This window comes from Mesorhizobium sp. M0991 (genome assembly GCF_040318915.1).
In the GTDB taxonomy this organism is placed as follows: Bacteria; Pseudomonadota; Alphaproteobacteria; order Rhizobiales; family Rhizobiaceae; genus Mesorhizobium.
This window is the reverse complement of the sequence record NZ_JAMYNE010000005.1, coordinates 1-57,671: the sequence shown is the minus strand read 5'-3', so window position 1 is coordinate 57,671 and position 57,671 is coordinate 1. Positions and strand designations below refer to the sequence as shown.

The window sequence follows — 57,671 nt, the reverse complement described above, 5'->3', positions numbered from 1 at the left end:
AAACGCCAGGCGGAACTGGTGGCCCTTCTTGGGCGTATTTCGGTCCTGCCATAAGGGCCGGTCACTTGGACACAATCGCCGGACGTCGGCATCCGCCCGGGATTTGGTTGGCGCAAGTTGGAGTGTCATGACTTGGCAGGTCGTGCACCGCATTGCGCACTCCACCAGGTTCGATGCGCCGGCGTAAATATCGGAAGCCGCAATCCCGGACCGGCAAGTCGGTACTGTCGAACGGATTCGAAAGGCGACAAGTTGGACAACGATCTATGCAGCGAGTCTGTTCTTGCCGCAGCGGAGAAGGTGGAAATCGCTCGATCGCGTTCGGACCGCGCGGTGAAGAGACTTGCACGGACCGGACCGATCGTCGTCACCGGCGCGGCAGGCTTCATTGGTTTCCACGTCGCCTTGCGGCTTTTGCGTCTGGGTGTCGAAGTCATCGGCGTCGACAATTTCACCCCCTACTACGATCCACGACTCAAGGAAGCGCGCTTTGCGCGCCTCTGTGCCGAGTCCGGCTTCACTCCGATGCGAATTGATCTGGCGGATGCGGCGCGCGTCCAGTTGCTGTTTTCAGAAGTTCGACCTTCAAACTTTGTGCATCTCGCGGCTCAGGCCGGCGTGCGACATTCACTAGTTGACCCGCATGCCTATGTGCAATCGAACATAGTGGCGTTTCTCAACGTCCTTGAGGGCTGCCGGCACTTCGGTGTTAGTCACCTCGTCTACGCCTCCTCGAGCTCCGTCTACGGCTCAAATCGAACCATACCGTTTTCCGAGCATCACGGCGCCGATCATCCTGTCAGTCTGTACGCCGCAACCAAGCGTTCAAACGAATTCATGGCGCATTCATACAGTCACTTGTTCGGCTTGCCCGTGACCGGACTGCGCTTCTTCACCGTTTATGGCCCCTGGGGCAGGCCCGACATGGCGGTCTACATGTTCACGCGTGCGATTATCGAGGGGAACCCAATCGAAGTAGCCAATGCCGGCCGCGTGTGGCGAGACTTCACCTATATCGACGATATCGCTGAGGGCGTGGTTCGAGCGCTTGCTGCACCGCCGCGGCCCGATCCGCATTGGGACCCTTGCACCGCCGACCCTGCTACAAGTTCCGCGCCGTATCGCGTCTACAATATCGGCAACGACCGGCCCGAGGAGATCAACCGGCTGATTTCGATCATCGAGACCGCCCTTGGCAGCCGGGCGCTTCGCGTGGATGTGCCGTTGCCGCCTGGCGACGTTCTGGAGACACGCGCCGACGTCAGCGATCTTCGCAAGGCCGTCGGCTTCGCCCCGACGACACGGCTTGAGGACGGAGTGCAATGCTTTGTCGAATGGTACCGGGACTTTCATGGAACAGATGCCGCGGCCAGCATATGGCAACAAACGTTGATGCATGTAGAGGCCACCGTGTAATCCGCGCCTTATCGGAGCGACGGATCCACGCGTCCGCTATCCTGGTCGCGGCTGCTAGTCTGGTCAAAAGATCAAGCTGATGCCGCATAGCGTAACGACGACATTTCCGGTCATCGATGCCCGCGCGATCCTCGCAGAATCAGCTCATCGCGGCAATTCCAATGAGCGATCTCAATTCAGAGACTGCAGTTGTACTTGGCACGGAGCACAAAGAATTCGCCGCATCCGCGTTCTGCCGAACAATGTCATTCAGATGGATGATGGTGACGTTCGGGCCCCATCGTAAGCTCTGCTCAACCGCATTTTGCCTCCTCGGAATCGCGAGCTCATGTCCCAAAGCTACTTTCTGAGATCCAGGACGGTTCCTACGGTCGAGAAAATAATCACCCGTGTTCCTCCAAGCCCGATCGGCGGCATTCTTCGCGCGGCAGGAGGCGTTTCGGCCATGGCGATTGCCGGCCAGCTGACCCTCGTCGCCGCTATTCCCGTTTTGGCCCGGCTCTATTCCCCGGCAGATTTCGGGATCTTCACGATTTACCTGTCGATCGTAAACATCCTCGGTGCGATCGCAGCACTGCGTTTCGAGGCCTCCCTTTATGGGGTCAAGGACAGTGCGCAGGCATACGTGACTGTTAAGCTCATTCTCCTGGCTGTCTCGGTGACGAGTGTCCTGGCCTTTGCGGCAGGACTGCTGTGGGCGAGCATCGCTCCAGCGCGGGTTGGCCACCTCGCCTGGCTTGTTCCACTTGGGATGGGGGGCGCCGGTCTCGTCGAAGCAATGAATTGCTGGAGTCTGCGCGTAGGCCTGCTACGCGACTTTGCCCTCGGCCGCCTGATTTTGCCGGTGACCATGGCCCTGCTGCAACTAACTTTTGGGCTCGCCCATTTCGGAGGTGAGGCGATGGTGCATGCTCATATCCTGAGCCAATTCGTCTTTATCGGGATCCTCGGCTCTCGGATTCTGAGCAGGAAGGACATAGGCGGCATCGCCCGAGCGCCGTGGCGGACCGTCTTTGCCGTCGCCAGGCGAGAATACAAGTTTCCGTTGTTCGACATTCCCTCGGCCCTAGCGAGTTTTGCCATCATCAATCTTCCCGCAATACTCGTTGGTTCGCTGTTTGGCGCCGCTTTTGCCGGTTACCTGGGAGTTGCGTCGCGGCTGGTGACTGCACCCGTCACGCTGATCGCCAACCCGCTTAGCAATGTTTTTGTATCTGAGGCGAACAAAACCAGCAGTCGCGCCCATTTGCTCGGCACCGCGCACGGCCTCTTGATGCTTTCAGCCGGCGTCACTGCATTGCCAATATTAGCGCTTGGCCTAGCCGCGCCATATATCGTCGTTCCCCTCCTGGGCGCGCCCTGGGTCCCCGCCGCAGACATTATGACCGCGCTGGCGTTCATGGGTGCTACGCAGGCGTTGTCGACACCGCTTCAAGATGTCCCAGCTCTTCTGCGGCGGCAAGAGGTACGACTTCTCGTCGACGGCGCGCGGACGGCGCTTGTATTTGGCCCGCTACTCGCCGGTGCTGAGGCAGGTTGGGAACCACTCAAAGTCATTTATCTGATGGCGGCCGGGGGCGCCGTCGGGTTTGCACTGAAAACGGCGGCCTCTCTGTATCTTCTCCGCCACGACGTCGAACCAGTGGGAGCCGCCATACCAAAGCAGAGTCATCATCTCGAGGGAAAAACACCATGAAGCAATCGCAGCTTGATCAGCTTCTGACGACCGATGTGGTTGACCAACATCATCGCGCTGATGCTTCGCGACTGCGCCCTTTCATTTCAGTTGCCATCCCAACCTTTCGCCGACCGGACACGATCCGCCGGGCGATGGATAGCATTCTGAGTCAAGATTTTGCCAGTTGGGAGCTGGTCGTCAGCGACGACGAGGGCCGAGAGGGAGCGACCTGGGCAATCGTGGCCGAGTATGCACGGACCGAGCCTCGCATCCGAATTGTCGAGAACGGCCGTGGCCGGGGTCAGGTCGAGAATACCAACAACGCCATGCTCGCTTGCGTCGGAAAATGGATCAAGCTGCTCCATGACGATGACTGGCTGGCCCCAGGCGCACTCAAGACCTTTGCCGAGGTTTCAACCAAGCATCCCTCGGCTGCATTCATGACCTGTGCCGCGAACATAATCGAGGACGATCGGATGAAATTCCGATTGCCACCGCAAGGGCGACAACGGATCTCCGTCTACTCGAGCCAGCAATGCCTGACGGACCTCTATCTGGTCCGTACGACGCGGAGCCTTGGGATCATCCCGTCGACGCTGTTGATCAACCGCGACGTCATTCACGCGGGTTGCCTGATGCGCGCGCACAATTCAATCCCGGCCGGAGTCGACCAGCTGTTCTTTGTTGACCTGGCATGCCACGGAGACATGGTCGCGATAAATGACGGCTTGATCTTCTACGACGCGACGAATCACCCGAGCATCACTACAACCAAGAGCTTCGATGAAGTTGATCAAGTAACCCTTGCTGTCAAAGAGCTTAACTGGAATCTAATTCAGGATCGTAAACACCTCCCTCGCCCCGAGACTTTGTTACGGGCGCTACGGGTTGCTCGTATTCCTAGCAGATTCCACCAGCAGTCCTGGCGAGCGACGATCCAAGATGCCATGCAAATTCTTCGTCCATCAGTTATGAAAATTGCGAGCCAGCACATTCTTACTTACGTGTTCGCGATCCGCCCGAGACTGGGCCGGTTGCGTAGCCGGAGACGAATTTAGCGTGGCGGCATCGTCGAGGGCCTGCCTTGGGCCGGCTGCTACGCATTCTATACCGTCGAAGGCGGCTTTCCTTCGTCCAGGCTTCAGGGATAGCGAGATGACCATTTGTCCGGCGTGTGGCAGTGTATCAACCGCAAAATTGTTCGAAGTGACAGCAGACGAGGCCTCTCGACATTTCATCAATCCGCGTCAGGACCCCGATCGCTCTCGAAAGTTAACAAGCCACCTGTCGGATCTCTGGGGCAGTAACACTTGCGACATTCGCAAATGCGCAGATTGCGGATTCGGTTTCGCAGATCCGTTCGTCGCCGGCGGCTTTGAGTTTTATAACTTAGCCTGGGCGTACCCTTCTTATCCAACTATGAAATGGGAATATGCAAGGACAATCGAAGAGCTCGCGGGCCTGAATACTGGCGGAAAGACTGCTCTCGAGGTGGGATCGGGGTTCGGGTATTTTCTCGACCGCATCAACAACAAATTCTTCCATACTTCGGATATTTCTGCGGTCGACTACAACGAAACGGCGCGATCAGTTTTGGCGTCAAAAGGCTTCAAGACCTTTGCGAGCGATTTTCGGGAGGACAGCTTCGATTCTATGAAAGAGGCCTTCGATTTTATTTTCATGTTTCAGGTCTTCGAGCATATGGACCAAGTGGATGAGGTTTTTGCTCGCTTAAAATATCTTCTGAAGGCGCAAGGATCTGCCTTCATTGCCGTGCCAAATGAAAACAGAACGTACTATATGGAGTCTCACGGCTCGCTCGTAGACATGCCACCAAACCACATTGGCCGATGGACGAAAGAAGCCTTCGATGCCATATGTCGGCGGCACGGCTTGCAATTGAGCAAATGCGAGCGCGAGCCGTTCAATCTCGCCAAATTCCTGAAGCAAGACATCGTCCACAGCTTTTTGCGAAAGGGACAAAAACCAGGTAGTGTGAGTGAGTTCGTGCGGGCCCTGCCGCGAAGCAAAGCGCAACGAATGGCGCAAGGTTTGACTGCCCTTGCGATTTCACCGTCACGCTTGCCGGCATGGGCATACGCCATCAGGAACGCATCTACGATGGGCGGGAGCGCACTCTGGGCGAAAATCGACAAAGTCTCGTCACCTGCGCTACGGATTCATCGCCAAGCCAAGCAGTAATGAGCGGTGCGCCATGCCGCTTGCAGCGGGAAGGTGATTTTGACACCACCAGGCTGCGGGACCTGCCAAGCAGACGAAGGACGGCGTCAGGGGCGTCGCCTCAGGTGTGGGTTCCGGAATTCATGAATGCCCGTCCGGCGGCACTTCGGACCCACGCTCCGGATGGACCTCTCCGCGACAACCCCAGCTACTGGCGGATGGCCCGCGCCCAGCAGCCGATCGGCGTAGCGCCTAAAGCGGTGATTTTCAACCAGGCGGTGGCGGGAAGTACGCAACAATAAAAGCCGCGCTCGTCATGCCCTCTCCAGCAAGAGATCAGCGCTGTCCCCGAACCGGTAACCCGCGTGCTTCCTGAGATTAACCTTCGTGAGAACGCTGGCGACGGGAACCGAAGCTGGCGTATCGCCCGCAAGCAGGTCTAGAACGCCTCGCGCGATGCTGCGTCGCGTTTTCGCCCAGCGAACGGCGAAAAGAACCACGTCACCCCAGCCTGTCAGGAGTCTGGCCTCTGGTCCCTCAAGCCCCAGCGGTCCATTTATGATGACCACCCGATAGACCGAGTGCAGTTCATCTTTGAAAGGGGAGCCATCGACACTGGACAGCAAGGGCAGCAGATCCTCCGACGGTGCGAGCGCCATGAAATCGATTCCGATTGCCGACATTCCAGCTATCGCATCGTGCAGCGCACAACGGTCACTGATATAGTCTCCGAAAAAATTGTGCGGCTTACGTGCGCTGAATTCCTTCACAAACTCGCCTGTAAGGCGGCGGTCCGTGCGGTCCAGATCAATAAAGAGTACTCGCCCTCCAAGTCTGGTGGCCGCCAAGGCCATGCTCCATGCGAGCTCGGTCTTGCCATCATCCTCACCGCAGGATGTTATCAAGATTATGTTCGAGCAATCTCTCGCCCGTTGGGGCGCCGCGGCGACAAGCAGGGCCGTCACGGCGCGGCTGTATCTGGACTCCTGCTGGCCTGAAACCAGCTGCTGCAGTCGCTTCGCGTGCGTTGTGGCAGCCTGGGGTATTAGCCCGAGGCACGGAACCTTGAGCGCTGCTTCAGCTTCGGCCTCTCCGCGCAAGGTGCTATCGAAGCGTTGGCGGACAAGTATGAATATCCCCCCAATCAGGCCAAACACGACCATGCCGGGCGGAATAAGAAATATCGGCGAAAGAGTCGTTGGATTGGTAGGGGGCCACGCCGCTGAGAGAAGCCTGACTCCGGGGGATGGACTTGCAATACGCCGCGTCAAGTCTTGTTGCCGGGTCAAAAGGTCGTTGTAGCGCTGCGTCAGGATGCTGACCTGCGGCTCGAGAGCGCGCAATCCGGAAAGCCGGCCGGCTGTGTCGGCTACGACCGCATCCAGGACATCCTTGCGCTTTTGCAGCGCCGCAATCTGAGAGCGATAGATGTTGGCCTCGGCAGCGGCGCTGGCGATTTCTTGGTCAATCTGACGGTCGATCGCATCTGTGACGTCCTCATCTGTCGTGTCGTTGGCCTGGCGTGCCAAGAGATCGGCCAGCACCGGTGATCCGACGGCTTCGGCGATCGAGGCAACCGACGCGCCCCGCTTTCGCAAGTCCTGAATGTGTTGGAGTCGAGATTCCGATGCGGAGAGATCCGCTTTCGACAAGGAGATTTGCTGGGTAAGTTCGACTATCTCTTTGGCGGCATTGTCCGCTGCACCTTGGTCGACCGCGCCATGGCTCAGCCGATACCTCTCAAGACGATCGGTCGCTTCTGCGAGACTGTTTTGTGTAGCTGGAAGTCCGGCAACTATCGATTCGAGTTCCAGTCTGTCCGATGCTTGGCTTTTCCTTGCCAGATCGCCAATATACACTTGGGCGAACGTGTTGGCGATCAAGGCGGCCCGCGCCGGATCGTGATCGGTGAAGCCGACACTGATGACCCTCGATCGCAGCTCCTGGCCGATCCTTATACCCTTGCGCAGTATCTTGAGCTCAGCCGCATCTGGCTCCGCCGGAGTGCTTCGCGGCCAAATTTTGGCTAGCAGATCGGCTGTACCCGAGCGCTTCGGCGGCTCAAGGCCCGCAGGGTTAGCAGCAGAATTTTCGGTGCCAGCATCAACCTTTGTAGTACTGTTGAGAGCGTCCGTTTTGCGCAACGCTGCCACCACGCTTCGCAGATGGCTTTGCGACGAGAGCATGGTTATATGGTCGTCAATGCTGGAATCCAGCGCATCCTGAGCAGAGACCAAGCCGCCGGCAGGTCCCGCTCTGCTGGGTGCGTCGACGATCACCTGTGTGGTGGCTTCATACAGGGCAGGCCGTGCAAGACCGGCAAGCGCGGCTAATACGCCGCCGCTGACGACCATGGTCATCAGGAACCATTTTTTTCTTGCCAGGGTAACGAGGAGCTGATGGAACGGGGTTTGCGTGTCCATCTGTTCGCGTAGCTGACGTTTCATGCGCGGAGCGATTTCGCGCGCAGGCACGTGCATTTCGTTAACGTGCGGAAGGTGGATGCGGCTAACTATGGACCCTTCCATCTTAATCTCCTGTAAGTTCGGGCACGCGAGAACCCGTTGCGGGCGGCGATGGCCGCCTTGCCTCGTTGTGCCAGGCCTGGAACATCAAAGCGGGCCACAATTTGCGAGAATGGTCGTGCCTGCCATCAACGTGATCGCGCCAGCACGCATCGAGCTCCGCAAGGTCGAAAATCCCGTCTCCGGACAAGCGCATATCGGCGACAAGATCGTTTGCCCAACTGAGCAGCGGGCCTCTCAGCCAGACTGCTATTGGAACATCAAAACCCTGCTTCGGCCGCTCGATCAGCCGCTGCGGAACGTACCGGCGCAACAACTGACGAAGGATCCACTTGCCTTTGCCATTACGAACCTTCGTATTCGTCGGCAGGCGCCAGGCAAATTCGACAACACGATGATCGAGCAGCGGGCACCGCCCCTCGAGGCTATTGGCCATGCTGGCGCGGTCCAGCTTCACCAATATATCCCCGGGCAGGTATCCGGCCATATCGTCATACAAAAGCCGGGACAGCAGCCCATCAAGCCGGTGCTCGACGTGAATTGATGAGGATGGCTGGTGGAGGCTCAGGTTCTCGGTCGATGATCCCGTAAGTCGCCGATACAACTCGTCCTCATTGGCTGCAGCGAGCAGCTGAGCGAGGCGATTCAGCCGATCCCCCCGAAGCGCATGCCGTGCACCCTCCGAAAGCGGCAGCTTGCCGACGAGATCGTGACGGGCTGCACGGGCCAGTAACCCAGTGCCTGCCGCGAGCGCCCGACGCAGTGCTGACGGCAGAGTATGCTGTCGTCGCAGACGGGCCGCCATGAAGTGGCGGGCGTAGCCGGCGAAGCATTCATCGCCACCGTCGCCCGACAGAGCCACCGTAACGTGCCGGCGGGCGAGCCGCGCCACCAGCAGAGTTGGTATCTGCGATTCGTCAGCGAAAGGCTCATCCCAGATCTGCGGCAGTTCTGGAATGACGTCGCGCGCTACGGCAGCCGAAAGGTGGAGTTCGGTATGGTCGGTGCCCAGATGCCGCGCGACTTCCGCGGCGTGCGGAGCCTCATCGAACCCGCCCTCTCCGAAAGCGATCGTGAACGTGCGCACGGGCTTTTCCGATTGAGCCTGCATCAGGGCCACAACCGTCGAGCTGTCTATTCCGCCCGACAGGAAGGCCCCAAGCGGGACGTCAGCGATCATGCGCTCCCGAACGGCAAGCCGAAGCAGGCCGTCCAGTTCATCGGTGAGTTCCTCGTCGCTGCCGGCGACCTGCTCCGTCCGCCCTTTCGTGGCGGCTTCGGCCAGCGACCACCAGTGTCGAATGCGATGCGACAGGGAGGCGACACTGCGTTCCCCGGAGAACTCAGCGGCCGTTACCGACAGGACCGAACCCGGCGGCAGCTTGAATACGCCTCGCCAAATGCAGCTGTCATCCGGTACCCATCCCTTCGAAAGCATTGCCGCGGCCGCATCGATATCGAGCTCCTGGCAAAACCCTGGAAAACGGTTGATCGCCTTCAACTCGGAAGCAAAAACAAGTGCATCGCGTGTTGAGGCGACATAAAGCGGCTTTTTGCCCATTCGGTCGCGGGCGAGATGGAGCGTCCTTGTCTTAAGGTCCCATAATCCTAAAGCGAACATGCCGGCGAAACGCGTGAGTGCTTTTTCGAGGCCCCAACTCTCAACTGCGGCGAGCATGACTTCGGTATCGCTGGCGCTCCGAAAATGATGGCCTGTACTCTCCAGCTCACGGCGCAAATCACGGAAATTGTATATTTCGCCGTTGAATGTGATGACATATCGGCCGCTTTCGGAATGCATCGGCTGACAGCCAGCCTCCGACAAGTCAACGATTGCCAGCCGCCTGTGACCGAAGGCGACACCCGATTCACAGTTTACCCAGAATGCCTCGCCATCCGGCCCGCGGTGGCGAAGTGCGGCCGTCATCTGCCCTATTGCCCTGAGCGGCCTCGTGTCCGCTGAATCGGATGCAAGAAGAATTCCGGCAATACCACACATACCATTACCCCGGATTGTTGGAGATTGCAGAAACTGCTTTCGGCGTACCGGCGACAAGGCAGATGGTCAGCGCAAACCACACGATCGGGTGGCGGATGATCAGGTGCGGCATCCCGAAGATGATGATTGACACCACGAGCGCTAACAGCGCGTCGAGCTTCGCACGCCAAACCGACATGATGGCGGCGCCGACGATCCAGACCAGCGCCAGAACCGCAATGAGACCACCTTGAGTGTACAGGTCCAGGATCGTGTTGTGAGCCTCGAAGGGTCGTTCCAGAAATTGCGAGTCGAACACTGATGGGCGCTCGAGATGCGGACCTGGACCAAGGCCAAGCGATCCGGACTCGGCGCCCTTCTCCAACGCTTCGTCCCAGAGATGCACGCGGAGCGCGGCGGTTTCCGCAGTAGCCTCGCCGCCCTTGTCCTTGGTCAGGCCCTTGGCGAAGTTTTCGAGGACGCTCGCCTCCGTTACGGCATAGGGGGTTATCGCCATCGCCAACGGAAGGATACCGACAAGCAACAGGAGGACGGCTTGCCGTGAAAAGCTGATCCCGTTGCCACCGGTCTTGAGCCATGTCCTGATCCGCAGCCCGAGGAATGTCAGGCAGGTCAGGATGCTGGTGTACAAATAGGTATCGCTCTTTGTCAGCCTCCCGACATAGAAGGTCAGGAACAAGCTGGCGATCCCAAGAAACCTGCCCCATCGGTTGCTGGTGGTGGTCGCAAGATGCAAGGCTAGCGGGCCAAAGATTGCGCAGTAGAGCGCGAGCTGGTTTGGATTATGCGACCAGCCACGAAAGCGGTCCCAGTACCAGGGATCGACGCCAGCTCGGGGGATCCAGCCCCAGCCCTGTCCCAGCTGAATGGCAAGGGCCATATTCGCGATGCCCACAACCCACCAGCCAGTACGACGCAGACGGCGATCAGCCTCGGGTTCTGCAGCGGCAAGGCACGTGACGCTGACCAACAGCAGGTAGGCCATCGTATCGTGCATCAGGCCCGTCAGGTACAGAATTGTGGTCAGATAGCCGACAACGGTGCCGACCCCGAGAGCAAGCGCCATGATCGTCCAGTAGCTTGCAAGGAGTGTCAGCGCCGGCCTGGTCTCCAGGCGACCGCCGGCCAGCACGCGCGCAATCGAGAGCATGATCCAAAGCACAAGGAGTAGTTCGCCAATCCCCAAGGGCGATCCAGGAATGTCGAGTTGCACCGCATAGGTCATTGCGAGGCCGCAGGCCAGGATCGCGTCCCGGATCATCGGCGCACATCCAATCTGCTTCTCGCAGCACCCTCTCCAAACAAGATCGGAGACGCCGGTCGGGCGAGATCGCTGTGGGATTTGGCGCCAAGGATATTTTTGTACAGATCGCAATATTGGGCCACCACCCGCGGCAGCGCGAACTGCTCCCGGACAAGTTCGACAGAACGACCGCCCATGACTTTTCCGCGACTGCGGTCGGACAGGATGTCAACTATTCGAGATGCAAGGCCATCGGCGTCGTGCGGTTGGACAAGGTAGCCGTTCCATCCATCCTCGACCACTTCATTGCAGCCGGGCATCTTTGAGGCGACGATGGGCAATCCCGCCAGCCCTGCCTCGAGCAGGACGCGCGGGATTCCTTCTCGATATTGTGTGGGGAAGGCGAACACGTCGGCCATACCAAGAAGGGCTGGAACATCGCGTCGTGGGCCAAGCGCGATGACATGAGGAGCGTGTCGATCGATTTCCAACTTGTCGACTGCAAATGGACCTTCGGACTCCCAAGGGCCGACAAGCACGAAACGAGCATTAGGCCTTTTAGAAAGGACGCGGGGGACTGCTTGAAGCAGTACCGGGATGCCCTTCTGGCGGGTCAACCGGCCAACAAAAATTACGATCTCTGCTGACTGGAGCCCGAGTTCCTGGCGCATTTTCGTTGCCGGCGGAGCAAGATGCCTCGCCATGGCGAACGCATCGACGTCGATGCCAGAACTGCGGATGACTCTTCCGCTGCCGGGTTCAATCAATCGAAAGCGCTTGAAGAAAGCCTCATCGTCCCGATTCTGAAACACCGTCGCTGCCGTCCAGAAGGAGGCAAGCCATTGCAATCCGCAAAAGATTGGACGCAACGCCAGAGCCCGCGGTTCCAGCGAGGAGAATGTCCAGCCCAGGCCGTTGATCGTGCGCACGACCGGCACCGTTCCGCGCACCGAAAACGGTGCCAGCAGGTTGGGCTTGGTGTCGAAACTTTGGACGATGTCAGGCCGGAGTTCCGCAACCAATTTCCGAATCGCTCTTACGGCGGTCCACTCGCCACTGCCGCTGGCAAATCGGTCGAAACCGTAGCGGCGATGCGGAATGCCATGCCGCAAAAACGCAGCCTCATCGCCGGTCGAAACTGCAGTGACCCGGAAGCCGCTTTCGCGCAGCGACATTAGGAACGGAATTCTCAGGGCGTGATCTTCGCCTCCCACACAAACGAGATGCGGATTCATCCCGAAGCTCCCGTCCGTGCGCCGTGTTTCGGCCGCGTGAAGTAACTGCCTTTCGCATCTGCTTTCATGGTTTTGCTTCGTTACTTCTGTGCGCGTGAAAGGGTACGGTAGGAGGAGGCTTGCCTACTGTCCTCGTCTGTTTGAATGAGGTAAACCGCATTGGGATCACGGCCTTACGCATATCGCGAAGCACCTCGACAGCATCTTGTGGGTACGCGGATGAATTGCGCCTCGAACTCTAGGGAGTTGTGCCAAGCCGGACTCGCCACTGATAAGACAACCGAAGAAAGCGCTTCCGACAGTCGTGCGCTGTACGGCTGCTCTACGCTGGGATTCCTAAGCTCCCTGTCCGGGTCCGCGTGCTACCAGGCATGATGATCAGCCCCTCAGCCACAACCCCTGACGCGACTTGCCTCCTTGCGACCAGCGGATAAGCCGATTCGACCCCCTCCGATGTCGGAAACCTGATCTGCCGACCGATATCCGGCGACGAGCGCGCAGACGCCTACAACTTGTCCACAACTAATTGGTTGCGGCAATGAGACTGTGGAGGGGCTTGGCTCTCAGATTAAACGTTTGTCTGATCTCTAAATTGGCAGATGAACAGTCGAATAGAAATTTATTTCACAATTGCATTCCGCAACACGCAAGCTATTTTTTAGACCATGAAACTACCGATCTCCAATTAAATCAGATAATCTGGATAGATATACGGACGTAAAGCGATGATATTCTTGATATCTATTGAATATCTCTATTTAGATTTCTCCTTCCGTGCGAGCGTTCCTATTTCCCGAGGCCGCTATCAGATCCTCTGCGCAATAGCGGCCATAGCTTCGCAAACCGCCCCTTCGCAGATCAGGGATAGATAAATCGGGAATGCCAATTACCTGAGCGCGAGAGCAGGGACCAGGCACCGCAACCCCGGCAGTCATTCGGCAGTTGTCCCTCGCTCATAAACGTCGGCCGAACAGTTTTTTACGTCGCTTAAGTCTTCCTCATGAGCGAGTGCGGCAGGCGCTCCGACTGGGAACCGCCCCTATTCTCACCTTGAGCGGTTTCCTACATTGATTTGATCTCGATCACGGAGATCTGCCGACCGATATAAGATGATGAGCGCAGATGCCTACGAATTGTCCACAACTAATTGCTTACGGCAGTGAGACTGCGGAGCGGCTTGGCTCTTAAGTTAACGTCTGTCTTATTTTCATCTCGTAAGGTAAATTTATAAATCAAAACAAACCAATAATGTAACGTCCCCGTAATACAAAAGGTCATGAGTTGCGAATCTACAGCTGCTTCAAAATAAAGTCGCGATTCCGCCGGGATTGTGACCTCAGAAAGCGATAAATTTCTTGTCTACAATCGGTTTTGCCAAAATAAGCCACAATGCGTGCAGCATTTCTACAAACGCTCAATGATTCTATCAACGGGTGTCTGTATGTGATTTGGCGCTAATATACACCCTCTAGTAGGTAGGCCTCGGGCGCTATCGAACGAGAAAAAAGGAATATTGGATGGCAACTCTGCACTACACCTCGGGTGGTTCCGCCACCGAAATTGCAACCGCCGGCTTCAATTTGGCCGACGTTCAATATGCTAGCCAGGTTAACGCATTGCCGGATGGCATGAAGGGCCTGGTCTATCTCAATGAGCATGAGGGCGTGACCTCATCCTTCATCGAGAAAATGACCCCCTTCCTTGGCAATCCGAACGTGTTTGGGTTCTATCTTGTTGACGAGCCCGATCCCACCGGCAGGTGGGGCACCTACGCAACCGCCGAGAACCTGAAGGCGGAATCCGACTGGATCCATGAGCATTTTCCAGGCGCCAAGACCTTCATCACCATGATGAACATGGGATCCCCGACCAATCCGGATTTTACGAACACCTACAATCCGGCCAACACGCATATCGACTATTTCGGCATAGACCCGTATCCGGTGCGCACGGGAACGGACACGGTCGACTACGACATGATCGATCGAGCCGTGGCTGCAGCGGTGAAATCCGGCATCCCGGCTAACAACATCGTTCCGGTCTATCAGGCCTTCGGCGGCGGTAACTGGGAGACTTCCGACGGCGGAAGACAGGTCATGCCCACCCCCGAACAGATGCAAACCATGATCGATCATTGGGCCGCACTGGTGCCGACGCCCGGCTTCGACTACACCTATAAATGGGGAACGCAGAACGGCGACACCGCGCTTGAAAGCTCGTCCGAACTGCAAGCCGTTTTCCGGGAGCACAACCTCGCTACCACCGGAGCCGAACATTCCGACACCACCACCAGCGACGGCAGCGCTACCGCGACACCCCCTTCCGACGCCGCCACCAGCGATAGCACTTCGACTGTGACTGCCCCTTCCCATGACGCCACCGGCGACAGCAGTTCAACTGCGACTGCCCCTTCCCATGACGCCACCGGCGACAGCACTTCGACTGCGACGGCCCCTTCCCACGCCACCAGCGACGCCAGTGCTGCCGCGACGCCCCCTTCCGACACCGCCACCAGCGATAGCACTTCGACTGTGACTGCCCCTTCCCACGCCACCAGCGACGCTAGTGCTACCGCGACACCCCCTTCCGACACCGCCACCAGCGAAAGCAGTTCGACTGTGACTGCCCCTTCCCATGACGCCACCGGCGACAGCACTTCGACTCCGACCGCTGCTTCCGGCGCTACGACCAGCGATGGCAGTGATAGCAAGACCGCGCTTTCGCACCTCCTCGCTGGCAATAGCAGTTCGACGGACACCGCCGCCTCCGGCGCCACCACCAGCGATGGCAGTGATAGCAAGACCGCGCTTTCGCACCTCCTCGCCGGCGACGGCAGTACGACGGACACCAACCACGATAATGCCGGCGACAAGGTAAGCGAGGACGGCGGCGTTGGCCGCCTGTTGGCTGCGTTGAGCCATTCTCTTTCGGCGGGCTCGGAGCTTCTCCCGACCAACGACCCATCCGACAAGACGGCTACCAGCCTGATCCGCCACGGGTTCGCGCAAACCGTCCAGCCCGATGAAAATGTCGGCGCCCAGGCAAAGAACGGCGCCGCCGCCGAGATCATGTCCGGTCACGGAGGCAACGATGCCTTCGACTTCAGCAAGCTCCAGGACAAGCTCCACCTCGATCAAGCCGCTCTTACCGAGCTTAAGTCGGGTGGGCTTTCTTTGCATGCTTCCCCTGCTGATACGGCCACCGATGATGGTTCCCACCACATCATCTTTGACAGCTCAACCGGGTCGCTCTCTCTCGACAGCGACGCGGTCGACGGCGCAGCTCAAGCGCAGCTCGCCACCCATCTTCCGTGGCAGCACCACTCTTTGATCTAAAAACCGGAGCGGCGGACCTTCGACTCGAGTCGTGTCCGCCGCTCCGTCTTTGTTCAATTGCGCCACGGAAGCTTGACCAAGGAAGATGCGATACCGGCGGACATCCGACAGATCGAAGTTGGCCGCTTATCGCCAATGCGAATTTCGGATTCGCCACACTCTAAGCAGTCTCGGCAATTTTCAGCACGGTGTCGATCTCGGCCATCACCGCTGCCGGCAGCGGCCCTTTTTCCAGCGCGCCGAGATTGTCCTCGACCTGCTCGGGCCGCGTGAAGCCGGGAACCGGCAGGGCGATTGCCGACTTGGCGAGTATCCAGCCGAGCGCGCCCTGCGCAAGCGTGCGACCGCCCGAGGTGAGCAGGTCGCGGATTGCCGAGAGCCTTGACAGATAGTGCGGGTTGGCGGCGCCATCCCTGAAAAACACCATCCATTCGGCATTCCCGCCGCGCACATCGTTGGTGGGCAGCCGCATGGCCGGCGTGTATTTGCCGGTGAGCAGCCCCATTGCCAGCGGCAGCCGGCTGAACGAGACGAGGTTCTCGCGCGCCGCAACGGCCATCAGCTCGTTCGCCGGGGTAAACACATTGAAGTCGTTCTCTACGGCGACGAACCCCTCGCGCGGCGCGTAGGCGGCAAGCCTTTCGCGGTGATCGGTGCTCCAGCCGAAGCCGCCGATCTTGCCCTCCTGGCGCAACAGGCCGAGCGTATCGAACACCTCGCCGGCGCGCTCGATCGTATACTCGTTGATATGTAGCAGCACGACGTCGATACAATCGCGCTGCAGGCGCTGCCGCGAATTGTCGATCGATGTCCGGATCGCCGCGGCAGAGGCATCCTCGGGTGCGATCTTGCGCGTTTCGGGATCGCCGAAATAGCCGACCTTGGTGACGATGACGGCTTCGTCCTTACCCTTCAACGCCCGCCCGAGGATCAGTTCGGCATTGCCGGCGCCATAGGCGGCAGCCGTGTCGAACACCCGCGCCCCGATCTCATAGGCCATCGCCAGCGCGGCTTGCGACCTGACATCGTCGACCTCGCCATAGACTGTCGCCGTGTCACGCCAGCGCGCGGGGCCACCCGCCGCCCAGGTGCCGATGCCGATGCGCGGTACCGAGCGGCCATCCCAAAGCATCATCATCTGCATGCCCGGTTCCTCAACGACGCAAGCTGGCGCGGCGGGCACGCTCGCGGATCTCTTCGCGAGAAATGCCGGCATCCGCCAGTGTGCTGTCCCGGGCCTGCCTCAAGCTCGCAAGCGTCTGGCGATAGGCAATCCAGCGGGCGAAACGGTATCGAAGTTCATCCAACATGATCGTCTCCTTTGGCCCGCAGAATGCCCGCGCGCCTGGGTTGATCGAAAGCGCAAAGCATCTGCGCCAATCGCATGCGCGATCGAAAGGGTTGAGTTCGCTTCTTGGCCAGCCGAGGCGCTTGTCACGCCCCGCCAGGCAGGATTGTCCAACGCCTCCATACTTGCGCGTGGTGCTCGCTTCGCGCTACAGCCACGGTCGCAAGGAGTTTTTCATTTCTGCAAAATGGATATCGGCTGGGACGATCTCAGGTTGTTTCTCGACGTTGCGCGGCTGGGTGGCTTGAGCGCAGCGACGGGAACCACGCGCCTCAGCGCAGCCACCCTTGGACGACGCGTCACCGCGCTCGAAAAGCAGATCGGCGAACCTCTGTTCGTGCGCCAGCAGACCGGCTATCGGCTGACCCCGGTCGGGGAAGAACTGCTGCGGCGCGCCGAAGACGTCGAGGCGGCAATGCAGTCGCTGACCCGCTGGCGCGAGGGAAATCTGCCCGACCGCATTGTCCGCATCTCGGCCGGGCCATGGACCTCGGCCTTCGTTTCCGCCCATATCGGCGAGATCTGGACGGTCGATGACGGCATAAGGGTGGAGCTTGTCACCACCACCGACCGGGTCGACATCGGCCGGCGTGCCGCCGACATCGGTATCCGCAGCAAGCGCCCGACCGAGCAGTGGCTGGCCGGCCGTCAGAGCGGCAAGGTCGCCCACGCCATTTATTCCGGACGCCACCTGATCAACGGCATCGCCGCCGGATTGTTCGTCGGCGTCACCGGCGAAGGCGCAAACATTGCCTCGGCACGCTGGCTGCAAGCCCATCACGGCGACCGCATCGCCGTACGCGGCAACAACACCCATTCGGTGCGTGAACTGGTGGCCGCCGGCGCCGGCCTTTCGGTCTTTCCGTGCTTCGTCGGTGACGGCGATCCGCGGCTGGTTCGCGTCGCTCAGCCTATCCCCGAACTCGAAACCGACCAATGGATCGTCACCCATCACGAGGAACGTCACTCCCCGCCGGTACGGAAAGTCGCCGACCGGATCGCCGCCTTGATGCGGGCGCACCAGCCGCTGTTTCGCGGCGAGACGCCGATCCGGTAAGCCTCAGGCGTCGATCGGCCGCCAGTGGATCAAGAATACTTTGGTGGGCCGGACGATGTGCCGCTGCCGTTGATTTAATTGATTTTTTTCGTGTGCCAAAATCAGAAACCTTTCCGTATAGTTCCGCGACAATCAACCAGTCGAACATATGGCGCACTTGAGGACGACAAACCCGTGAAGGTGACGTAAGAGCTTTCGGCTGCGGTGCATCGGGGGCTGGTCACATATGCTGAAGTCCTGCGCTGGAGCCAGGCAAAGACGTCTCCGGTCCCATAAGGCCCATTCCTCCGTGATAGAGCACTTCATGGCCAGGGATCGAGGTTTAGCCAAGGCATGGCGCGACAGGAAAGATGCGGTATCACTCTGAACGCGGCGGCATCGCTCGAGCCGGCTCATAGCCGTATGCTTCGCCCTGACGCACCACGCGACCGATGCCCGGCCAGCCAAGGTGCGCGCCGGCGATCCACGTCCCCGCCTCGGCCGCGTCACTGAAAACCTTTAGGCGGGTTGTGCGCGCGGTCAGCTGATCGTCGTCATAGCCCCAACTGAACGCGGGATTGCCGAACTGCAAGGCCGGCACATGAACGATGTCCCCGAAGAATAGGAAACGGTCCTCGTCCGTGTCGAACGCGTAGCCGGTATGACCGGCAGCATGACCGGGCAGGGCGACCGCCCTCAATCGCTCACCCACCTGGTCGCCATTCTGGACGGGCTTCAGCAGGGGCCGGAACTGCGCAAGTTGCGCGTAAGCGAAAAAGCCCTCCACAGCCGCCTCGGGAATTACGATCGCCTTCAAGTTTGGAAAGAGCACTCGGCCGTCGGGGGTCAAAAGTCCGTGCACATGATCCTGATGGGCGTGGGTGAGCGCCAAGACCGTGATCGAAGCCGGGTCGATCTTGGCTTCCGCCATGGCCTGCTCAAGACACCCCACTGTCGGGGCCCAACCCCCTCCTCCGCTGTCGATCAGAACGCCGTCAACGCCTGGACCTGCGAGCGCGAAGCAATTGACAGACAGGCGAAGCGCCCCTGCCTGCGCAGCTTGCGGCACCGGATTGTCCTGCGGGTCCCGCAGAAGGTCTGCCGGCATCTCGATGTAACCGTCCGAGAGCGACCAGACGCGCCACCTTCCCGACGTGCTACCGAGCACGTTGTTGGTCTGCGATGTCACGATCATAAGGCCACCTGCCGCAAACGAAAATGGAGGATAGGTTCGATTATCACTATTGGCTCTCTGCATCCTCTGCGCAAAAGCGCGGGGAAACCGATGAAGATTAATCCGGAAAGCACCCGATCTCGATAAGCCACGGATTGGAAAATGATCGTTGACCGATCTGCTAGCTTCGCGGCGATGCCAGCTCTTGTTGCATGCCCATGTAGATTCCTCCCTTCGTAAGCTCGTCAATCATCTGATTTATGCGCTTTCGGCGTGTTTCCGGGTGACGGGCGCGCTCGATCCAATGCAAGTAATCATTACGCTGATAGGGAGGCCGTTGCTTGAAAGCAGGCATCAGATTTGCGGCCTCGAGCTCTGCACGCAAACTGTCGGGCATTTTAGCCAACGGACGTTTCAGCAAATCACGTCTCCGCCATTCGAATCCTGATGCTGAAATAGATCACAAGTCAGCCCTCGCGCCTGCGAGACCGCAGCCGGCCTGGCGACAGCCCTTTCAATCGGGTCACGACGCGATTCATATGGGCCTGGTGAGTGAAACCCGCGTGCTGAGCAATCTCGGCCAGCGGCAGATCGCTATTTTCCAAAAGCTCGACCGCGCGATCAACGCGGCGGCGTAAAATGAATTGATGTACCGGCAATTGCGTCGCCTCGCGAAAGGCGGCGGTGAAGGCGCGTCGTGGCATTCCCGCGATTCCGGCAAGATGGTCGATCGACACCCCCTTTTCCAGATCGCCGTCAATCGCAGCGAGAACCCGGTCGAACCGCTGCGAGGTTAGGACCGGAGACTTCTGCTGCCGCTGACGTGCATGCCCGAGACGGAGCAGGTTCGCGAAAACCAGGCCCAGCGTCCATTCGCGGACGATGGAGTTGGCTGGCGGGTCGCCTTCGAGGCGTCGGCACAACTCGGCCACCAGCGAATCGCGTATCGGTCGATCGGTCAGGATTACCAGGTCCTCGGGGGTCCCGCCTGCGGATACCAGGAGCCTTGACGCCAGAGCGGAGTCAACGGTGATCATCGTCAGCTCGCGCGGCTCCTCGATCTTGAACCGCGTGGCACGCTCAGGAAGGCTGAGCAGCAGGTCGCCGGGGCGGGTGAAGACGCGCCGCAGCCCGCGGCCAAGATCGATCTCTGCATAGGATGAACCGCTGCGAATCACACGCAGCTGAACGACTCCGGCCGGCGCATGGCGATAGTCGCCGGCAGGAAAGAACAACCTCTTTGCACTTGCCGCGGTCACCATCGTTGTACCGGGCGTCCGGACGCAAGTTCCTGCAGGACTTCGATGATCGATCGCCGCATCCTCGATCCTTGACGTCTACACTTTGGCCCGTTTGAATGGTCCACCAGGCGCATCGTTTGCCAGCGCAGTCAGTTCACCAATCCGGGGCACAAAGATGTTGTGCAGTGTCTGGATCATAATGGTCATTTCACGCTGAATTTGCAGTTCCTGTGCGGCGGGAAACAATGTGTCCTGCAAGAAGAGTTCCAGGCCTGCCTTGTCGTCCCATATCTCGATGATGCGATAGCCATCGTCGGTGGCATGCGCGATGTGCTGGTAGATGCCGCCAGCCGGCCGTTTCTCCACGCCGATCCGATCGAGGATGCGGCTATAATCTTCGGCCGTCAGGCCGGCAATATCAAGTGTCGTCACTACGGCCATGGTTCATCCTCGCTGCTGATAGTGGTTGTTTGACGTGGAGTTCTTGGACGGACCCCGGATCCTATTGGGCCGATGTCGTTTGGCATCGCCGTCCTGACGGCGAGTTTGACTCTCGAACTTCACCGAAGGAGCGGCCTTTGGTCCTCAGCCACCGAGCGCCTCGATGACAAGACGGGCGGTAGCCGCTCCGGAGAAGTTCTGCTGGCCGGTGATCAAATTGCCGTCGCGCACGGCAAAATCGCGCCACAGCCCGGCCTGAACATAATTCGCGCCGAGCGCACGCATCTCATCCTCGATCCGCCATGGCATCAGATGCGTACCGTGCGGCAGCGCGCCCATCTCCCAGACGGCATTATCGGCGAAGTCTTCCTCGACATTGGCGAAACCGGTAACAGTGCGCCCTTTGGCCAGCAGCTCGCCGGTTGAGAGGCGCGCGTAGCGCAGCAGCGCGACGCCATGACACAAGGCGGCCGCGACCTTGCCGGCCACGAAAAAGTTGACGAACAGCCGCTGCAACTCGGTTGCGCCTTCGAAGGTGAACATCGGCGCCTGGCCGCCAGCGACGACGATCGCGTCGAACGCGTCGACCGACAGCTCTGCGATGGGCCGGGTCGTCTCCACCAGCGCCGCCAGTTTCGGCGTCGACAGGAAACCGAGCGAGATCAGATCCGTATCCGAATAGCCGGACGGATCGCGCGGATCGCTCAACGCATCCGCCTCGCATTTGCCGCCCTCAGGCGAGAAGATCGCGACTTCGTATCCGCGCTCGGTGAAGGCGAGCCAGGGATGAGTTAACTCGCTCCACCAAAACCCGACCGGCCAGCCTGTGGTGGTTGAAACAGCCGGGTTTGAAAGGACCATCGCGACGCGTTTGGGATGCCGCGGGTCGAGTGGGTTGGAATCGCGCACGCTCATCGCGCCAACTCGACTGGTTCGCCAAGATTCGCCCAAATCGTCTTGTATTGGGTGTAGCTTTCCCATGCCTCGCGGCCCTGCTCGCGGCCATAGCCGCTCATCTTGAAGCCGCCGAACGGCGCATTAGGATGGTATTTGTGCCAGCAGTTCAGCCAGACCGTGCCTGCCTTGATCCGGTCGGCGAGCCGCAAGGCGCGGCCGAGATCGCCGGTCTGGATGCCCGAGGCGAGCCCGTAGCTGGTGTCGTTGGCGATCCGGATCGCGTCCTCCTCGCTGTCGAATGGAATCACCGGCAGGACGGGGCCGAAAATCTCTTCGCGCGATATCCTTAGGTCTTTGGTCGCATCGGCGAAGATGGTCGGCTCGATGAAGAGGCCCTTGCCGTTGACCTGGCGGGTGCCGCCGCCCGCGGTCAGTCGCGCGGTGTGCTTGCCCTCTTCGACATAGCTCAAGACCTTGTCATACTCGCCGCGCGACGCGATCGGCCCGATCATGGTCGCAGGGTCCAGCGGATCGCCGAGCGTCGCCGACTTCGCCATGGCGCTCAGCTTCTCGACAACCTCGTCATAGCAGGCGCGTTCGACCAGCAGGCGCGATCCGGCGACGCAGACCTCGCCCTTGTTCCAGAAGATGCCCCAGAAGGCTGCCTGTATCGCGGCATCGATATCGGCATCGGCAAAAACGATATTGGGACTCTTGCCGCCGAGCTCCATGGTCAGGTGTTTCATCGTCCCGGCACCGTTGCGCATGATGCCCTGGCCGACGGCGGTCGACCCGGTGAAGGCGATCTTGTCGACGCGGGCATCGTTGACCAGCGCGTCGCCGATGGTGCCGCCCGGCCCGGTGAGGAGATTGTAGACGCCTGGCGGCACGCCCGCGTCGAGGATGACTTGCGCCAGGGCGAGGGCCGTCAGGGGCGTGTCGGTCGCAGGCTTGTGAACGACCGTGTTACCCGCCGCGAGTGCCGGCGCGATTTTCGAACAGGACAGCGCGAGGGGAAAATTGAACGGGGTGATCGCAGCGACCACGCCGAGCGGCTCACGCCGCGTCAGGATCCTGATATTTGGTTCGTAGCTGGTACGATAGGCGCCGTCCATCGCGCTCATGGCGAGCCCGCCGTGAAAGCGGAACAGTCCCGAGCAGTGCGGCATGATGATATCGCGGAAATCGCGATAGGGCATACCCATATCCATCGCCTCGCGCACCGCGAAATCCTCGGCGCGCTCGTCCATCAGATCGGCGATGCGAAACAGGATCTTGGCACGCTCCTCATGATGCGTCCGCGCCCAGGGTCCTTGCTCGAAAGCCCGCTGCGCGGCCGCGACGGCATCGCTCGTATCGGTGACGCCCGCCTTCGCAATATTGGTGATCGCCGCCTCCGTGGTCGGATCAAAAGTCGTCGAAGTCTCGCCACTGACGGCATCGCGCCATTGGCCATCGATCAGCAGACGTCCTACTGGAATCGCCTTGCGCCGCGCGGGTAGATAATCAGTCATGAACCGGTTCCGTCCTGTCGAATGAGATTGAAGGAAATTGTCGGCCCCATCCCGCGCCGATAGGCGAGCTGGACCAATAGCAGCATCATCGGCTCGATCAGGCGCGAGGCCGTGAGATCGCCGACATCGACCGGCATTGTCGGTAGATCGGCGAGAAGCCGGCAAACCGCCGCCTTGGCATCAGCGTCATTGCCGGCGACATAGCTCATCACCGGATCGCCGTTGAGACGCGGATCATCCCTGTCAAGCAATTCGGCAAAGGTCGGAATGCACTTGACGACAAGCGCGCCCCGCGCGCGCCTCTGAACCTCCTCGCCTACAGACGTCGTAGTGCCTAGCAGCATCGTGGAAAGGTCAGGCGCGACTGCATTGGTATTGTCCCAGACGATCTTGCCCGACAAATCGCCAAGCGCGCCCATCACCAACTCGAGAGCCGGCCATGGCGTCGCCAGGGCAATTACGTCGGCCCATCTTGCTACTTCGTCAGGGGCACCGAAGCCAACATGGAGGGTTGCCGCGATTGCGCGCAACTTGCCTTCGTCACGACTGAAGCTGAGGCGAATTTCGTGCCCGGCGAGGCCAAGACGTTTCGCCAAGGCCTTCCCGAGCGAGCCTGGTCCGATGATCGCAACTTTCACAACTGCCTCCCGACACGCGATCGGGCTTGCCTAGCATCATTGCAGTCGCGCTTATTTCACGAATTGCCCTTGCACGATCGGGCGCACTCGTCACATGGGTCGGCGCCAATTGGCATCCGGATCCGCCGCGCGCTCACGCCCTCCCCGAACGTGTCCCTACTGGGCGTGTATGTGGGCCACCATAGAGGATGGTGCCATCAGCGGAGGTCCCCAGGGCACAAGGCTCACATTGGTGACGCTAGATTTTCTTTGCCTAATCTGTCGGCGTTGCGATGACTTTTGTGGCATCAGCACAACGCGATTGCCTGCAAAGCCGGGGAAAGGCCGCCTCAGGACGCCTTTCCAGACTGGCACGCCCCTTGCTTCGCTGTTCACGTGCAGAGCGTCTAGGGTTCCGGCCGTGTCGATCACGGTGCTGGTCCAAGAGACGCGACCGCTTGAGATGCATTGAGGCATCCGGCGGAACACGGCGGGCCAAAATCCCGGGAGAACCCTGCACGAGTTTGCTGGCGCGAACCTCTCCCGGATGCGCGCTCCGTGAACCCCCCAAACAGACGTTCGGACGCAATCCGGATCGCAAACAGGGGTATGCAATGCTTCGCAAACTGGCCGCAATCATTCTAGCCGCTTCACTCAGCCTTCCCTCCCTATCGGCCGCGGAAGCGGCGCCGAAGAAAGACTTCAAGATTTGCTGGTCGATCTATGTCGGCTGGATGCCGTGGGGCTATCTTTCCGACAGCGGCATCATGAAGAAATGGGCCGACAAATACGGCATCAATGTCGAGATCACCCGCATCAACGACTATGTCGAGAGCATCAACCAGTACACCGCCGGCGGCTTTGACGGCTGTTCGATGACCAACATGGATGCGCTTTCGATCCCGGCCGGCGGCGGTGTCGACACGACGGCCTTGATCGTCGGCGATTTCTCCAACGGCAACGACGCGGTCATCCTCAAGAACAAGGCCGCGCTCAAGGATATTGCCGGCCAGAAGGTGAATCTCGTCGAGCTTTCCGTCTCACATTACCTACTTGCGCGCGCGCTGGAGACGGTGGGGTTGGCCGAAAAGGACATTACGGTGGTGAACACCTCTGATGCCGACATGGTCGCTGCCTACGGCACCAGCGATGTCACTTCCGTCGTCACCTGGAATCCGCTGGTCTCGGAAATCGCCGCCATACCGGGCGCCCACAAGGTATTTGATTCGACTGAGATTCCCGGCGAGATCATAGACATGATGGTCGTCAACACCGCGATGCTGAAGGACAATCCGGCCTTGGGCAAGGCGCTTGTCGGTGCATGGTATGAAGCCATGGCGCTGATGACCTCGGGCACGCCCGAAGGCAAGGCGGCCAAAGAAGAGATGGCCAAGGCGTCGGGTACGGATCTTGCCGGTTTCGACGCTCAGCTTGCATCAACGGCGATGTTCTTCGAGCCGGCCAAGGCGGTCGCATTCACCAACGGCGCCGAACTGCCGAAGACCATGGATCTGGTGCGCAACTTCCTGTTCAGCCACGGCATTCTTGGTACCAATGCGCCAAGCGTCGACGTGATCGGCATGAGCTTCCCCGACGGCTCGACGCTGGGCGATGTCAACAACGTCAAGCTGCGCTTCGATCCGGCCTTTATGGCAGAGGCAGCGGGCGGAACGCTCTGACGCGGGAGCGCGACATGCTAGCCAGAGGAACCGGCATCATGCAGGCCGCGGTGGGTCCCGAAGTCGCGCGCCTGCAACTTAGCAGACCGAAAGCGCGGCTTCGTCTCATCAACGCGACGGTCTCGCGCGGCGGAGCGTTGCTGCTTGGGACGCTGCCGTTTGCCGCCGTGGCGATTGCCTATCTCTTCGCTTCGGCGCAAAGGCTGGCGGTCAATCCCAGCGACAAGCTGCTGCCTTCCCCTGCACAGATGTGGTCGGCCTTTTCAGACCTGGCGACGGTGCCGGACAAGCGCTCCGGCGACCTGATCCTGTGGGCCGACACCTATGCCAGCCTGATCAGGCTGTTCGCCGGAGTCGGCATGGCCACGCTGGTGGCGCTCAGCCTCGGCGTCGCCATAGGTTTCATCCCGCGCGTCAGGGCGTTTCTGCTGCCCTTGGTCACAGTTGTCTGCGTCATCCCGCCACTGGCGCTGCTGCCGATCCTGTTCATTGCGCTCGGCCTCGGCGAAACGGCCAAGATCACCTTGATCGCCGTCGGCGTCGCACCGGTCATGGTGCGCGACATTGCCAACCGGGTGATGGAATTGCCGCCGGAGCTCGTCGCCAAGGCACAGACGCTCGGCGGCAACAGCTGGACCATGGTGCTCAGGCTGGTGCTGCCACAGGTGATGCCGCGTCTCATCACGTGCGTACGGCTGGCGCTTGGGCCGGCATGGCTGTTCCTGATCGCGGCAGAAGCCATCGCCTCCACCGAGGGGCTCGGCTACCGCATCTTCCTCGTTCGTCGCTATCTGTCGATGGACGTCATCCTGCCTTACGTCGCCTGGATCTCGCTGCTTGCGGTGATGACCGACTGGCTGCTCGTGCGGCTCTCTCACATCATCTCGCCCTGGGCTCATCCGGTGCGGACCAGATGAGCCGGATCCTCGTCCATGGGCTGGAGAAGAGCTACGGCGACGCCCGCGTGCTGGAACGGGTCAACGTCTCCGCCGAAGCGGGTGAATTCCTGTCGCTGGTTGGCGCCAGCGGTTGTGGAAAATCGACGTTCCTGCGCATCCTGCTTGGCCAGGAACAGCAAAGTGGCGGCGTGGTCGTCGTCGGCGACCAGCCGATCGTGCCGGAGCCGACGCCGCAGCGCGGCATCGTCTTCCAGCGCTATTCCGTGTTTCCGCATCTGACCGCGTTGCAGAACTTGCTGCTGGTCGAGGACTTCCGTTCGGGGGGACCGTTCGGCCGCGTCTTCGGCGCCAGGCGCAAAAGCGCCAGGCAAGAGGCCGAAACCATGCTGGAACGGGTCGGGCTTGCCCATGCGCGCGACCTCTATCCGGCTTCGCTGTCGGGTGGCATGCAGCAACGGCTGGCGATCGCGCAGACCTTGCTCGGCCGGCCGCAGATCCTGCTTCTCGACGAGCCCTTCGGCGCGCTCGATCCCGGCATCCGTGCCGAGATGCATGAGCTGCTCATCGAGCTATGGACCGAACACGGCATGACCGTCGTCATGGTCACTCACGATATAGGCGAGGCATTCAAGCTCGGCACCCGCGTGCTCGTCTTCGACAAGGTGCGCCACGACCCCCAGTTCCCGTCCGCCTATGGCGCGACGATCACCTACGATCTGAAGCTCGACCGCAAGAACCGGGCTTCCGCACGAGACGTGGCCGAAGTGGCCGCGATGGTCGGGACGACCCGACTGGATAGCGCAATCGCGACGACGGCGTCGTGAAGGAGGTTTTCATGCACAGAGATAGTCCAGAACGCCGGCATCGCCGCGCCGGGCTCACCGACCGCGAGCCACGCCAACGCTTCCACCATCCGAACTTCGAGATCCGCGACATGCAGGGCTGGAAGTCGATCGAGGCGGAAGGAAAGCTGCCCGAGGATGGCTGGCGCAAGGAACAGAAATGGGCACTCGACATGGGCCTGCCCGGATCGGATTCGATCATCGACAAGTCGATCCCGACATTCGCGCGAGGCGAGTTGCCGCATTTCGCCGGCATCAACACCTTCCTCAAGGCGCCCTATGTCGAGAACGTCCGCGATGTCGGCAGGTATGACGCTGCCGTCATGGGCATTCCTTTCGACAGCGGCACCACCTACCGGCCCGGAACCCGCTTCGGGCCGCAAGGCATTCGCCGCATCTCGGCGCTCTACACGCCTTACAATTACGAGCTCGGTGTCGACCTGCGCGAGCAGATGACGCTTTGCGACGCCGGCGACGTCTTCACCATCCCCGCCAATCTCGAAAAGAGCTTCGACCAGATCACCAAGGGCGTCAGCCATGTCGCCTCGTCCGGCGCGCTGCCGATCATGCTGGGCGGCGACCATTCGATCGGGTTTCCGTGCGTGCGCGGCATTGCCGACGTGACCTCCAAGCGCATCGGCATCATCCATTTCGATCGCCACATCGACATCCAGGAAAAGGATCTCGACGAACGCATGCACACGACGCCCTGGTACTGGGCAACCAACTTGCCGAACGTCTCGGCCACCAATCTGGTGCAACTCGGCATCGGCGGCTGGCAGGTGCCCCGCTACGGCGTGGCCGAGGCGCGAAAGCGCGGCACCAACGTGCTGACGATCTCCGATATCGAACAGATGGGGCTGGAGAAGGCGGCGGAGATCGCGCTCGAGCTCGCATGGAAGGACACCGACGCCGTATACATCTCCTTCGATGTCGACAGCATCGATTGCGGTTTCGTGCCGGGCACGGGCTGGCCGGAGCCGGGCGGGTTCCTGCCGCGCGAGGCGCTAAAGCTGCTCGGGCTCGTCTCTGCGCCCGGCATCTGCGGACTGGAAGTGGTCGAGGTGTCGCCGCCCTACGACACGTCGGACATCACGGCGCTGTTTGGTGTGCGGGTGGTCGTCGAGGCGCTCGGCTCGATGGTCGCGCACGGCAATCTCGGCAAGCACAAATCCATTATCGACAAGCCGACGAGCTTTTGACCATGCACGAGGATCATCATCACCACGACCATGATCATGGCGACGGCCACCATCACGGGCCGAACGGTTATCATCACCATCCGCACCCCGTCGGCCACAACGGGCCGGCCGGCAAGCCGTTGCAATGGCAGACCCCGCATCTACCGCACCATCATGCGCCCGAACCCGCCGACGCGCGGGCGACGGATCTCGATCTCGTCGAGACCGCGTTTCTCGAAGGGTTTTCGCGGGCGCCCGACCCCTCCAGTTTCCTGCGCCTCGCCGGAATTCCCTTCGTCGGCGAAACCGCCGACGGCATGCGGCTGCATCTCCTGCGCGTCGAGACGCAGGACATGGTCGATGTCGGCGCCGTCATGCCGCTGATTGGTGGCGCCGGCGTCACCTATCACCCGCTGCCCGCGAAACTGACGTCGCGCCGGCGCCGCCTGGCCTTCGTCTACCATGATGGCAGGGGACAAAGACCCCTCGACTTCGGCGAGGCGCGGCTTCTGGCGGACAGGTCCGGCGCCGCACAATTCACCATGCCAGGGGCCGGACAATGAGCACCGGCCTTGAACCGATCGCACCTCTATCAAACAGGTCCAGAACCATGAATAGAACGCTTTCATTCTTCGGCAGACTCGCCCTGGCAGCCGCCACAACCCCCATCCCCTCATTGGCGTTCGCCCATAGCGGCGGTTTTCATGCCCATGGGTTTGTACACGGCCTTCAGCACCCGCTGGCCGGTATGGACCACCTGCTTGCCATGATGGCTGTCGGCATCATTGCCGCTCGCGCCGGCGGCAGGGGGACCATCATCGTGCCGTCGTGCTTTGTCTCGGCGATGGTCGCTGGCGCCCTGCTCGGTGTCGCCGGCATCGGCCTGCCCTCACTGGAAACCGGCATAGCGCTATCGCTGGTAGTCTTCGGCGCCATGATGATGCTTGCCAAGCCGTTTCCGCTCGCTGTGGCTGCCTCGCTGACTGCCCTTTTCGCCCTCTTCCACGGCAATGCCCACGGCGTCGAAGTTCCCGAGACGTCGAGCGGCATCGCTTATGCGGTTGGCTTCGTGGTCGCCACCTCGGCTCTTCACGCAACCGGCGCGTTGGCCGCCCTGACACTTCGGCGCTGGCCGGGAGCCATCCGCACGGCAGGGGTCGGCACGTCGGTGGTCGGTATGGCGTTGGCAGCACAGATCATCTGACCCGCAACCCAGGCATCTGCGATGAACAGGAGGGGAAGGCATGACCAAGCGGCTGACCGTTTGGCAGGGAATTCGGAACATGCTGTATCAGATCCTGAAAATCCGGGCTGAGCGGCTCTGATCACATCCGCCCGAGATCAAACCCGCGACCGGCTTCGTGCCGGACGCGGTTGTTCCTATGCGCATAGAGGCTTCCCTGAACCATGAGTATTCTGCGCTCAGGCGCGAACCGGTTCGCGCCTGAGGGCAGAATTGTGCCAGCAGGGGGTCGTAGACGATGCCGACGATCGGGGCGGATCCCAAGCATCTCGGTGCGCGCACTGGCATTGCACCTATGTTCCCACTCATCGGAACGGGCGCTGCGGCACCATCCGCATGTCATGCCGGGCAGCCGCATGGCGCCGGACGGAAGCAGGTGGATGTCATCGCGCCCGACCTTCCTCCTCCAGTGCCGGTGCTCGGGGAACTGTTCCGCCGACTCGTCACCCGGCCGATCGCCGTCCATTATGCTGGTAGGCTCCGCCCAAACAACTCTGAGGGGAACGGAACTTGGAGGGCTGGAAAGTCGATACCTCCCAGTGAGTGGGCTTCTCCCTTCTTGGCCAAAGGGAGAACGCCAGTGAACAGGCTTCTCGGTCCCCGCTAATGATCGTTATGCAGGCCGTTCGGTAGCACTCGGTCGCCACTTGATGAGATGCTTCTCAGCGACGTCCAGGATGCTGTCGATAATCAGCACGAAGATCGCCAGGATCAGGATGCCTGCGAAGACGCCGACCGCATCAAAATTGCCTTCCGCCTGAGCGATCAGATAGCCTAGCCCGGCCGAAGCGCCAAGATATTCGCCGATAATCGCCCCGACGACGGCAAAGCCGACCGATGTGCGCAACGACGACAGAATCCAGCTTGCCGCCGCGGGGAAGTAGACGTGGCGAAGCAAGTCGGACCGCTTGGCTCCCAGAATGCGGGCGTTCGATAGCACCACCGGGTTCACTTCACGGACGCCCTGCATGGCGTTAAAGAAGGTGACGAAGAACACAAGCGTGACCGCGAGCGCCACCTTGGACCAGAGACCGAGGCCGAGCCAAAGTACGAAGATAGGCGCAAGCACGACACGGGGAATTGCATTCAGGCCCTTGATGAAAGGATCCAGAATGCGCGCGGCCGAACGGCTGAGACCGAGCCATACGCCTGCCGCCACGCCAAGTGCCGTTCCGACCAAATAGCCGAGCACGGTTTCCGTCAGGGTGATCGCTACATGTCTATAAAAGCTGGCGTCTATCACCCAGGATACAATCTGTTTGAAGATGTCCACCGGCGCCGGAAAAAAGAAGACGTCGATCACCCCTGCCATAACACCGAGCTGCCAGCCGCCGACAATTGCCACCAAAAGCGCGGCCTGGATAGAGCGTTCAGTCGTGGCGTTCATAGCTTTTCTCCACTTCGCCGCGCAGGGACGACCATATACTGCGATAAAGATCCATGAAGCGTGGATCGAGCTTGATTTCGGCGACGTCGCGTGGGCGTTCAAGGTCGACGGGGAAGCTGTCGATCACGTGCGAGCATGGTCCGGCGGCAAGCACCACGACCCGATCACCGAGAGCAATTGCCTCTTCCAGGTCGTGTGTGATCATCACAACGGCGCGCCGCTCCTCCTGCCAAAGCCGCAAAAGCTCATTCTGCATCAGGTGGCGGGTATGAATATCCAGCGCCGAGAAAGGCTCGTCCATCAGGATAACCTTGGGACCAGTAATCAGCACCTGTGCCATCTGCACCCGCTTGCGTTGACCGCCTGAAAGCTGATGCGGATAGCGATGCTCGAAGCCCTTGAGCCCGACTTTCGCCAGCCATCTCATCGACTGCCCACGACGATCGGCAGCGCCGACACCCTTGAACATGGGGCCGAGTTCCACGTTCTCGATCGCGGTCTTCCACGGAAGCAATGCATCCTGCTGGAAGAGATAGCCGATGTCGTTCTGGATCCCGCGCACCGGCTGACCATCGATTGATACGGTGCCACTCGCTGGTTTCAGCAGGCCGGCAACCGCATTGAGTATCGTGCTCTTGCCGCAGCCGGTTGGGCCAACGATGGCGAGGAACTCGCCATCGGAGACCTTCAGATTTACATCTTGCACCGCCACATAGGCACCGAAGGCCATGGTGACCGCGTCGAGGGAAACCATCGACTTTGCTTGATGACGGTTGTTCGCCGGGGGGGCGGTTTTTACTATGGCCAATGCCATGACCTCCTCCTGTCAGTTGGCGGGGACGTTCGGGACCTTGCCGACGAACTCGTTCGTGTAGGTTTTCGCAAGATCGATTTCAGCCGCGGCGACTTTTTCGTTGAAGCTCTTCAGGACGGCGAGCGGCGTCTTGATGTCTTCCTCGTTGATGCGCCCGTCCTTTGAGAAGATCGCTTTCGCGTTCTCGACCGCCTTGACGTAGGTGTCACGATCGCCGGAAATAAACTCCTTCGGCAGCTTTTCGACGATCTCTTCAGCGGAGTGGCTATCCATCCACGCAAGCGCTTTGACAGTCGCATTGGTGACTTTCTGGATGGTTTCCGGATTGGCCTCGATAAAGCTCTGCGTGGCATATAGGACCGAGGTCGGGTAGATCCCACCGTAGATCGCTTTGGCGCCCTCGTCGCTGCGCGCGTCGATCAGGATCTTGCCGACACCCTTGGCTTCGATGAAGGTCGCCGCCGGATCGTAGTTGACGAGCAGGTCGACCTTTCCTTGTTCGATCGCCGCAACGGCGGCGGAGCCGGAGCCGACGCCGATCAGCGAAATGTCGTCCGCGGTCAGTCCGTGGCGTTGCAAATAGTAACGAACGAAAAAGTCGGAAGACGAGCCCGGCGAAGTAATACCGATTTTCGCACCTTTGATCGTTTCAGGCTTTGCCGGGTCGAACGTGCTCTTGCTGCCGCCTGCCAGCACGAGACCGGAATTGCGAGCGAGTAGCACGAAGGCCACGACGGCCTTCTTCTGCGCCTGCATCTGGATCGTATGGTCGTAGAAGCCGACGGCGATATCAGTCGAGCCGGCAACAAGCGCCTGAAGTGTCTTTGACCCGCCCGATGCGAAGTTTTCGACGGTCACCTCCAGGCCTTCCTTTTCATAAAGGCCGAGCCCCTGGGCGACCGGAAATGGAAGATTGTTGAGATTGTAAGAGCCGACGCTGATGCGGACCGGTTCCGCGAACGCGGAGCCGACAAACGCGACGGTTGCCGCGAGGGCGAGCATGAGCTTGCGCATAATATTCTCCTCCTGTTTGTGGCGCCCTCCCGGCGGCCACGGTTATTATGCCGCGCAACCCAGTTGCGTGACAGGTTTTGCGAATACATGTCCTTCGAACAGCCGGCGGGCGGTGCGAAGGATTCCGGCGACGACTTTGCCGTCCCTTTCATACAGCTTGACGTCCAGGTGGCCGCTTGGATGCTCTATGGAAAGCACGACTGGGGGCGCACGCACGCCGATCAGGAGCGACGCAACCGTGCCCTGGCTGATACAGGCAGTGGCGATCCCTACGGCGCCCGTGGTTGCCAGCGACGGATGACATTGATGAGGCATAAAATACCGTACGCTGATATCGCCTCCCGACGTTGGCCGGGAAATGAGCACCGGCTTCGGCGTTACCTGATTGCAAACGTCTCCAAGGCCCATCAGTTCGCCGGCGGCGATGCGCAGCTTTTCCAGCCGCGCTAGCAATTCCCTATCGGCATTCAGTTCAGCCGCTGACTCGAAGCCGCTTGCGCCGATCGAGTTTGCCTCGATCAATATCATCGGCATGGCGCAGTCGATGCAGGTGACAGCCACACCATCGATCAAGTCGACTGGTCTGCCTGTGGGAAACAGCTGTCCCGTACGGGCCCCCGCTGCGTCCATGAAGGTCAGTGCGATTGGCGCCGCACGGCCGGGCACGCCGTCAATCGCAGCTTCACCGAGATAGGAGACGCTGCCGTTTGGAGTGGGAACTTCGGCCTCGATCAGCTTGCTGGTGTTGACGTTGTGGATTCGGACGAGCGTCGTTTCTCCACGAACCGGGACAAGTCCAGCTTCGATGGCAAACGGACCGACCGCAGCCAGCATATTGCCGCAGTTCGGCGAAGTGTCGACAATCTGTTGATCGACCCGCACCTGGGCAAAGAGATAGTCCACGTCGGCGCCAGGAATGCTGGCAGGTCCGACGATAGCCACCTTGCTCGTGACCGGGTTGCCGCCACCGATGCCGTCTATCTGTAACGGATGGCCCGAGCCCATGACGGACAGTAGGATCTCGTCACGCTGCGCGGCAGCCGCGGGAAGATCGCTTGCCAGGAAGAACGGACCCTTCGAGGTGCCGCCTCTCATCAGGACGCAAGGGATCGCGAACAGGTCGTTCATCGCTTGTGCTTCCATCAGAATTATGTCACCGCCGTATCAATCAGCGCTCTTTGATCCAATTATCGGAAGAAGGCTTTCATTTGTGAAATGCTAAGAATCGGGGGATTGATGCAAGATGAGCATTAATTGCGAAATCCTTGATCTTCGCGCCTTCCTGAGCGTCGTAGAGTTGGAGAGCTTCCATGGCGCGGCCGACGCCTTGCATCTGTCACAGCCTGCGTTGAGTCGACGCATTCAAAAGCTGGAACAGGTTATCGGGTCGCCCCTCCTGGAGCGGACGACCAGGCGTGTATCCGCGACTGCTCTGGGTACAGAGCTCGTGCCGCTCGTCCGACGCATGCTGGAGGAGTTCGATGGCTCTCTGTTTGCTGTCCGTGACGTTGGACCCAATCGAGGCGGATTGGTGACGATCGCATGCCTCCCTACCGCGGCATTCTACTTCCTGCCCACCGTCATCCGACAGTTCAATGAGGAGTACCCGAACATCCGCTTTCGCATCCTGGACTTGCCGGCGACCGACGGTCTTCAGGCCGTGGCACGCGGGGAGGTGGAGTTCGGCATAAACATCATGGGCACGTCCGATCCGGACCTGACCTTCGAGCGGCTCGCGGAAGACCCATTCGTGCTTGCAGCGCGCAAGGATCACCTGCTTGCAGCAAAACCATGGGTGGAGTGGGCGGAGTTGGAGCCCTATCATCTGATCACGGTTCATCGATCAAGTGGCAACAGAACGCTGCTCGACGCGGCACTGGCCAAATCGAACATCAAGCTTCGCTGGTTCTACGAGGTAACGCATCTGTCCACCTCCCTCGGGCTGGTGGAGGCAGGCCTCGGGATTTCGGTGCTGCCACGAATGGCAACCCCGCAAGAAGACCATCCTTTTCTGATTACCCGCCCCATCCGCAATCCCGAGATATCACGCACTATCGGCGTGGTTCGCCGTCGCGGCGGCACCTTGTCGCCGGCGGCAGAGCGATTTCTCAAGATGCTGATCGACGTATGGGGAACTGATTGAAATGCCTTAGGAAGTTCACGGTTGCACCATAGCCGCCGGGAGCGCAGATCTCGGAAGTCGCAGGCTGCGCCGAGAGCCGCCCTTCTTGGACCAATCTGAAAGTGTGGCGATTGAGAATGAACCGACGCTATCGGGAAGCATTTGGCTGAAGCGGACGTTCTGCTGACACCCATTATCTGCAGCCGATGTGTGCTTCGTAGCTGGCGGGATGTGAGCGTCCCCTGAGGCGCGCTCCTGCATGGCGACATTCGGACGGAATTGTGTCCGCGTGCTCGACCGAATCCAACACCGGCAACGTCCGCTTCCTGACGTCCAGCCTGCGCAGTCAAGAGGCGCTTCGATGGCCGCTGGCGGATGACCGAGAGCCGGTCGGATACTTTGCTGGCCTGATTGGCAGCGCGAACGACGTTACACAAAAATACTTGGCGGAGCGGGTTAAGGTGTTGCCAACAGACGCGCACGGCACCACTTGGCCGTGGGCCAGAACACCGCCAGATTTCTGTCCTGGAAATTGCGGAATGCCGATTCGACTCTCACTGAAAGGAATCTGCCCGGAAGTGGCCGAAATGCTCAATGACCGTTTCGTGCCAACGAATAGTTTCATTGAACTACGGAAGTTGGCCCCGGTTCGTCAGATCGAGGCGGCGCAATTGATGATCGCGATGAACAAGTTCTCGATCAACTACGCAAAATCCCGGGTTGGCGCGACGCCGCAGTCGCAGCTTGCCGATACGTCGCAGCCGAAAAAGCTATCCGGTCTTAGCGACGCGCAAATCGCATTGATGGAGAACGAGTCAGCCAACGTCGATAAGGAATACCGGCTTATTGAGGAGAGCGACGGATCTGACCATCTGGATCTAGTGGTGGCCACGGCTTGCGCGGATATCGGGTGACCACCGGCGCGCGTGCCAGATCGCGCCGCTTCAGCGTCACGGTGAACAGGAACCGCAGCGCCGACACCGCGCCGTTGATCGTCGCAGGGCCCACGCCGTTCTCGTGCTGATACAGCTGGAAGCGCCGGATGTCGTCGGGCGCCGCGGTGTCGGGAGCGCGGCCAAGGAACGCGGCAAAGCGCCGGACATGACGAACGTGATCCTGCTGCGTATGCGGTCCCAGGTTGCGAGCCTGATGAGCGGAACACTCTTGGGAATGCTCTGAAGATCAATACCCTCGACACCGGCCCCCAAATAGACGACGGCGCTTAGCCCCGTCATGGCGTCAAAAAAGCCAGGACTGGCGCCCTTGTCGATCAGCACAACATCTATGTCACTTTTGTCCCCGGCGTCTGGCCAGAGCCTGAACTCCAGCTGCGGCACACGGCTTTTTAGCTCAGCAGCCCATACTTGTGCATCAATGTAGTGAGGATACTCATTGACCATCAGAACGGTAATTGGTTCGTCGGACACTTCGCCCTCCCCGGTCTCAGGGGTCACGGCATCCCTATCGGGCCGCACCCAAGTTCCAGATGTCCCGATGCAGACGCCATGTCCCATCGTCGCCTTTTTTCCAGATGACAATGTACTTGCCTGCGACGGTGGAGGGGTCGCCGCTTTGCTCGGCACACCGAGCGTAAATGCGCCAACTTCGTAGGCGAGATTCCCGCTCCCTTCCACTTCCAGCGCCTTTAGGGTGAGATTCTTCATCCCGGCCTTGATTGCGCCCTGCCAGAATTCTTCCACGCGCTTGGGGCCATCGATGCGCTTGCCGTCGGGCGGCAGCAGGGCGGCATCGTCGGTATACATCTGACCCACCGCTGCCGCGTTTCCGCTGTTGAAGGCATCCATGAATTTTGTCAACGCCGCTTCGATGTCCTCGCGAGCCGACTGGGCGGCCGCAGACAATGCAGAGCAAAGAAGCAGCAAATGCAAATGACTTAGCCAGTCTCATTTTGTCCTCCCTTTGCGTGCTCCACATGCCCACCCGATGGATAGCGGCCAATCCAAGTGCGCCGCGGGCGCGCTCAATGGCCAGACGCGGCTTACATTAGGTTTTTCTGATATGATAGCGCAAGCACAGTTGCGGCCCTCTGAATGACCGAACTTCCACGTGCCGTCCAGAACCTCCGCGCGTGGCCGATAGAGCCGCACCATGTAGTTCCAGCCAGCCACCATCGGCAGGCAATTGGCAGCCTTGCCGTCGCATCCTCCTCCTGACGAACACCTAGTACGGTCAACCCTTAGGTGCCGCGCCGCGCCGCTCGAGCGCGGTCTTACGGATGATTTCCGCGATCTCCGGGCTGCTGCTGCACAGCATCTGGAAATCCGCCGAGTGCAGCGACAGGAGTGAGACCACTGTTATGGCGCTGACGGTCGCCGAGCGCGGCTCGCCGCTGATCAGCGCCATCTCGCCGAAGAAGGCGCCAGGGCCAAGCTCCACCGGGTTCGGCGTCGCGACGCTGACGCGCCCCTCCACGACGAAGAACATCTGATCACCGGTCTCGCCATTGCGGCAGATCACAGCGCCCGCCGGCACGATGCGAGGTCGTAATGCGCGCACGATCTCGACTAGTGTGGCCGGGCCGAGCTTCTGAAACAACGGCACGGCGGCGACCAATTGCCAATTACGGACGAAATCCTCGCGACGGACTTCTTGGTAAAAGCCGGTGGCAAGAATGCCAGCCCAGAGCGCGAAGATGCCGATGCCACTCATCATGACCGCCCCGGCAAGGACGCGGCCGGCGAAGCTTTGCGGAATAGCGTCGCCATAGCCGGTAGTGGACAGCGTGACCACCGCCCACCACATTGCCTGGGGGATGCTGCCGAACTTTTCCGGTTGGACGTCGCGCTCGATGACATAGGCCGCGAGCGAAACACCGAATAGAACGATGCCGAAGACCGTGGTGACGCCGATCAGGTTGCGCGCTTCGTTGGTCAGGATCCTGCCCAGCAGCGGGAAGAAAGTCGAGTCGCGCAGCGGTTTCAGCAGCCAGACAGCACAGTAGAGGCTCCGGTCGGGCGTGCCGACGAGCAGAAATGCGGCTAGTGGAACCAAAACCGCGAGCACATCAATGGCGATTGCCGCCGTCCTGTCCCGAACGTCTCCCGCCCGGCGCTTGAGCAGCGTCTCGGCCAGTTCCAGGAGATAGACGCCCCAAATGACCGCGAGCACGGCAGCCAGAGCCAGTCTGCTTCGTCCGGACATATCCGGTGTCGTGAGCGTAGCCACCGCCACAAGCCCAGTCGCAGCCAGCAGCGCGTTGAGCGGCGCGTAAATTCTTAAGAAACGCAGTACCGACATTCTATGCCCACGAGCGGCTACTACCCTCCAGAATAGGATGCCTTCAAGGCAAGCGCAAAGGTGCTTACTGTCGCTGCGATGTGCATCACCAACGGTGAACTCAGATGTCCGGGAAAGTGAACTGACACGCCACAACCCGATTCGGACAATTGCAATAGGTTCCGCGAAGGTCAGCTTCGGAGAAAAGACGACATGGGATCGCGACGGAAAAACTGACATATCGGACGCCGCAACGCGACGCGGCAGAAGCGCCAAGCTGGCTGGTGATCATCATGTCGGTTCGTCTAGTACCAGGCGTCGGGCGCCAAGCTCGCCTTCCGGCCTGAGCTAACAGGCCAGCCGAACCTCATCGGCCAATCTCAACCGGTTCGCCATCAGGGTTTCGTCCGGATTCCGGTCCGGGCAAGCCTCAATGCCGTCGAGAACCCCAAATGCGGCATGTTGAGCATTTCGCCTTCTCGCGATCGTGGCAAGGCAGCTCGACCCGGCGTTCATCTTCGTCGACAGCCGCCGGATGCCGGCTTGGCACAGGTGGAAAAGGAAACAATCCCGGGCTCTTAAGTTACACCGAAAGGCTCGCCGAGGTCGGCTGCAACACGCCGGGGAACGGCCCGATCCTGGCTGGGCGATGCCCGGACTGGAAGAGGTTGCTGTGAAGGTTGGCGATCCACTGCTTGCCTTCGGTCGTCAGCTCCAGATAGCGGATCGCGTCGCCGATATAGGGCTCTACCTGCAGCGTGAAGAAATCGGTGAAGATGGCGCCGAGATCGGCGGCGGTCTTGCAGCCGAGCTTTTCCACCATTCCGATCTCAGAGAACTCGGCAAACAGCGCCGGCAGCTTGCGGTGGTAGAAGGGATCAGCGAGTTGGCCGATCAGGTCCGCGGCCCTGACCAGCGCCGGCTCGGTGTTGGTGACCTGGTAGGCCGGATCGTTCGGCACCGGAAAGCGCGTCATCTCGATCGCCTCGACAATGCGCTCCTCGTTGATGAACTTCGAGGAAGCAAAACGCTGGCGCGCATAGATCTTGGCGCGCTCGATATGATAGGGCGCAAGAACCGCGTCGGAGGCGCCCCGCGGTGGCGTATGGCGGTCGCCGGCGTCGTTAATGACGAAGCTGTCCTCGGTGTCGCCCTGGCATACGCCGTGCACCATGCCAATGTCGTGGACAAGCAGCGCGCAGGTATAATGCAGCCAGTCATCGGGAGTCAGGGATTCCGAAAGCAGCCGGCCGCGGATGATCTGCTGGCCAGCGAGCGTAACCATCAGTGTATGCTCGATGTTGTGATAGAGCGCGTTCGAATTGCCGATGCGCTCCAGGACAAGGCGGGCCGCCCCGCCTATGTAACTCGCATATTCCGGATTGCGATGCGAGAAATACTGGAGATAGAGTTCTGACAGATAATCGCCGAGCCGGTCGGCCATTATGGAGATTGGATTGAGCATTACAATCGTTCCTGAGCGCTTTGAAGCACGACAAGTCGCGCCGCGTGGCGGCCATCCTAGCACGGTTCCGGCGTAGATCTTATCTTAGGACCAAGGGCCCCAAGGCAGCGGCGACTACCGAATGCTGCTGCGGTCGCCATCACCGGCATGATGGCACATTGGAACAAGCAGGCCGGCATTCCGGACGGCTACACCTTGCACCGTCTGCGCCGCACCTTCGGCACGTATCTCGCCGAATGCAACATCCAGGCACGCGCCATTATGGAAGCGATGGGACATTCCTCGATGACGGTGACGGACGCGTACGTACGGAAGGCCAACAAGAAGCGGATGGCCGTCGACATCGCCCCGCCATCAACAAGCGGGAGGCGAAACGCGACGCTATAAAGCAGCGGACACCGCTATGCGTCATCAAATGAATGGTTTCAATCGGACCGGTGCAGGGCGGCTTATCGGCCGCTTTTTTTTGTTGGGCCCATAATTTGCCCAAAACATTTTGGGCCGAGGCCACTTTTTCGCAATAAAATCCAATACTTTGGTGGGCCCGGAGGACGTTTTCAAATATCTGATTTCATTGTCTTTTTCGTGGGCCAAAATAGGAACTCTTCCCGTATCGTTCCGTTTGGTTCTGCTCCCACGCAAAGGACGCTGCACAAGATGGGACATGCTGGTCCTAGGATGTCGGCTCTGCATGATCTCGCGGTTGGTAGCGATCAGTCGCCGCTGTCCAATTCCGTTCCGGTTCGCAGGCACTTCAGATAGGCGCGATAGGCGAAGCTGCGGTCGCGCTTCTTCCCCGTGGTTTCCACGAGAATATCGGCTTCGGCCAGCGCCTCGATCGCACGCGTCGCGGTCGGCTTGCTTGCGCCGATCAACTTTATGACCGAGGCAACGCTCACGATCGGATGACGCGGCAATTGCTCGAACAGTCTCACTGCCGAGACGGAGGCGGACTGGGCTCCGAGCAGTCGCACCCGGTCCGCGGATACGAGATTGAATAGTTCCCGCGCCGAGGCGACGGCTTCATCGGAAATCGTGGCGACCCCATCGAGAAAGAAGTCGATCCAGCCCTCCCAGTCCCCTTCCAGCCGGACCAGATTGAGGCGCCGGTAGTACTCTTCCCGGTGTCGCTTGAAAAACAGGCTGAGATAGAGGAGCGGCGCCTTCAGCAAGCCCCAGTGCTCCAAGAGCAGCGCGATCAGGAGCCGCCCGATCCGCCCGTTGCCGTCGAGATAGGGATGAATGGTCTCGAACTGCACGTGGAGAAGACCCGCCCGCACCAGCTTCGGTGGCGGATCCTCGACGTGGATGTATTTCTCAAATTCGCTGAGAAGCTGGGGAAGCTTGTCGGGTGGCGGCGGAACGTAGGCCGCATTGCCTGGCCGGCTTCCCCCGATCCAGTTTTGGCTGCGGCGCACGTCTCCGGGCTGCTTGTTCGAACCGCGCACGTCCCGCATCAGCCGCTTGTGCGCCTCGTTCAGAAGCCGCATGGAAAGCGGCAGGCCACGCGCAGCGGCAAGCTGGCCGCGCGCATAGGCAAGTGCGTCGAGATAGTTCGTAACCTCTTCCACATCGGCATTGGGCGCCGGCTCCTCCGCGGCCTCGAAGGCGAGAAGGTCCACGAGCGAAGCCTGCGTGCCCTCGATCTGCGATGAGATCACAGCCTCCTTGCGCACGAAGGCGTAGATGAACCAATCGAGGGATGGCACCATCTCGCCTGCCAGATCGAGCCTGGCCAGCGCCTGCTCGGCTTCCCGCAGACGAAGTTCGAGCTTGCCTTCAATTACGAGCGCCGGACGTGCAGGCGGCAGATCGAACGGGATGAACGCATCGATCTTCTCCCCGCCTGCGGTTACGCTCTCGTATCGGCCCGTGGTTCGCTTCGGCATTTCGTGACGCCAATTGGAACGGCTTCGTTCGGATCGAGGCGAGCAAGGAACAAGAGCGTTCCTTGCTGACCTCCCTGGGAACGAAGTCTTTACTAGCGCCAAGTGTTAGTCAAGAAATCGTTCTTAGCGCTAGTGCCTTAATAAAATTGTCGCCGACGCTGCAGGCCGCGCCGTCTGGCCGGAATCCTGCCGAACGAGCCAGCCGCGCGTCTCCACGAACCGCGCCAGATCGATGAGGAACGCCTGCACGCACGCTCATGCAATTGACGGCCACGGTTTTCTTCGGGTCATACCCTTCCGATTCCGAAAGCGTCACATCGATCGGTCGTTGCGCCGCCGAGCGACGAAAGGCGCGGGCGTCTGTGTAAGAGAATCTTCAGAGCCTATTTCGTGATCACTCCTTTGACCGCCTCGAGTTGACCCGCGTCTTCCTGGTGCCTGGGAGGATTCCGCTCAGTCACCTTTCCGGTTCGCGAAGCGCGTCGAAGGGCCCGTTCGGTCATTCAGGCCTCTTGAGGCGGGTATCGATTGCAAAGCTCTTGTCACCCGCGTGTTGTGGAACTTCCAATTCTCGAAAGACCCGAAGAGGGTTCGAGTCCGAAACGCGGGACCGAAACAAAACAGAAAATACAACAAAATCAAATACTTAAAGCTTTGGTGGGCCCGGAGGACGTGGTAAGGACGTTGATTCTATTGCGTTTTTCGTGGGCCAAAATTAGAAAGTTTCCCGTATCGTTCCGTATTGTCTTGCGATTGATCCCGACATCAGATTTCGACACGCTAGCGCGAAACGCTATCGGTTTGTGGCGACGTCATAGCCCTATCATGCCATGCCATCGGCCTACCCCGCCGCCAGAGCCGTCACTTCACGGCGGAACGGCAGCGCATCGCCGATATCGGCTTCATCCAGCTCGCGGGCGAAGCGGTGGCCGGCATAGGTTGCCCAGGCGATCGGGCCCGGCGCCTCGGCATCGCCAATGACCTTGATCGAGCGGATGCCGCTGTCGGCCCATTCGTCCCGCCGCGCCTTCAACTCGTGCCAGACGCCATCGTCCTGTTGGCGCGACGTCACCAGCACCACGGCGTCCGCGGCGATGTCACGTTGGCTGCCCGTATAGGCGCAGGCCGTGACAACACCGCCCGCCACGATGCGCGTCACGGTCCGGCTCAGCACGATCTCGACGCCGAGTTCGGCCAGCCGGCGATGGATGGCGCCTTGCTCCAGCGTGTTGCGGGTCCAGTCGGACACATAGGCCGACGGCGTCACCAGCGTCACCCTCGCGCCCCGGCGCGTCATAAGCTCTGCCAGAACGCCACCCATGTAGTAGTGGTCGTCGTCGAACAACACGACTTTGCCGGTCGGAACATTTCCGCCCATCAGGTCGTCCGGGGTATAGAGCGGCATGGCTGGATCCACCGGCATCGGCACGACATGCGCGCGCGCCACGCCATCGCGGCGCCATGTCGAGCCAGTGGCGATGGCGATGTTTTGAAAGCCGAAGGCGAGGATGTCCTCGGCCGACAATCGGCTTTCGAAATAGACGTCGACATTGGACATCTGGCTAATCTGATACTGGCGATAGTCGCGAACTCGGCCCCATGCGGAGAGACCGGGCAAGAGGCACTCGCGCGCCACGCGGCCACCAAGCCCGGTGCCGGCTTCAGCGATGGCCACCTGATAGCCGCGGAGGCCGAGGGCGCGGGCCGCCTCCAGCCCGGCAGGCCCGGCGCCGACGATCAGCACGCTGTCGCTGTCGCCCTTGGCCTGCATGCGTTCGGGATGCCAGCCCTTGCGCCATTCCTCCATGAAGGTCGGGTTCTGCGTGCAGCGCGAGATCGACATGGTCATGTCGCCGGTGATGCAGATGTTGCAGCCGATGCATTCGCGAATGTCCTCGATCCGCCCCTCCTCCACCTTCTTCGGCAGGAATGGATCGGCAATCGATGGACGTGCGCAGCCGATGAAATCGAGCGTACCGGACTTGATCATCTTCACCATCACATCCGGCGAGGTGAAGCGACCGACCCCGACGACCGGCTTCGAGGTCAGTTTTTTGATGCCGGACACCAGGCTCTCCTGTGCGCCCTCCTCCTTGAATCGCGACGGCCCGGAGCAGTCTTCCCAGGCGCCATGCGCCAGATCCCACAGGTCGGGCAGATCGGCATGCATCTCGATCACGTCGCGCACTTCGGAATTGGCAAAGCCAAGCTCGCCGATCATCTCGTCCAGTGACAGCCGCAGCGTCAGGCCGCAGGTGTCGCCGATGGCGTCGCGACCCTCTTCGATCAGCTCGCGCATCAGCCGCGAGCGGTTTTCCAGCGAGCCGCCATATTCGTCACTGCGCTGATTGGTGGCGGTGGACAGGAAGTGCTGGATGATGCCGAAGCCATGCGCGCCGTAGAGGCACACCAGATCGAAGCCCGCCAGCTTGGCACGTTTGAAGGCATTGCGGTGCCAGCGGCGCAGGTCGCGGATATCCTGTTTGTCCATTGCGCGCGCTTGAACCGGATCGTTGGTGAAGGTCCGGATCGGCAACGCCGACGGCCCGCGCGGTACTTCCTTGGTGTAGAGGTTGGGGCCGTTGATGCCTGAATAGGCGAGCTGGATGCCGGCCAGTGCGCCATGCTGGTGCATGGCCTTGGCCATCTTCGCCAGTGCCGGGATATCGGCATCGTCCCAGAGCCTGAGCTCGATGAAGGGCGTGATCTCCGAGGTGTGGTGCATCTCGGTCTGCTCGGTGAAGATGACGCCCCAGCCGCCTTCCGACTTGATGCGGCGCATCTCGGCCGCGGCCGAAGGATCGCGGTAGCCGCCGCCATTGCAATGCGGCACCTGATAGAAGCGGTTCTTGGCGGTCACCGGGCCGATCTTCACCGGCTCGAACAGAATGTCGTAGCGTGGATCGCGCATGGTGCTTCCTTCCTGCCAGCGTCGCATCGCGGCATGCGCGGTGATGGTTTCAAACCTTGGCGCAAGCTCGTCTGCCCGGTGGGTAGATGCCGTGACCCTACTCATAAGTTGCGGCGCGTGCCGGAAAACTACAGATTTCTTCTGTGCCGATTAGGACGCGCCTAATCAGCCCCGCCGTCTGGATTAGCATCCGGCAAATCCCGGCTGAGCCAAATGCGACTTCAACGCCGTTGCCACACGATGCTAGATAGCGCGCACGGCCAATGAGACACACGACGCATGGATAGCATCCAGATCCTTGAAAAGCTGATCGCATTCCCGACGGTGAGCCGCGTTTCGAACCTCGACCTCGTCGGTTACGTGACGGAGTTGCTGGCAGCACAGGGCATTGCATGCCAGATCATCCGCAGCGCGGACGGCCATAAGGCGAACCTTTTCGCCACCATCGGGCCGGCCGACGCTCCCGGCGTCATGCTGTCCGGCCATACTGATGTCGTCCCCATCGACGGCCAGGACTGGACGCTGCCGCCTTTCGAGATGAGCGCGCGCGACGGCAAGCTTTACGGCCGCGGCGCAGCCGACATGAAGGGTTTCGTCGCCTGCGCGCTCGCCGCGTGTCTAAAGGCCGCGAAAATGGGTCTGCAGACGCCCTTGCATCTGGCGCTTTCCTACGACGAAGAGATCGGCTGCATCGGCGTACACAGCCTGATCGACATGCTGCGGTCCGCGCCGCACCGGCCATTGCTGTGCATCGTCGGCGAGCCGACCAACATGCAGGTGGCGACCGGCCACAAAGGCAAGCTCGCGGCACGCGCCATCTGCAGGGGACGCGAAGGCCATTCGGCGCTGGCGCCGCTGGCGCTCAATGCCATTCATCTGGGCTGCGACTTCGTCTCCGCATTGCGCGGCGAACAGGATCGGCTGGCGCGCGACGGCGCGCACGACGGCGACTACGACATTCCCTACACGACCGTCCACGTCGGCAAGATCAATGCCGGCGTGGCGCTCAACATCGTACCGAACCTCTGCCAACTCGACATCGAGATCCGCAATGTCGCGGCCGACAATGCCGCCGATATCCTTGAGGGCCTGCGCGCGGAGGCGCAGCGTATTGCCGCTGCCGCTTCAACGATCGCGCCGGAGGCGGCCATCGACATCGACATCTCCAACACCTATCCGGGGCTGGAGACGCCGACGAATTCGCAGGCTGTGGCCTTCGTGAAGTCGCTAACCGGCGCCAACCACACCATCAAGGTTGCCTTCGGCACCGAAGGCGGATTGTTCACCCGCGACCTCGGCACGCCGACCATCGTGTGCGGGCCGGGATCGATGGCGCAAGGCCACAGACCGGACGAATTCGTCAGCGTCGAACAGATGCGCCGCTGCGACGACATGCTGGACAATCTGCTGCGGCGGCTTGCCGATCACCGGCTTCAGGTTGCCTGATAAAGTTCGTGGCTATTCCACGACCCTACCACTGCCGAATACGCCCTGTTCGACGACGAAACGGCGGCAATGATCGATGAATGCCTGCACTGTCTGGGTGCGGTGCTCGGCGTTGGGCAACGCGACCCCCATGGTCAGAGGCCGCAAATCCCCCTCCAGGGGCACGAAGACCAGCGGCTTGCCGTCGGGCGCCAGCGTGTTGAGCGGCCGCATGTTGGCGATGCCGTAGCCGAAGCCGTTCGCGACCATCGACCGCATTACCGCGATGTCGCCGGTGCGCTCGGCAATGTTCGGCCGGATTCCTCGCGAATGAAAGGCCGAAAGGAAATATTCGCGGCTATAGGGTAGGTCGAGCAGCACCATCGGCTCGTCGGCCAGTTCTTCCGTCGTGATGGAAGCCTTGCCGGCGAAGCGGTGCCCTTGCGGCAGCATGACATAGGCCGGCACCAGCATCAGCGGTTCGAACGTCGTGTCCTGCGACAGTTCGAGATCGTAGGTGAGTGCTGCGTCGATTTCGCCTCGCTGCAACATTTCGAGCAACTGCCCCTGGTTGCGTTCGAATTGTCGGAACCGCACCTCGGGATAGGCGCGCTCGAACTTCATGCGCAGGGTCGGCATGACGATCTGCGCGAAGGTCAGCAGGCATCCGACCGCCAGCGGCCCACGCACCTTCTCGGCGATGTCGCCGGCGATGTCGTGCAGGGCATCGGCGTCGACCAGCAGCCTGGCGGCCTCCTTCAGGAAAACGCGACCGCCAGCCGTGAGCGACAGGCCATGCGAATGCTTGCGCACAAAAAGCTGGACGCCGAATTCGGCCTCGAGCTGCGCGATCGACGCCGAGATCGAAGGCGGCGAAACATTGACCTGCTCGGCCGCCTTGGTAATGGACCCGGCTTCGCCGACGGCGACGAAATATTCGAGTTGTCTCAGGGTGAAGCGTAGCGGCATGGGCTTCTATGTTGCCGGTTTGGGCGCCGCGATCAAGCGCCCCCGCGGCTTCAGTATTTGATCCATGTCGTTTTCAGCGCGGTGTACTTGTCCAGTGCATGCAGCGACAGGTCGCGGCCAAAGCCCGATTGCTTGACACCGCCGAACGGCGTCATCGGGCTCAGCGCATCGACCGTGTTGACGGAAACCGTGCCGGCGCGCAGCCGGCCGGCGACGCGGTGCACGCGCGAAAGGCTGTCGGTCCACAGCGATGCGGCCAGCCCGTACGGGCTGTCATTGGCAATACGGATAGCTTCCTCTTCATCATCGAAGGCAATGACCGAAAGCACCGGTCCGAATATCTCATCCCTGGCAATTGGGTCGTCATGGGAATGGCCGTCCCAGGCAAGTTGGGACCGGCTTAACCAGGAGGTCGAGGGCCAACTCGTAAAGGTTCGCTCACCGCTCGCCGCGTGCATGGAAGCGCCGTCGAGCCCCCGCTGCGCCGATGTCTTCAAGGAACTGAAGAATCCCTATTACCTCGGCGACGAGGTCGGGCTGACGCAGACCCTCGGCTGGGTCGATGGCTGGACGTCTCAGCCGAGCGCCTATGCGGTGGCCGCCCGAACGACCAGCGACGTCGTGGCGGCGGTCAATTTCGCCCGCGAGAACAATTTGCGGCTGGTCGTGAAGGGCGGCGGGCATAGCTATCAGGGCACCTCCAGTGCCCCCGATTCCCTGGTGATCTGGACACGCAAAATGAACGCCGTCGCCTTGCATGATGCGTTCGTCGCCACGGGATGTGCCGGGCAACAGCCGCCGCAGCCGGCCGTCACCGTCGAGGCAGGCGCGATCTGGGGTCACGTCTACGACGCCGTCACGACGAAGGCGGGCCGCTACGTCCAGGGCGGCGGCTGCCTGACGGTGGGCGTTGCGGGCCTGATCCTGAGCGGCGGCTTCGGCAGTTTCTCGAAGGCCTACGGGATGGCCGCGGCGAGCCTGCTGGAGGCAGAGATCGTTACCGCCGATGGCGAAGTGAGGATCGCCAACGCCTGTACGAACCCTGACCTATTCTGGGAAATCAAGGGCGGCGGTGGCGGCAGCCTCGGCGTGGTAACGCGGCTTACGCTGCGCACACACGAACTGCCAGAGTTCTTCGGTGCGGTGTTCGCGACGATCAAGGCGGCATCGGACGCCGCCTTCCGCCGGCTGATCGGCCAGATCCTGGAATTCTACGGCGCGGCGCTGTTCAATCCGCATTGGGGCGAGCAGATCCGCCTCCGGCCGGGCAACGTTCTCGATATCGCAATGGTGTTCCAAGGGCTCGACCAGCTGCAGGCGGAGACGGTCTGGCGGCCGTTCTTGAGCTGGCTGGAAGGCGCTCCGCAGGATTTCAGCCTCGACTCGGTGCCGATGATCATGGCGGTGCCGGCCCGAAATTTCTGGGACCCCGCGTTTCTCACGCAACTTCCCGGATTGGTGATTGCCGACGATCGCCCCGGCGCGCCAAAAGCCAACCTGTTCTGGGCAGGCAACCTGGGGGAAGCGGGACAGGTCCTGCACGGTTATCAGTCCGCCTGGCTTCCGTCCTCCCTCCTGCAACCGGGCCAGCAGGGCCATCTCGCCGATGCTCTGTTCGCGGCGACCCGGCATTGGGGCATCTCCTTGCACTTCAACAAGGGCCTGGCCGGCGCCTCTGTGGAGGCGATCGAGGCGGCCCACGACATGGCGACGAACCCGGCGGTGCTCGACGCCTTCGCGCTGGCCATCAGCGGCGCCGAAGGGCCGCCGACCTACCCCGGCATTCCCGGTCACGAGCCCGACGTGCCGACCGCCCGCCGGCATGCAGCCGCGATCGACAACGCAATGACCGAGGCGCGTAAACTGCCGGCCGTCGGCTCCTATGTGTCGGAAAGCGATTTCTTCGACGAGGCGTGGCGGGAATCTTTTTGGGGCGCGAACTACGCAAGGCTCCTCGCCGTGAAGGACAAATACGACCCGGGCGGCCTCTTCTTCGTGCATCACGGCGTAGGCAGTGAACGCTGGAGCGCCGACGGCTTCACGAGAGGGACCTGACATTTGGCGATGGAACCTCACCGGACACCTCCACCAGATCTCATCATGATTCAATGTGCGACCTTTGATGGGCGAGTTCGCCACGGTCAACAGAATGATTTGGCTTCATGGGCAAAATGACGGCCGACGGATGAGCCGGGTCGCGGAAGATGCTCTGCTCAGCCAGCATCATCGTGGTCGCCGTTCCGAGCGGCTCCCCCGTTCCCAGATTTCGCGCAAATCGCGGCGCCGCTGGAAACCTGCACTCTGACGTGATGCCCCTTCTTAAAGCGATAGGCCATGGGCCACAGATCGACTAGCACCCCCCGACACCCATCCGGATCGGCGACGGGCCGGTCGGGCAAGAGGCGAAGCAGACCGTCGCCGACGTTCAGCGACTCGCCGGATGGGCGGACGTCGCACAGGGGACGAAGAAATCGGTATGCTCCAAGTTTGAACGGACGAACAATTCGGCGGAATCTCCTGACGCTTTGTGGGGACCTGAGACGCAACAATAACAAAATTGGCTTCCAAGTTGCCGTTCCCCTGTGCCCCGATCTATAGATCGCTTCGGACTCGACTCGTGACATTGGCTGCGTTCGGCGCAAACGTCAGCAGGTGGCGCTCCATGGTAGTTCCCATCGACGAGTGGCAACATCCCACCCCGGCCGGACCTTCCCGAGCCTAATCAGGCAATCTGAAGTCTGAACACACCAACCGACCATGCGCGCCAAATGCGGAAGTTGGGGTAGGCTGCCACCCGTTTGTCGAGCGTTCTGCTCGCCAGCATCGAGGGCGGACGCGTCCGATCGGAGTTACGCTCCTACCAATCGGTCATCATGCGGGACAGCCGAAGGCGGGTGACGAGCGCGGGGAGTTCCGCCTGGCGGTGTGTGTTGGTCTTGCCGAATACCGCTCTGAGCTCGGTGCGCGCGGTTTCGCGGCCGATGCCGAGAGCAATTGCCGCCACATTGATGCCATCCCCCGACGCGAGGCGCGCGGCCCGCCTGGCCTCGGCTGCCGTCAAGCCGAATGCAGCGCTCAAGCGCACTGCATCCGGGCGCGCCAGAGACCTCAGGTCGGTCACCAGGAGCCTGGGTTCAGACATTCCGCATCAAGCCAGCCGATCGCAGGGCATCCTCTATAACCTTTCGGATCTCTGCGGCGGAGTTGGGCTCCTGAGAAGGTAGACCATTTCCCCTCGCAGCGCGTGGCGCAGGGTGTGGCATTTTGGGAGTCTCGATTTCGGGCATCGACAAAGTAGTTGAGAGACGGGCAGAGCGAGTCTCGCCGTTGGCTTTCACCGGCTTGGTTTTCGCCGCCCGGTTCCTACCTGACTTCGCTATGCCCCAGAAGCGCGCAATATGCGAGGTGGACGAGATGCCGATGTCGAGCATGAACGGTCCCTCAGCGCCCAGCGCCGCGTCACCGGCCGTATCAAGCGGCGTACCGTGGCCCATTCCGGCGATGCGATATTCCTCAATGATTTCCTGCCCTTGGGCATTGCACCAGACACGCCGTGAATAACCATCCACAATTTCTGATCGGACTGAACGTGCATCGAGCCCGTGAATGGCTCGCCATTGTCCGACGATGGCATCAGCATTGGAGGATGCTACGGTTTGATCGGTGGAGCCGTGCCAGACCGATATAGATGGCCAAGGACCTTTGTGCGGCGAGGCACCGCGCAGGGCCTTCTGCAATTGCCTTTCCGAGGGCGCGCCATGACCGCGCATGCGGTCGAAGGCTTCCGGGATAGTCTTTGCGCTCCCATACGGCAGGCCGGCGATGATCGCGCCACCGACGAAGACCTCCGGGTAGCAAGCCAGCATCACCGATGTCATGGCGCCTCCGGCGGAGAGGCCGGTGATAAAGATACGCTTACGGTCGAGGCCATCTTCAGCGACAACCGCCTCAATCATCTGGCGGATCGAAAGGGCCTCTCCGCCGTTCCGCTTTGTATCGCTGGGCACGAACCAGTTGAAGCAGAGGTTGGGATTGTTGGCGCGTTGCTGCTCGGGAAACAGCAGGGCAAAACCTTCCTGGTCGGCCAGTTGCGACCAGCCGGAACCATGGTCGTACCCGGCTGCGGTCTGCATGCAGCCATGCAGCACCACGACAAGAGGCGCCGCTTCAGGCAAAGCATCCGGAACGTAGATCCTCGCCCGCAAGGCGCCCGGATTGGAGCCGAAATCCGCCAGATCCGATAACCGATCGCGGCCTTGGCCGTGGCTTTGAAAACTCTGCCCGGCGCGGAATGCCGCAAAGCAGGTGATCGTGTCGGAGATTTTTCGCAAATTAGTATCCTTTGTTCCGGCCGCCAAAAATGGCGGCAGCGCTGCGCACAACGCACAGGCAGCAATATCGTTGCTGCACTGCACAATAACAAGCGCACTATGACTTAGGGTCAGGACTCACTGATCAGAGCCAGAAGATCACGGCCGCTGCTATGCATATGCTTGAGAAAAGGTGTGGGCGCAGCGGTCGTATCGAGTGTGAATACGACGCCAGTCTTTGAGTTTTCTGAACATGTTTTCGATTTGTGACGTTGCTTGTAGAGCACAACATCGTGCGGGATTGGGACCTTTCTGTTGGCCTTTGACGGAATGCAGGCGGTGATTCTGCGATCAGCCAGCGCCTTTCGAAACCAGTCGGCGTCGTATCCCTTGTCTGCAAGCATTGCTTTGGCCTTGTGGCAAGGCTTTGAGCATAAGAGCGGCCCCTCTGAAATCGCTCATCTGGCCTTCGCTTAGCAACATGATCAAAGGTCGGCCCTGGCTATCGCACACCGCGTGTAGTTTCGAATTCAAACCACCTTTGGTCCGCCCGATACGTGTAGGAACATCCCCCTTTTTTAACAGGCTGGCTGCCGTCCGATGTGCTTTCAATGGGTAGCATCGATCATCAATTGTTCCGGCTTGCCGCGTCTGGCTGCGAGTTCGGCTAAGATTCGACTGAACACACCAAGCCTGCTCCATCGGATGAAGCGATTATAAATCGTCTTGTGGGGACCATATTCTTTAGGCGCGTCGCGCCAGCGCAATCCGTTCCGAATAACGAAGACAATACCACTGATGATCCGGCGGTCGTCCACTCGCGGAATACCGTGCGACAATGGAAAGTATGGCTTAATGCGGCGCGTCTGCGCCTCAGACAACAGCATCAAATCACTCATGGCAGCGCCTCCTCGCGCAACCGTTGAATCAATCCGTCGATGCCGCCGCAAGTGGCAAATGCCACCGTCCCCTGTTGGCCCAAGCCAGACATCGGGGTAAACTGGACACCGTACTTCGCGTCTCCTTTGAGGTGGCAGGTAGCGGATGCCCGTCTCGGCTTACTTCAAGGCAGGTTTGTTTGTGGTCGCCGCGGCCGCCGCATTGTTCTCAGCGGCCGGCACGATCGCTGTCCCGGGCTTTTGGGCCTATCTCGCAATCTTCGCTGTCGTCATGATCGTTTCGTTCGCGGCGCTCGATCCGGACCTCCTGCGCGAACGCATGCGGCCGGGTGGCAAGAAGCCGCCGCTCTCGCTGAGGGTCTTTTCGCTCGTTCTGTTCATGCATTGGATCGTTGCGGGGCTTGACCGTGGCCGTTTCCATTGGAGCGACAACGTGCCCGATTGGCTTCAGGGCGTTTGCCTGTTCACGGTCGCGGCCGGCTACGCCCTTGCACTATGGGCTATGCGTGTGAACCGGTTTTTCTCCTCAGTCATTCGCATCCAGGCCGACCGCGGCCAGCACGTCGTCAGCACGGGGCCTTATGCCTTCGTCCGCCACCCTGGTTACACCGCTGGATTTCTGATCATAGCGGCAAGCGGACCCGCGCTCGGATCGTGGCTTGCGGCTGCGCTCGTTGTGCTCTTTACCCTGCCGTTTCTGCTCTACCGCACCATCACGGAGGACCGAATTCTTCGCGCGGAGCTTGCGGGCTATTCGGATTACGCCGCGCGGGTCCGATGGCGGCTTCTCCCGGGTATTTGGTGAGAGCCAAACCTCCTTAGGAAGCGTGCTTCGAAGGTCGTCGCGGCCTGCCAATGCAGCTAATTTTTGCCGTGGTTTAGGCTCACGTTTTGGTTCCGATGTCTGCAATTGGCGCTTTTGAGACCTTGGTCTAATCTCATAATGGCGGGAAGTTGCCGTTCGAGGCCTATTCCGAAAGCGATGGCTCTTGGCAGTTGATGCCAGATTAATAGGTCCTGACCCTAGGCCGCATGAAGATAATCGTCGTTGATCCCGAGCGCCGCATCGCCAGGGCCGAAGCCGGCCTGACCCTCGGGCGAGTTCGACGCAGCCACACAGGCGCACGGCCTCGCGACGACCATGGGCGTGAACGGCGACACCGGTATTGCCGGCCTCACGCTGGGTGGTGGCTTCGGCAAGCTCGGGCGAAAGCACGGACTGAGCTGCGACAATTTGATCGCGGCTGAAATCGTCACCGCCGAGGGACGGCTGTTGCGGACAAAGGCCAGCGAGCATCCCGACCTGTTCTGGGCCTTGCGAGGCGGCGGCGGCAATTTCGGCATTGTGACGGCGTTCGAATACCGGCTGCACCCGCTCGGCCCGGCGCTTCTCGTGGGCACCGTGCTGCACGCCTACAGTCACGCGCGCGAGGCCATGCGGTTTTACGATGAATTCTCCCGCGACGCCCCGGACGGGGTGAGCGTCGATGCCGCGCTCGTCACGCTGCCCTCGGGCGAGCGGGCCTTCAGCATCTCGGCTTGCTATGTCGGGTCGCCCGAAGCGGGCGAACCAGCCATCGCGCCGCTGATGAAATTCGGATCCCCCACCGAAAGTCGCCTTAAAGCCATTCCTTACCTCCAGATTCAATCGGCGGGCGACAGCCTCTTTCCACGCGGGCGACGCTATTACTGGAAAGCGCAGTTCATGCGCGAGATCAGCGATGGTGCGATCGAGGCGCTGCTCGACAGTTACGCGAGGGCTCCCAATCACTTCCCTGCTGGTTTTCCAGCAGGTCGGCGGCGCGATCGCTCGCGTGCCCGCGTCGCACTCGCCCTATGCCAACCGCGATGCGGCCCTTGACTGCTTCCCGATCGCCATCTGGGACGATCCGGCCGATGACGAGGCAAATATCCGCTGGGCGCGCGACCTGTGGAATGCGGTCAGACCATTCTCAACCAGCGGAGTCTATGCCAACAATCTCGGTGATGAGGGTGACGACCGCGTGCGTGATGCCTACGGCGCCAATTATGCGCGCCTCGTCGCCATCAAGAAGCAATACGACCCGACCAATTTCTTCCGATTGAATCAAAATATCAGTCCTGGATAATTCGAAAATCCGTGGGGGAACCGTGCGCAGTCGCTGGACGATCCTTGCTGTTCTGTTTGTCGCCCGCACCGCAATGGCGTTTCAGTTTCAGAGCGTCGCCGCCGTCGCGCCTCTTATCAGCGATAGCGTCGGTGCGAGCCTGGCCGACATCGGCATTCTAATCGGCCTCTATCTTGCACCGGGAGTCGCATTGGCCCTGCCTGGCGCGACCATCGGCCAGCGCTATGGCGATAAGGCGACCGTTCTCGCTGGGCTCCTGATGATGCTGGAGGGTGAAATGCTGATGACGGCGTCGGCGTCCTGGAGCCTGCAGATCGGCGGCCGATTGATAAGCGGCACTGGCGGTGTCCTCCTGAATGTCCTGATGACCAAGATGGTCGCCGATTGGTTTGCCGGACGGGAAATCGCAACCGCCATGGCCATCTACATCAACTCGTGGCCAGCGGGCATCGCCATCGCTCTCATGCTGCTGCCGGCAATCGGAATGACATTCGGGGTGACCTCGGTGGGCATTGCCGTTTCGGTCCTGGTCATCGTCGGCATCGGCTTGATGACCTTCATCTATCGCACCCCGGAGGTATCGCCCGCCGGTGGGATCGAACGCCGCGGCATTTCTGCCGGGACCACCTTCGCCCTCATCACTGCCGGCCTGATCTGGTGTCTCTACAATGTCGGCTTCGCAATGGTCTTCAGCTTCGGCCCCTCAATGCTTGTCGAGCGCGGCTGGTCCAGCCCGGAGGCGGGATCGGCGACCAGCCTGGTGCTTTGGCTGGCCACCCTTTCGGTCCCCCTGGGTGGCTTGCTGGCCGATCGCAGCAAACGCGGCGACGCGGTCCTCACCGCGGGCTGTGTCGGTTTTGCACTCCTAATGCTCGTTCTGTCGCGAAGCGGACCAGTGCTTCCCCTCATCATTACCATGGGGGTCGTATGCGGCCTGCCTGCCGGCGCGATTATGAGCTTGCCCGCACGGGTGCTCGATCAAAGAACGCGATCGATCGGGATGGGAGTGTTCTACACGGTCTACTATGCCGGCATGTTGGCCGCCCCGGCGATCGGCGGCAAACTTGCGACTTGGGCCGGTACAGCAACCATCGCGCTCGATTTTCCATCCAGGTAAGGCGGCTAGTCGCGCCGATACCGCTGGTACCGCGACATCAGCACGGTTGTCCCGGCTCCCGGTCTGACCGATTCTATGGCACTACTCTGGCAGTCCAGCAGTACGCAGCGCATCACCAAGGCACTCCACGAGCGCTGGAGCACAATTCACGCCCGCAAACTGGCGGCTATAACTGAACCTTGGATGCAGTTCGAGCACCCGCGCGGCAGCTGCCCTCGCTTCTTCCAGCCGGCCGAGTTTGGCAAGGGCAGCGGCCAATTGCACGTAAGTGATGCTATGTGCGGGATTGGCCTGAACGGACCGGTAAGCGGCGCGACTCGCATAGGCGTCCGTTCCGGTGCAATTCCGGCCAACGGTGCCGTTGCCGTCTGCTTTCAGCACTAGACGAAACTGATCTCTACAGCCGACGTGGGGCGCAAAGCCGTCGTTGAAAATTGATGGGACGGCGGTCGCCTGTAGGTCAGAAATTGACGCTACCCCAACTCGGGTTCTGACCGTCGTCGCGAGTATCGTCGTGACCTGACCCATTGCATACGGTCAGACTAGTTCTGTGCAAGGGCCGACTGAAAGTCCCTGGTGTTGTTGCGATTGGGATAGGACTGGTCCGGTACTGGGACACCGAGATGCCGACAGAGCGGCGTCCACCCATCTCCCAGATTGTGGACCAGCAGCCGACCCGGCGGCACTGTCGCAATGACCGCCCTTACATTGGCTTCGTAGACGGCTATGGCATTGGCGCGATCGTGCGGCAGGCCGCCGAAGACCTGCCTGGAGATCAAGGTAAGGCCCAGCGACTCCTGATCCTTGCTCTGGCTGATGCCTGCCAGGAACGTTTTCTCGAAGCTTTTCCACCAGCTTTCCGGCGATCGGTATGTCAAGATGACCCGGGCGTCCGGATAGAACTCAATCAGATCACGCCAATAGTGCGCCGAGGGCCAGTCGATGCAGGACGCGTAGCCCGCAAACAGCTGGTTCCAGTCTGGTGCCGCGCCCTTCGCCAGCGCACGCCAAAGCCGCTTCTGGTCTTCATTGGCCATGACTTCGAACATGTGGTGACAGGGGCCGAAGCCAAGGATCGTCAGCGCCTCGCGCATCGAATCCGTTCCTGTCCGGCCAAAGCCCGTTCCGATTACCTTCATCGCCATTGTGCCCCCCGGTTCAGACCTACACCCGTCAGACCAATCGCTTGCGAGCACCATCCGCAGGCGGTTTCCCTCAGGGTCGGAGAGGTCCAGCGCCCCCTCCGTTTGCAGCGAGGGCACGTGCGCCTCGCCGAGACGTCGCGCGACGGCCGCGATGTCTCCCCGGCTGGGAAGCACGACGGTAAAATGCTCCAGACCTGCCGCGCCGAGCGGTGGCTCCTTCAGCTCGTCGCGGGCCCAGATGTTGAATGCCACCATGTGCGGACGTTCCTCGGTGCCGCAGTCGAACAGGCCAAACGTTGCGGACTGGATATGTGGCCTGAAGCCAAGCACGCCGAGGTAGAACGCCATCAGCGTTTCGGGCGACCGCACGCGCAGTGTGACCGATGAAGGTGTCCGCCGCCAGCGGAACTTTGACACGGTCCGCCGGGTCGAGCTCCTGCAGCAATCGATCGATATCCAGAGGTTCCAGCCCGGAATGCCTTGTGCCGTCCTTGGCGACAAGCGAAACACCGCCGCCAGCCATCGCTTCCCTAGACGCGAAGCGCCCGGCCGTGTCGAAGCAGATCTCGATCCCATTGCCGGAAGGGTCGGAAACGTAAAGGGATTCCGAGATTAGGTGATCCTGGGCGCTGTGCCTCAGGCCGGAGGCCCGCAGCCGGGCGGCGACTCGGGCCAATTCCTTGCGTGTCGTGACATGGGTGGCGACATGAAAAAAATCGCGGGACTTTGACGGCAGGACGTTTGTAGCCCCGGCGTGCAGCACAATAAGGCTCTTGCCGTCGACGCCGAGTTCGGCGATCCCGCCGTCCCTGGTCAGGGTCGAGAGGCCGACCACGTCACGCCAGACCGGTAAGGCGGCTGGAATGTCGACGACGCGCAGATGAACCGGGCCGAGACGGGTGGTGTCGGCTAGAATTTCTTGGCTCTTCATCGGCCGTTGTTTCCCTGCAGCGCTGGAACATATAAATTACCAGATCGTATCCTTATGTGATATGGTCAAATCCTGGCCGAGAAAAATTAATAGAAACAAAGGAGGCCGCGATGAGAGAGTATTTTTCATTTCAGCTATTCATGAGAATGTCGACTGCGTTATTTATTGGTGCCGCTATCTATTCCATCGTTTTCGGGAATACAT

Annotated in this window: 49 protein-coding genes, 6 pseudogenes and 1 riboswitch (1 of these 56 running past the window's edge); of the genes and pseudogenes, 23 read left to right on the top strand and 32 right to left on the bottom strand. The window is 60.6% G+C overall.

Annotated elements, in window-relative coordinates:
• From NKH70_RS09660 to NKH70_RS09640, 5 genes are all read left to right on the top strand, one after another.
• Positions 1-54, top strand: the 3' portion of a protein-coding gene (locus NKH70_RS09660) for a helix-turn-helix transcriptional regulator (protein WP_352467092.1). The gene continues 657 nt to the left of window position 1, outside the view; the window shows 54 of its 711 coding nt (coding positions 658-711); its start codon lies off the left edge, out of view; the stop codon is at positions 52-54.
• A 279-nt stretch (positions 55-333) separates the two neighbouring features.
• Positions 334-1,416: an NAD-dependent epimerase gene (locus NKH70_RS09655; protein WP_352977356.1), complete on the top strand. Its 1,083-nt coding sequence runs from the start codon at positions 334-336 to the stop codon at positions 1,414-1,416.
• 445 nt (positions 1,417-1,861) lie between these two features.
• Positions 1,862-3,112: a lipopolysaccharide biosynthesis protein gene (locus tag NKH70_RS09650; RefSeq protein ID WP_352913709.1), complete on the top strand. Its 1,251-nt coding sequence runs from the start codon at positions 1,862-1,864 to the stop codon at positions 3,110-3,112.
• Complete coding sequence (locus NKH70_RS09645) at positions 3,109-4,152, top strand: glycosyltransferase family 2 protein (RefSeq protein WP_352913706.1); 1,044 nt, start codon at positions 3,109-3,111, stop codon at positions 4,150-4,152. Before NKH70_RS09650 ends, NKH70_RS09645 begins: the two co-directional genes overlap by 4 nt.
• 97 nt (positions 4,153-4,249) lie before the next feature.
• Complete coding sequence (locus tag NKH70_RS09640) at positions 4,250-5,296, top strand: class I SAM-dependent methyltransferase (protein WP_352718007.1); 1,047 nt, start codon at positions 4,250-4,252, stop codon at positions 5,294-5,296.
• 293 nt (positions 5,297-5,589) lie between these two features.
• Here the strand turns inward: NKH70_RS09640 and NKH70_RS09635 are convergent, their stop codons facing one another.
• The 4 genes from NKH70_RS09635 to NKH70_RS09620 are packed head-to-tail and all read right to left on the bottom strand — an operon-like array spanning position 5,590 to position 12,277.
• A complete protein-coding gene (locus NKH70_RS09635; protein WP_352913703.1) occupies positions 5,590-7,803 on the bottom strand; it encodes a GumC family protein in 2,214 nt (737 codons plus the stop codon).
• A gap of 1 nt (position 7,804) precedes the next feature.
• Complete coding sequence (asnB, locus tag NKH70_RS09630) at positions 7,805-9,799, bottom strand: asparagine synthase (glutamine-hydrolyzing) (protein WP_352718269.1); 1,995 nt, start codon at positions 9,797-9,799, stop codon at positions 7,805-7,807.
• 4 nt (positions 9,800-9,803) lie between these two features.
• Entirely contained in the window at positions 9,804-11,060 is a 1,257-nt protein-coding gene (locus NKH70_RS09625) for an O-antigen ligase family protein (RefSeq protein ID WP_352718005.1), read from the bottom strand.
• The gene (locus NKH70_RS09620; protein ID WP_352913700.1) at positions 11,057-12,277 is read right to left on the bottom strand and encodes a glycosyltransferase; all 1,221 of its coding nucleotides are present in this window, start codon (positions 12,275-12,277) and stop codon (positions 11,057-11,059) included. Before NKH70_RS09620 ends, NKH70_RS09625 begins: the two co-directional genes overlap by 4 nt.
• 1,517 nt (positions 12,278-13,794) lie before the next feature.
• Here NKH70_RS09620 and NKH70_RS09615 point away from each other — a divergent pair.
• The gene (locus NKH70_RS09615) at positions 13,795-15,612 is read left to right on the top strand and encodes a calcium-binding protein (protein ID WP_353015620.1); all 1,818 of its coding nucleotides are present in this window, start codon (positions 13,795-13,797) and stop codon (positions 15,610-15,612) included.
• Positions 15,613-15,772: 160 nt separating this feature from the next.
• Here the strand turns inward: NKH70_RS09615 and NKH70_RS09610 are convergent, their stop codons facing one another.
• Both NKH70_RS09610 and NKH70_RS09605 read right to left on the bottom strand, forming a co-directional pair.
• Complete coding sequence (locus NKH70_RS09610) at positions 15,773-16,756, bottom strand: aldo/keto reductase (RefSeq protein ID WP_352916984.1); 984 nt, start codon at positions 16,754-16,756, stop codon at positions 15,773-15,775.
• 10 nt (positions 16,757-16,766) lie between these two features.
• The gene (locus NKH70_RS09605) at positions 16,767-16,922 is read right to left on the bottom strand and encodes a YjiS-like domain-containing protein (RefSeq protein ID WP_352467081.1); all 156 of its coding nucleotides are present in this window, start codon (positions 16,920-16,922) and stop codon (positions 16,767-16,769) included.
• Positions 16,923-17,147: 225 nt separating this feature from the next.
• On the opposite strand from NKH70_RS09605, the gene NKH70_RS09600 reads away from it, so the two are divergent.
• A complete protein-coding gene (locus NKH70_RS09600) occupies positions 17,148-18,017 on the top strand; it encodes a LysR family transcriptional regulator (RefSeq protein ID WP_352916986.1) in 870 nt (289 codons plus the stop codon).
• Positions 18,018-18,375: 358 nt separating this feature from the next.
• Here NKH70_RS09600 and NKH70_RS09595 read toward each other — a convergent pair whose 3' ends face one another.
• The 7 genes from NKH70_RS09595 to NKH70_RS09565 all read right to left on the bottom strand — a co-directional run bounded on the left by NKH70_RS09595 (position 18,376) and on the right by NKH70_RS09565 (position 23,901).
• Positions 18,376-19,191, bottom strand: coding sequence for an MBL fold metallo-hydrolase (locus NKH70_RS09595; RefSeq protein WP_352979837.1), 816 nt, complete (start codon positions 19,189-19,191; stop codon positions 18,376-18,378).
• A gap of 160 nt (positions 19,192-19,351) precedes the next feature.
• Positions 19,352-19,591 (bottom strand): YdeI/OmpD-associated family protein, encoded by a 240-nt coding sequence (locus tag NKH70_RS09590; protein ID WP_352467078.1) that lies wholly within the window; start codon positions 19,589-19,591, stop codon positions 19,352-19,354.
• Between the two features lie 46 nt (positions 19,592-19,637).
• A complete protein-coding gene (locus NKH70_RS09585; protein ID WP_352916989.1) occupies positions 19,638-20,432 on the bottom strand; it encodes a helix-turn-helix domain-containing protein in 795 nt (264 codons plus the stop codon).
• 75 nt (positions 20,433-20,507) lie between these two features.
• Positions 20,508-20,852 carry a hypothetical protein gene (locus NKH70_RS09580; protein WP_352721406.1) on the bottom strand — a complete coding sequence of 115 codons (345 nt, stop codon included), beginning with the start codon at positions 20,850-20,852 and terminating at the stop codon, positions 20,508-20,510.
• 144 nt (positions 20,853-20,996) lie between these two features.
• On the bottom strand, positions 20,997-21,767 hold the full coding sequence (locus tag NKH70_RS09575; RefSeq protein ID WP_352916991.1) for a type 1 glutamine amidotransferase domain-containing protein: 771 nt from the start codon (positions 21,765-21,767) through the stop codon (positions 20,997-20,999).
• Positions 21,764-23,263, bottom strand: a complete 1,500-nt coding sequence (locus tag NKH70_RS09570; RefSeq protein ID WP_352916993.1) for an aldehyde dehydrogenase family protein — start codon at positions 23,261-23,263, stop codon at positions 21,764-21,766. Before NKH70_RS09570 ends, NKH70_RS09575 begins: the two co-directional genes overlap by 4 nt.
• Positions 23,260-23,901, bottom strand: coding sequence for an NADPH-dependent F420 reductase (locus tag NKH70_RS09565; RefSeq protein WP_352979835.1), 642 nt, complete (start codon positions 23,899-23,901; stop codon positions 23,260-23,262). The genes NKH70_RS09570 and NKH70_RS09565 overlap by 4 nt, the downstream gene beginning before the upstream one ends.
• A 375-nt stretch (positions 23,902-24,276) precedes the next feature.
• A riboswitch (guanidine-I (ykkC/yxkD leader) is annotated at positions 24,277-24,392 on the top strand.
• 102 nt (positions 24,393-24,494) lie between these two features.
• On the opposite strand from NKH70_RS09565, the gene NKH70_RS09560 reads away from it, so the two are divergent.
• The 7 genes and pseudogenes from NKH70_RS09560 to NKH70_RS35790 all read left to right on the top strand — a co-directional run.
• Complete coding sequence (locus NKH70_RS09560; protein WP_352916996.1) at positions 24,495-25,559, top strand: putative urea ABC transporter substrate-binding protein; 1,065 nt, start codon at positions 24,495-24,497, stop codon at positions 25,557-25,559.
• 38 nt (positions 25,560-25,597) lie between these two features.
• Positions 25,598-26,476, top strand: coding sequence for an ABC transporter permease (locus tag NKH70_RS09555; RefSeq protein WP_352917043.1), 879 nt, complete (start codon positions 25,598-25,600; stop codon positions 26,474-26,476).
• A complete protein-coding gene (locus NKH70_RS09550; protein ID WP_352916998.1) occupies positions 26,473-27,282 on the top strand; it encodes an ATP-binding cassette domain-containing protein in 810 nt (269 codons plus the stop codon). The genes NKH70_RS09555 and NKH70_RS09550 overlap by 4 nt, the downstream gene beginning before the upstream one ends.
• A gap of 11 nt (positions 27,283-27,293) precedes the next feature.
• Positions 27,294-28,502, top strand: a complete 1,209-nt coding sequence (locus NKH70_RS09545; protein ID WP_352916999.1) for an agmatinase family protein — start codon at positions 27,294-27,296, stop codon at positions 28,500-28,502.
• A gap of 2 nt (positions 28,503-28,504) precedes the next feature.
• On the top strand, positions 28,505-29,044 hold the full coding sequence (locus tag NKH70_RS09540; RefSeq protein WP_353015616.1) for a hypothetical protein: 540 nt from the start codon (positions 28,505-28,507) through the stop codon (positions 29,042-29,044).
• 47 nt (positions 29,045-29,091) lie between these two features.
• Positions 29,092-29,685 carry a HupE/UreJ family protein gene (locus tag NKH70_RS09535; RefSeq protein WP_353025158.1) on the top strand — a complete coding sequence of 198 codons (594 nt, stop codon included), beginning with the start codon at positions 29,092-29,094 and terminating at the stop codon, positions 29,683-29,685.
• 274 nt (positions 29,686-29,959) lie between these two features.
• Positions 29,960-30,205: pseudogene (locus NKH70_RS35790) on the top strand (IS91 family transposase); the annotation flags it as partial.
• A 132-nt stretch (positions 30,206-30,337) separates the two neighbouring features.
• On the opposite strand, the gene NKH70_RS09530 reads toward NKH70_RS35790, so the two are convergent.
• From NKH70_RS09530 to NKH70_RS09515, 4 genes are read right to left on the bottom strand one after another with little or no spacing between them, the layout of a single operon-like run.
• Positions 30,338-31,111 (bottom strand): ABC transporter permease, encoded by a 774-nt coding sequence (locus tag NKH70_RS09530; protein ID WP_352917045.1) that lies wholly within the window; start codon positions 31,109-31,111, stop codon positions 30,338-30,340.
• Positions 31,095-31,925 (bottom strand): ABC transporter ATP-binding protein, encoded by an 831-nt coding sequence (locus tag NKH70_RS09525; RefSeq protein ID WP_352917005.1) that lies wholly within the window; start codon positions 31,923-31,925, stop codon positions 31,095-31,097. Before NKH70_RS09525 ends, NKH70_RS09530 begins: the two co-directional genes overlap by 17 nt.
• A 12-nt stretch (positions 31,926-31,937) precedes the next feature.
• Complete coding sequence (locus NKH70_RS09520; RefSeq protein ID WP_352721389.1) at positions 31,938-32,939, bottom strand: ABC transporter substrate-binding protein; 1,002 nt, start codon at positions 32,937-32,939, stop codon at positions 31,938-31,940.
• Between the two features lie 45 nt (positions 32,940-32,984).
• Complete coding sequence (locus tag NKH70_RS09515; RefSeq protein ID WP_352917008.1) at positions 32,985-34,067, bottom strand: 4-oxalomesaconate tautomerase; 1,083 nt, start codon at positions 34,065-34,067, stop codon at positions 32,985-32,987.
• Positions 34,068-34,182: 115 nt separating this feature from the next.
• On the opposite strand from NKH70_RS09515, the gene NKH70_RS09510 reads away from it, so the two are divergent.
• Together NKH70_RS09510 and NKH70_RS09505 are read left to right on the top strand one after the other, a co-directional pair.
• On the top strand, positions 34,183-35,082 hold the full coding sequence (locus NKH70_RS09510) for a LysR family transcriptional regulator (protein WP_292661417.1): 900 nt from the start codon (positions 34,183-34,185) through the stop codon (positions 35,080-35,082).
• Between the two features lie 260 nt (positions 35,083-35,342).
• A complete protein-coding gene (locus NKH70_RS09505; protein ID WP_352917010.1) occupies positions 35,343-35,975 on the top strand; it encodes a plasmid partitioning protein RepB C-terminal domain-containing protein in 633 nt (210 codons plus the stop codon).
• Here the strand turns inward: NKH70_RS09505 and NKH70_RS09500 are convergent.
• The 4 genes and pseudogenes from NKH70_RS09500 to NKH70_RS09485 form a co-directional block, all read right to left on the bottom strand.
• A complete protein-coding gene (locus NKH70_RS09500) occupies positions 35,905-36,198 on the bottom strand; it encodes a phage integrase N-terminal SAM-like domain-containing protein (RefSeq protein WP_352917047.1) in 294 nt (97 codons plus the stop codon). The two genes, NKH70_RS09505 and NKH70_RS09500, sit on opposite strands and share 71 nt — an antisense overlap.
• Positions 36,199-36,647: 449 nt before the next feature.
• A pseudogene (locus NKH70_RS09495) lies at positions 36,648-36,878 on the bottom strand (YybH family protein); the annotation flags it as partial.
• Positions 36,879-37,251: 373 nt separating this feature from the next.
• Positions 37,252-38,319 carry a cyclic nucleotide-gated potassium channel gene (locus NKH70_RS09490; protein ID WP_352917012.1) on the bottom strand — a complete coding sequence of 356 codons (1,068 nt, stop codon included), beginning with the start codon at positions 38,317-38,319 and terminating at the stop codon, positions 37,252-37,254.
• Positions 38,320-38,881: 562 nt separating this feature from the next.
• Complete coding sequence (locus NKH70_RS09485; protein ID WP_352917014.1) at positions 38,882-39,763, bottom strand: metal-dependent phosphohydrolase; 882 nt, start codon at positions 39,761-39,763, stop codon at positions 38,882-38,884.
• Positions 39,764-39,910: 147 nt separating this feature from the next.
• Here NKH70_RS09485 and NKH70_RS09480 point away from each other — a divergent pair, with 147 nt between their 5' ends.
• The gene (locus NKH70_RS09480) at positions 39,911-40,150 is read left to right on the top strand and encodes a tyrosine-type recombinase/integrase (RefSeq protein ID WP_352917016.1); all 240 of its coding nucleotides are present in this window, start codon (positions 39,911-39,913) and stop codon (positions 40,148-40,150) included.
• A 326-nt stretch (positions 40,151-40,476) separates the two neighbouring features.
• On the opposite strand, the gene NKH70_RS09475 is transcribed toward NKH70_RS09480, so the two are convergent.
• Both NKH70_RS09475 and NKH70_RS09470 read right to left on the bottom strand, forming a co-directional pair.
• Complete coding sequence (locus NKH70_RS09475; protein ID WP_352917018.1) at positions 40,477-41,652, bottom strand: Fic family protein; 1,176 nt, start codon at positions 41,650-41,652, stop codon at positions 40,477-40,479.
• A gap of 841 nt (positions 41,653-42,493) precedes the next feature.
• Positions 42,494-44,563 (bottom strand): oxidoreductase, encoded by a 2,070-nt coding sequence (locus NKH70_RS09470; RefSeq protein ID WP_353025154.1) that lies wholly within the window; start codon positions 44,561-44,563, stop codon positions 42,494-42,496.
• 279 nt (positions 44,564-44,842) lie between these two features.
• Here NKH70_RS09470 and argE point away from each other — a divergent pair, with 279 nt between their 5' ends.
• On the top strand, positions 44,843-46,009 hold the full coding sequence (gene argE / locus NKH70_RS09465; RefSeq protein ID WP_353025152.1) for an acetylornithine deacetylase: 1,167 nt from the start codon (positions 44,843-44,845) through the stop codon (positions 46,007-46,009).
• A 12-nt stretch (positions 46,010-46,021) separates the two neighbouring features.
• On the opposite strand, the gene NKH70_RS09460 is transcribed toward argE, so the two are convergent.
• The gene (locus NKH70_RS09460) at positions 46,022-46,957 is read right to left on the bottom strand and encodes a LysR family transcriptional regulator (RefSeq protein WP_352917025.1); all 936 of its coding nucleotides are present in this window, start codon (positions 46,955-46,957) and stop codon (positions 46,022-46,024) included.
• 50 nt (positions 46,958-47,007) lie between these two features.
• Positions 47,008-47,340: pseudogene (locus NKH70_RS09455) on the bottom strand (aldehyde dehydrogenase family protein); the annotation flags it as partial.
• Between NKH70_RS09455 and NKH70_RS09450 the strand changes: the two are divergent.
• Positions 47,273-49,012, top strand: a complete 1,740-nt coding sequence (locus tag NKH70_RS09450; RefSeq protein ID WP_353015611.1) for an FAD-binding oxidoreductase — start codon at positions 47,273-47,275, stop codon at positions 49,010-49,012. The pseudogene NKH70_RS09455 and the gene NKH70_RS09450 sit on opposite strands and share 68 nt — an antisense overlap.
• A gap of 158 nt (positions 49,013-49,170) precedes the next feature.
• On the opposite strand, the gene NKH70_RS09445 is transcribed toward NKH70_RS09450, so the two are convergent.
• From NKH70_RS09445 to NKH70_RS09430, 4 genes and pseudogenes are all read right to left on the bottom strand, one after another.
• Complete coding sequence (locus NKH70_RS09445; protein ID WP_352917029.1) at positions 49,171-49,581, bottom strand: CocE/NonD family hydrolase C-terminal non-catalytic domain-containing protein; 411 nt, start codon at positions 49,579-49,581, stop codon at positions 49,171-49,173.
• A gap of 233 nt (positions 49,582-49,814) precedes the next feature.
• A complete protein-coding gene (locus NKH70_RS09440; protein ID WP_352917031.1) occupies positions 49,815-50,036 on the bottom strand; it encodes a hypothetical protein in 222 nt (73 codons plus the stop codon).
• A gap of 55 nt (positions 50,037-50,091) precedes the next feature.
• Positions 50,092-51,288 carry an extracellular catalytic domain type 1 short-chain-length polyhydroxyalkanoate depolymerase gene (locus NKH70_RS09435; RefSeq protein WP_502908335.1) on the bottom strand — a complete coding sequence of 399 codons (1,197 nt, stop codon included), beginning with the start codon at positions 51,286-51,288 and terminating at the stop codon, positions 50,092-50,094.
• A gap of 124 nt (positions 51,289-51,412) precedes the next feature.
• A pseudogene (locus NKH70_RS09430) lies at positions 51,413-52,166 on the bottom strand (IS5 family transposase).
• Positions 52,167-52,311: 145 nt separating this feature from the next.
• Here NKH70_RS09430 and NKH70_RS09425 point away from each other — a divergent pair.
• From NKH70_RS09425 to NKH70_RS09410, 4 genes are all read left to right on the top strand, one after another.
• Positions 52,312-52,971, top strand: a complete 660-nt coding sequence (locus NKH70_RS09425; RefSeq protein ID WP_352917033.1) for a methyltransferase family protein — start codon at positions 52,312-52,314, stop codon at positions 52,969-52,971.
• A 342-nt stretch (positions 52,972-53,313) separates the two neighbouring features.
• Positions 53,314-54,027 (top strand): FAD-binding oxidoreductase, encoded by a 714-nt coding sequence (locus tag NKH70_RS09420; protein WP_353025149.1) that lies wholly within the window; start codon positions 53,314-53,316, stop codon positions 54,025-54,027.
• Positions 53,981-54,274 (top strand): BBE domain-containing protein, encoded by a 294-nt coding sequence (locus NKH70_RS09415; protein WP_352917037.1) that lies wholly within the window; start codon positions 53,981-53,983, stop codon positions 54,272-54,274. The genes NKH70_RS09420 and NKH70_RS09415 overlap by 47 nt, the downstream gene beginning before the upstream one ends.
• A gap of 22 nt (positions 54,275-54,296) precedes the next feature.
• A complete protein-coding gene (locus tag NKH70_RS09410) occupies positions 54,297-55,391 on the top strand; it encodes an MFS transporter (protein ID WP_353025147.1) in 1,095 nt (364 codons plus the stop codon).
• A gap of 81 nt (positions 55,392-55,472) precedes the next feature.
• Here NKH70_RS09410 and NKH70_RS09405 read toward each other — a convergent pair.
• From NKH70_RS09405 to NKH70_RS09395, 3 genes and pseudogenes are all read right to left on the bottom strand, one after another.
• Positions 55,473-55,712: pseudogene (locus NKH70_RS09405) on the bottom strand (transcriptional regulator); the annotation flags it as partial.
• Positions 55,713-55,933: 221 nt separating this feature from the next.
• Positions 55,934-56,884 carry a sulfotransferase gene (locus tag NKH70_RS09400; protein ID WP_353025145.1) on the bottom strand — a complete coding sequence of 317 codons (951 nt, stop codon included), beginning with the start codon at positions 56,882-56,884 and terminating at the stop codon, positions 55,934-55,936.
• Between the two features lie 274 nt (positions 56,885-57,158).
• Positions 57,159-57,467: pseudogene (locus NKH70_RS09395) on the bottom strand (VOC family protein); the annotation flags it as partial.
• Positions 57,468-57,671 lie beyond the last annotated feature (204 nt).

Excerpts from the sequence above, each read along its gene's own strand:
- NKH70_RS09600 (WP_352916986.1), top strand. The coding sequence starts at position 17,148 with ATGGATATCGGCTGGGACGATCTCAGGTTGTTTCTCGACGTTGCGCGG.
- NKH70_RS09595 (WP_352979837.1), bottom strand. The coding sequence starts at position 19,191 with ATGATCGTGACATCGCAGACCAACAACGTGCTCGGTAGCACGTCGGGA.
- NKH70_RS09535 (WP_353025158.1), top strand. The coding sequence starts at position 29,092 with ATGAATAGAACGCTTTCATTCTTCGGCAGACTCGCCCTGGCAGCCGCC.
- NKH70_RS09645 (WP_352913706.1), top strand. The coding sequence starts at position 3,109 with ATGAAGCAATCGCAGCTTGATCAGCTTCTGACGACCGATGTGGTTGAC.
- NKH70_RS09615 (WP_353015620.1), top strand. The coding sequence starts at position 13,795 with ATGGCAACTCTGCACTACACCTCGGGTGGTTCCGCCACCGAAATTGCA.
- NKH70_RS09545 (WP_352916999.1), top strand. The coding sequence starts at position 27,294 with ATGCACAGAGATAGTCCAGAACGCCGGCATCGCCGCGCCGGGCTCACC.
- asnB (WP_352718269.1), bottom strand. The coding sequence starts at position 9,799 with ATGTGTGGTATTGCCGGAATTCTTCTTGCATCCGATTCAGCGGACACG.
- NKH70_RS09470 (WP_353025154.1), bottom strand. The coding sequence starts at position 44,563 with ATGCGCGATCCACGCTACGACATTCTGTTCGAGCCGGTGAAGATCGGC.
- NKH70_RS09450 (WP_353015611.1), top strand. The coding sequence starts at position 47,273 with ATGACCGAAAGCACCGGTCCGAATATCTCATCCCTGGCAATTGGGTCG.
- NKH70_RS09585 (WP_352916989.1), bottom strand. The coding sequence starts at position 20,432 with ATGGTGACCGCGGCAAGTGCAAAGAGGTTGTTCTTTCCTGCCGGCGAC.
- NKH70_RS09640 (WP_352718007.1), top strand. The coding sequence starts at position 4,250 with ATGACCATTTGTCCGGCGTGTGGCAGTGTATCAACCGCAAAATTGTTC.
- NKH70_RS09570 (WP_352916993.1), bottom strand. The coding sequence starts at position 23,263 with ATGACTGATTATCTACCCGCGCGGCGCAAGGCGATTCCAGTAGGACGT.
- NKH70_RS09555 (WP_352917043.1), top strand. The coding sequence starts at position 25,598 with ATGCAGGCCGCGGTGGGTCCCGAAGTCGCGCGCCTGCAACTTAGCAGA.
- NKH70_RS09525 (WP_352917005.1), bottom strand. The coding sequence starts at position 31,925 with ATGGCATTGGCCATAGTAAAAACCGCCCCCCCGGCGAACAACCGTCAT.
- NKH70_RS09510 (WP_292661417.1), top strand. The coding sequence starts at position 34,183 with ATGAGCATTAATTGCGAAATCCTTGATCTTCGCGCCTTCCTGAGCGTC.
- NKH70_RS09650 (WP_352913709.1), top strand. The coding sequence starts at position 1,862 with ATGGCGATTGCCGGCCAGCTGACCCTCGTCGCCGCTATTCCCGTTTTG.
- NKH70_RS09485 (WP_352917014.1), bottom strand. The coding sequence starts at position 39,763 with ATGCTCAATCCAATCTCCATAATGGCCGACCGGCTCGGCGATTATCTG.
- NKH70_RS09610 (WP_352916984.1), bottom strand. The coding sequence starts at position 16,756 with ATGCAGATGATGATGCTTTGGGATGGCCGCTCGGTACCGCGCATCGGC.
- NKH70_RS09530 (WP_352917045.1), bottom strand. The coding sequence starts at position 31,111 with ATGAACGCCACGACTGAACGCTCTATCCAGGCCGCGCTTTTGGTGGCA.
- NKH70_RS09635 (WP_352913703.1), bottom strand. The coding sequence starts at position 7,803 with ATGGAAGGGTCCATAGTTAGCCGCATCCACCTTCCGCACGTTAACGAA.
- NKH70_RS09445 (WP_352917029.1), bottom strand. The coding sequence starts at position 49,581 with ATGTCACGAGTCGAGTCCGAAGCGATCTATAGATCGGGGCACAGGGGA.
- NKH70_RS09540 (WP_353015616.1), top strand. The coding sequence starts at position 28,505 with ATGCACGAGGATCATCATCACCACGACCATGATCATGGCGACGGCCAC.
- NKH70_RS09550 (WP_352916998.1), top strand. The coding sequence starts at position 26,473 with ATGAGCCGGATCCTCGTCCATGGGCTGGAGAAGAGCTACGGCGACGCC.
- NKH70_RS09560 (WP_352916996.1), top strand. The coding sequence starts at position 24,495 with ATGCTTCGCAAACTGGCCGCAATCATTCTAGCCGCTTCACTCAGCCTT.
- NKH70_RS09490 (WP_352917012.1), bottom strand. The coding sequence starts at position 38,319 with ATGTCGGTACTGCGTTTCTTAAGAATTTACGCGCCGCTCAACGCGCTG.
- argE (WP_353025152.1), top strand. The coding sequence starts at position 44,843 with ATGGATAGCATCCAGATCCTTGAAAAGCTGATCGCATTCCCGACGGTG.
- NKH70_RS09580 (WP_352721406.1), bottom strand. The coding sequence starts at position 20,852 with ATGGCCGTAGTGACGACACTTGATATTGCCGGCCTGACGGCCGAAGAT.
- NKH70_RS09520 (WP_352721389.1), bottom strand. The coding sequence starts at position 32,939 with ATGCGCAAGCTCATGCTCGCCCTCGCGGCAACCGTCGCGTTTGTCGGC.
- NKH70_RS09400 (WP_353025145.1), bottom strand. The coding sequence starts at position 56,884 with ATGGCGTTCTACCTCGGCGTGCTTGGCTTCAGGCCACATATCCAGTCC.
- NKH70_RS09475 (WP_352917018.1), bottom strand. The coding sequence starts at position 41,652 with ATGCCGAAGCGAACCACGGGCCGATACGAGAGCGTAACCGCAGGCGGG.
- NKH70_RS09460 (WP_352917025.1), bottom strand. The coding sequence starts at position 46,957 with ATGCCGCTACGCTTCACCCTGAGACAACTCGAATATTTCGTCGCCGTC.
- NKH70_RS09425 (WP_352917033.1), top strand. The coding sequence starts at position 52,312 with ATGCCCGTCTCGGCTTACTTCAAGGCAGGTTTGTTTGTGGTCGCCGCG.
- NKH70_RS09620 (WP_352913700.1), bottom strand. The coding sequence starts at position 12,277 with ATGAATCCGCATCTCGTTTGTGTGGGAGGCGAAGATCACGCCCTGAGA.
- NKH70_RS09625 (WP_352718005.1), bottom strand. The coding sequence starts at position 11,060 with ATGATCCGGGACGCGATCCTGGCCTGCGGCCTCGCAATGACCTATGCG.
- NKH70_RS09515 (WP_352917008.1), bottom strand. The coding sequence starts at position 34,067 with ATGAACGACCTGTTCGCGATCCCTTGCGTCCTGATGAGAGGCGGCACC.
- NKH70_RS09605 (WP_352467081.1), bottom strand. The coding sequence starts at position 16,922 with ATGTTGGATGAACTTCGATACCGTTTCGCCCGCTGGATTGCCTATCGC.
- NKH70_RS09480 (WP_352917016.1), top strand. The coding sequence starts at position 39,911 with ATGATGGCACATTGGAACAAGCAGGCCGGCATTCCGGACGGCTACACC.
- NKH70_RS09575 (WP_352916991.1), bottom strand. The coding sequence starts at position 21,767 with ATGAGCGTGCGCGATTCCAACCCACTCGACCCGCGGCATCCCAAACGC.